The sequence below is a fragment of the Idiomarina sp. PL1-037 genome (genome assembly GCF_034422975.1).
GTDB lineage: Bacteria > Pseudomonadota > Gammaproteobacteria > Enterobacterales > Alteromonadaceae > Idiomarina.
The window spans coordinates 804,282-860,363 of the sequence record NZ_CP139873.1 but is presented as its reverse complement, the minus strand read 5'-3'; the positions used below and the strand labels follow the sequence as shown (position 1 = coordinate 860,363).

59 protein-coding genes and 1 tRNA gene (2 of these 60 running past the window's edge) are annotated in these 56,082 nt (G+C 46.9%); 26 read left to right on the top strand and 34 right to left on the bottom strand.

The features are described from left to right. The 13 genes from fliL to U0358_RS03810 form a co-directional block, all read right to left on the bottom strand. Window positions 1-541, bottom strand: partial view of a flagellar basal body-associated protein FliL gene (gene fliL, locus U0358_RS03870; protein ID WP_322407133.1) — the 5' portion only. The gene continues 2 nt to the left of window position 1, outside the view; 541 of the gene's 543 nt are visible here — the first part of the coding sequence; its start codon is at window positions 539-541; its stop codon straddles the left edge of the window (only 1 of its three bases is visible, at window position 1). Window positions 542-609: 68 nt separating this feature from the next. Then, window positions 610-2,397, bottom strand: coding sequence for a flagellar hook-length control protein FliK (locus U0358_RS03865; RefSeq protein ID WP_322407132.1), 1,788 nt, complete (start codon window positions 2,395-2,397; stop codon window positions 610-612). Between the two features lie 124 nt (window positions 2,398-2,521). Then, window positions 2,522-2,965, bottom strand: a complete 444-nt coding sequence (fliJ, locus tag U0358_RS03860; protein WP_317498231.1) for a flagellar export protein FliJ — start codon at window positions 2,963-2,965, stop codon at window positions 2,522-2,524. Window positions 2,966-2,968: 3 nt separating this feature from the next. Further along, window positions 2,969-4,318, bottom strand: a complete 1,350-nt coding sequence (gene fliI, locus U0358_RS03855; protein ID WP_317498232.1) for a flagellar protein export ATPase FliI — start codon at window positions 4,316-4,318, stop codon at window positions 2,969-2,971. Between the two features lie 5 nt (window positions 4,319-4,323). Continuing rightward, window positions 4,324-5,073, bottom strand: coding sequence for a flagellar assembly protein FliH (gene fliH, locus U0358_RS03850; protein WP_322407131.1), 750 nt, complete (start codon window positions 5,071-5,073; stop codon window positions 4,324-4,326). 14 nt (window positions 5,074-5,087) lie between these two features. Continuing rightward, window positions 5,088-6,134 (bottom strand): flagellar motor switch protein FliG, encoded by a 1,047-nt coding sequence (fliG, locus tag U0358_RS03845; protein ID WP_317498234.1) that lies wholly within the window; start codon window positions 6,132-6,134, stop codon window positions 5,088-5,090. Then, window positions 6,127-7,818 (bottom strand): flagellar basal-body MS-ring/collar protein FliF, encoded by a 1,692-nt coding sequence (gene fliF / locus U0358_RS03840; protein WP_322407460.1) that lies wholly within the window; start codon window positions 7,816-7,818, stop codon window positions 6,127-6,129. The genes fliG and fliF overlap by 8 nt, the downstream gene beginning before the upstream one ends. Window positions 7,819-7,865: 47 nt before the next feature. After that, entirely contained in the window at window positions 7,866-8,198 is a 333-nt protein-coding gene (fliE, locus tag U0358_RS03835) for a flagellar hook-basal body complex protein FliE (protein ID WP_317498235.1), read from the bottom strand. 147 nt (window positions 8,199-8,345) lie between these two features. Further along, a complete protein-coding gene (locus U0358_RS03830; RefSeq protein WP_322407130.1) occupies window positions 8,346-9,707 on the bottom strand; it encodes a sigma-54-dependent transcriptional regulator in 1,362 nt (453 codons plus the stop codon). Further along, window positions 9,700-10,707, bottom strand: a complete 1,008-nt coding sequence (locus tag U0358_RS03825; protein WP_322407129.1) for a sensor histidine kinase — start codon at window positions 10,705-10,707, stop codon at window positions 9,700-9,702. The genes U0358_RS03830 and U0358_RS03825 overlap by 8 nt, the downstream gene beginning before the upstream one ends. Before the next feature lie 118 nt (window positions 10,708-10,825). Beyond that, a complete protein-coding gene (locus U0358_RS03820) occupies window positions 10,826-12,262 on the bottom strand; it encodes a sigma-54 dependent transcriptional regulator (RefSeq protein ID WP_317498238.1) in 1,437 nt (478 codons plus the stop codon). Window positions 12,263-12,283: 21 nt separating this feature from the next. Beyond that, window positions 12,284-12,811, bottom strand: coding sequence for a DUF1285 domain-containing protein (locus tag U0358_RS03815; protein WP_317498239.1), 528 nt, complete (start codon window positions 12,809-12,811; stop codon window positions 12,284-12,286). Between the two features lie 10 nt (window positions 12,812-12,821). Further along, on the bottom strand, window positions 12,822-13,445 hold the full coding sequence (locus tag U0358_RS03810; protein WP_317498240.1) for a LuxR C-terminal-related transcriptional regulator: 624 nt from the start codon (window positions 13,443-13,445) through the stop codon (window positions 12,822-12,824). Between the two features lie 202 nt (window positions 13,446-13,647). Between U0358_RS03810 and U0358_RS03805 the strand changes: the two genes are divergently transcribed. Genes U0358_RS03805 through pdxH form a run of 3 tightly spaced genes read left to right on the top strand, consistent with a single transcriptional unit; the run spans window position 13,648 to window position 17,534 of the window. Further along, window positions 13,648-15,300, top strand: a complete 1,653-nt coding sequence (locus tag U0358_RS03805) for an amidohydrolase (RefSeq protein ID WP_317498241.1) — start codon at window positions 13,648-13,650, stop codon at window positions 15,298-15,300. Between the two features lie 15 nt (window positions 15,301-15,315). Next, the gene (locus U0358_RS03800) at window positions 15,316-16,878 is read left to right on the top strand and encodes a DUF3369 domain-containing protein (RefSeq protein WP_317498242.1); all 1,563 of its coding nucleotides are present in this window, start codon (window positions 15,316-15,318) and stop codon (window positions 16,876-16,878) included. Between the two features lie 17 nt (window positions 16,879-16,895). Next, on the top strand, window positions 16,896-17,534 hold the full coding sequence (gene pdxH, locus U0358_RS03795) for a pyridoxamine 5'-phosphate oxidase (protein ID WP_317498243.1): 639 nt from the start codon (window positions 16,896-16,898) through the stop codon (window positions 17,532-17,534). Here pdxH and U0358_RS03790 read toward each other — a convergent pair. Continuing rightward, window positions 17,515-18,585, bottom strand: coding sequence for an Ldh family oxidoreductase (locus U0358_RS03790; protein WP_317498244.1), 1,071 nt, complete (start codon window positions 18,583-18,585; stop codon window positions 17,515-17,517). The genes pdxH and U0358_RS03790 overlap by 20 nt on opposite strands. Before the next feature lie 71 nt (window positions 18,586-18,656). On the opposite strand from U0358_RS03790, the gene U0358_RS03785 reads away from it, so the two are divergent. The 5 genes from U0358_RS03785 to U0358_RS03765 all read left to right on the top strand — a co-directional run bounded on the left by U0358_RS03785 (window position 18,657) and on the right by U0358_RS03765 (window position 24,122). Next, a complete protein-coding gene (locus U0358_RS03785; protein ID WP_317498245.1) occupies window positions 18,657-19,691 on the top strand; it encodes an ATP-dependent 6-phosphofructokinase in 1,035 nt (344 codons plus the stop codon). Between the two features lie 18 nt (window positions 19,692-19,709). Then, the gene (gene speB, locus U0358_RS03780) at window positions 19,710-20,636 is read left to right on the top strand and encodes an agmatinase (RefSeq protein ID WP_322407128.1); all 927 of its coding nucleotides are present in this window, start codon (window positions 19,710-19,712) and stop codon (window positions 20,634-20,636) included. A 1-nt stretch (window position 20,637) separates the two neighbouring features. Continuing rightward, window positions 20,638-22,548: a biosynthetic arginine decarboxylase gene (speA, locus tag U0358_RS03775; RefSeq protein ID WP_317498247.1), complete on the top strand. Its 1,911-nt coding sequence runs from the start codon at window positions 20,638-20,640 to the stop codon at window positions 22,546-22,548. A 103-nt stretch (window positions 22,549-22,651) separates the two neighbouring features. Further along, window positions 22,652-22,727: transfer RNA gene (locus U0358_RS03770), tRNA-Phe, on the top strand. 165 nt (window positions 22,728-22,892) lie between these two features. Continuing rightward, window positions 22,893-24,122: an integrase domain-containing protein gene (locus U0358_RS03765; protein ID WP_322407127.1), complete on the top strand. Its 1,230-nt coding sequence runs from the start codon at window positions 22,893-22,895 to the stop codon at window positions 24,120-24,122. A 46-nt stretch (window positions 24,123-24,168) separates the two neighbouring features. Here U0358_RS03765 and U0358_RS03760 read toward each other — a convergent pair whose 3' ends face one another. Beyond that, window positions 24,169-25,413 (bottom strand): hypothetical protein, encoded by a 1,245-nt coding sequence (locus tag U0358_RS03760; protein WP_322407126.1) that lies wholly within the window; start codon window positions 25,411-25,413, stop codon window positions 24,169-24,171. A gap of 154 nt (window positions 25,414-25,567) precedes the next feature. Between U0358_RS03760 and U0358_RS03755 the strand changes: the two genes are divergently transcribed. The 3 genes from U0358_RS03755 to U0358_RS03745 all read left to right on the top strand — a co-directional run bounded on the left by U0358_RS03755 (window position 25,568) and on the right by U0358_RS03745 (window position 28,430). Continuing rightward, complete coding sequence (locus tag U0358_RS03755) at window positions 25,568-25,795, top strand: helix-turn-helix transcriptional regulator (protein ID WP_322407125.1); 228 nt, start codon at window positions 25,568-25,570, stop codon at window positions 25,793-25,795. Continuing rightward, a complete protein-coding gene (locus tag U0358_RS03750) occupies window positions 25,785-27,275 on the top strand; it encodes a YfjI family protein (protein WP_322407124.1) in 1,491 nt (496 codons plus the stop codon). Before U0358_RS03755 ends, U0358_RS03750 begins: the two co-directional genes overlap by 11 nt. Before the next feature lie 483 nt (window positions 27,276-27,758). Beyond that, complete coding sequence (locus tag U0358_RS03745; RefSeq protein WP_322407123.1) at window positions 27,759-28,430, top strand: YagK/YfjJ domain-containing protein; 672 nt, start codon at window positions 27,759-27,761, stop codon at window positions 28,428-28,430. Window positions 28,431-28,518: 88 nt separating this feature from the next. On the opposite strand, the gene radC is transcribed toward U0358_RS03745, so the two are convergent. After that, complete coding sequence (gene radC / locus U0358_RS03740; protein WP_286682648.1) at window positions 28,519-28,992, bottom strand: RadC family protein; 474 nt, start codon at window positions 28,990-28,992, stop codon at window positions 28,519-28,521. 128 nt (window positions 28,993-29,120) lie between these two features. Between radC and U0358_RS03735 the strand changes: the two genes are divergently transcribed. The 5 genes from U0358_RS03735 to U0358_RS03715 all read left to right on the top strand — a co-directional run bounded on the left by U0358_RS03735 (window position 29,121) and on the right by U0358_RS03715 (window position 31,750). Further along, window positions 29,121-29,327, top strand: coding sequence for an AlpA family transcriptional regulator (locus U0358_RS03735; protein ID WP_322407122.1), 207 nt, complete (start codon window positions 29,121-29,123; stop codon window positions 29,325-29,327). A gap of 44 nt (window positions 29,328-29,371) precedes the next feature. Then, window positions 29,372-29,881 carry a hypothetical protein gene (locus U0358_RS03730; protein ID WP_322407121.1) on the top strand — a complete coding sequence of 170 codons (510 nt, stop codon included), beginning with the start codon at window positions 29,372-29,374 and terminating at the stop codon, window positions 29,879-29,881. Window positions 29,882-30,000: 119 nt separating this feature from the next. Continuing rightward, a complete protein-coding gene (locus U0358_RS03725; protein ID WP_322407120.1) occupies window positions 30,001-30,162 on the top strand; it encodes a hypothetical protein in 162 nt (53 codons plus the stop codon). An 872-nt stretch (window positions 30,163-31,034) separates the two neighbouring features. After that, a complete protein-coding gene (locus U0358_RS03720; protein WP_322407119.1) occupies window positions 31,035-31,346 on the top strand; it encodes a hypothetical protein in 312 nt (103 codons plus the stop codon). Then, window positions 31,346-31,750 carry a protein-export chaperone SecB gene (locus U0358_RS03715; protein WP_322407118.1) on the top strand — a complete coding sequence of 135 codons (405 nt, stop codon included), beginning with the start codon at window positions 31,346-31,348 and terminating at the stop codon, window positions 31,748-31,750. Before U0358_RS03720 ends, U0358_RS03715 begins: the two co-directional genes overlap by 1 nt. Window positions 31,751-31,820: 70 nt before the next feature. On the opposite strand, the gene U0358_RS03710 is transcribed toward U0358_RS03715, so the two are convergent. From U0358_RS03710 to U0358_RS03665, 10 genes are all read right to left on the bottom strand, one after another. Continuing rightward, window positions 31,821-32,153 carry a LytR/AlgR family response regulator transcription factor gene (locus tag U0358_RS03710; RefSeq protein ID WP_322407117.1) on the bottom strand — a complete coding sequence of 111 codons (333 nt, stop codon included), beginning with the start codon at window positions 32,151-32,153 and terminating at the stop codon, window positions 31,821-31,823. An 11-nt stretch (window positions 32,154-32,164) separates the two neighbouring features. Beyond that, window positions 32,165-32,542 carry a PM1101 family membrane protein gene (locus tag U0358_RS03705; RefSeq protein WP_034821469.1) on the bottom strand — a complete coding sequence of 126 codons (378 nt, stop codon included), beginning with the start codon at window positions 32,540-32,542 and terminating at the stop codon, window positions 32,165-32,167. A gap of 115 nt (window positions 32,543-32,657) precedes the next feature. Continuing rightward, the gene (locus U0358_RS03700; RefSeq protein ID WP_322407116.1) at window positions 32,658-33,875 is read right to left on the bottom strand and encodes a hypothetical protein; all 1,218 of its coding nucleotides are present in this window, start codon (window positions 33,873-33,875) and stop codon (window positions 32,658-32,660) included. A 116-nt stretch (window positions 33,876-33,991) separates the two neighbouring features. Then, window positions 33,992-34,552, bottom strand: a complete 561-nt coding sequence (locus tag U0358_RS03695) for a tyrosine-type recombinase/integrase (RefSeq protein ID WP_011234868.1) — start codon at window positions 34,550-34,552, stop codon at window positions 33,992-33,994. 293 nt (window positions 34,553-34,845) lie between these two features. Further along, window positions 34,846-37,977 carry an efflux RND transporter permease subunit gene (locus U0358_RS03690; RefSeq protein ID WP_322407115.1) on the bottom strand — a complete coding sequence of 1,044 codons (3,132 nt, stop codon included), beginning with the start codon at window positions 37,975-37,977 and terminating at the stop codon, window positions 34,846-34,848. Between the two features lie 12 nt (window positions 37,978-37,989). Beyond that, a complete protein-coding gene (locus tag U0358_RS03685; protein ID WP_322407114.1) occupies window positions 37,990-38,892 on the bottom strand; it encodes an efflux RND transporter periplasmic adaptor subunit in 903 nt (300 codons plus the stop codon). Continuing rightward, a complete protein-coding gene (locus tag U0358_RS03680) occupies window positions 38,889-40,136 on the bottom strand; it encodes a TolC family protein (RefSeq protein WP_322407113.1) in 1,248 nt (415 codons plus the stop codon). The genes U0358_RS03685 and U0358_RS03680 overlap by 4 nt, the downstream gene beginning before the upstream one ends. 47 nt (window positions 40,137-40,183) lie before the next feature. Beyond that, entirely contained in the window at window positions 40,184-40,507 is a 324-nt protein-coding gene (locus U0358_RS03675; protein WP_006955685.1) for a hypothetical protein, read from the bottom strand. 75 nt (window positions 40,508-40,582) lie between these two features. After that, entirely contained in the window at window positions 40,583-41,086 is a 504-nt protein-coding gene (gene lspA, locus U0358_RS03670; RefSeq protein WP_126785278.1) for a signal peptidase II, read from the bottom strand. After that, window positions 41,087-41,965, bottom strand: coding sequence for a cation efflux transmembrane domain-containing protein (locus U0358_RS03665; RefSeq protein WP_034818152.1), 879 nt, complete (start codon window positions 41,963-41,965; stop codon window positions 41,087-41,089). A gap of 94 nt (window positions 41,966-42,059) precedes the next feature. Here U0358_RS03665 and cadR point away from each other — a divergent pair, with 94 nt between their 5' ends. Then, window positions 42,060-42,479 (top strand): Cd(II)/Pb(II)-responsive transcriptional regulator, encoded by a 420-nt coding sequence (cadR, locus tag U0358_RS03660; protein WP_011234874.1) that lies wholly within the window; start codon window positions 42,060-42,062, stop codon window positions 42,477-42,479. A 186-nt stretch (window positions 42,480-42,665) separates the two neighbouring features. Here the strand turns inward: cadR and U0358_RS03655 are convergent, their stop codons facing one another. Continuing rightward, window positions 42,666-42,851, bottom strand: coding sequence for a hypothetical protein (locus tag U0358_RS03655; RefSeq protein ID WP_271331981.1), 186 nt, complete (start codon window positions 42,849-42,851; stop codon window positions 42,666-42,668). A 211-nt stretch (window positions 42,852-43,062) separates the two neighbouring features. Here U0358_RS03655 and U0358_RS03650 point away from each other — a divergent pair, with 211 nt between their 5' ends. From U0358_RS03650 to U0358_RS03630, 5 genes are all read left to right on the top strand, one after another. After that, on the top strand, window positions 43,063-44,313 hold the full coding sequence (locus U0358_RS03650) for a TolC family protein (protein WP_322407112.1): 1,251 nt from the start codon (window positions 43,063-43,065) through the stop codon (window positions 44,311-44,313). Between the two features lie 3 nt (window positions 44,314-44,316). Continuing rightward, window positions 44,317-45,462, top strand: coding sequence for an efflux RND transporter periplasmic adaptor subunit (locus U0358_RS03645; RefSeq protein WP_322407111.1), 1,146 nt, complete (start codon window positions 44,317-44,319; stop codon window positions 45,460-45,462). Between the two features lie 11 nt (window positions 45,463-45,473). Beyond that, window positions 45,474-48,671, top strand: coding sequence for an efflux RND transporter permease subunit (locus tag U0358_RS03640; protein ID WP_126819914.1), 3,198 nt, complete (start codon window positions 45,474-45,476; stop codon window positions 48,669-48,671). A 62-nt stretch (window positions 48,672-48,733) separates the two neighbouring features. Further along, a complete protein-coding gene (locus U0358_RS03635) occupies window positions 48,734-49,621 on the top strand; it encodes a cation diffusion facilitator family transporter (RefSeq protein WP_011234878.1) in 888 nt (295 codons plus the stop codon). A 2-nt stretch (window positions 49,622-49,623) separates the two neighbouring features. After that, window positions 49,624-49,959: a YnfA family protein gene (locus U0358_RS03630; RefSeq protein WP_011234879.1), complete on the top strand. Its 336-nt coding sequence runs from the start codon at window positions 49,624-49,626 to the stop codon at window positions 49,957-49,959. 51 nt (window positions 49,960-50,010) lie between these two features. Here the strand turns inward: U0358_RS03630 and merR are convergent, their stop codons facing one another. Next, on the bottom strand, window positions 50,011-50,454 hold the full coding sequence (gene merR / locus U0358_RS03625; RefSeq protein ID WP_011234880.1) for a mercury resistance transcriptional regulator MerR: 444 nt from the start codon (window positions 50,452-50,454) through the stop codon (window positions 50,011-50,013). Between the two features lie 74 nt (window positions 50,455-50,528). Between merR and merT the strand changes: the two genes are divergently transcribed. Genes merT through merA form a run of 3 tightly spaced genes read left to right on the top strand, consistent with a single transcriptional unit; the run spans window position 50,529 to window position 52,651 of the window. Further along, a complete protein-coding gene (gene merT, locus U0358_RS03620; RefSeq protein WP_011234881.1) occupies window positions 50,529-50,879 on the top strand; it encodes a mercuric ion transporter MerT in 351 nt (116 codons plus the stop codon). A gap of 13 nt (window positions 50,880-50,892) precedes the next feature. After that, window positions 50,893-51,192: a mercury resistance system periplasmic binding protein MerP gene (gene merP / locus U0358_RS03615; protein ID WP_034818174.1), complete on the top strand. Its 300-nt coding sequence runs from the start codon at window positions 50,893-50,895 to the stop codon at window positions 51,190-51,192. 55 nt (window positions 51,193-51,247) lie between these two features. Continuing rightward, entirely contained in the window at window positions 51,248-52,651 is a 1,404-nt protein-coding gene (merA, locus tag U0358_RS03610; RefSeq protein ID WP_034818177.1) for a mercury(II) reductase, read from the top strand. 142 nt (window positions 52,652-52,793) lie between these two features. Here the strand turns inward: merA and U0358_RS13200 are convergent, their stop codons facing one another. Continuing rightward, window positions 52,794-52,988, bottom strand: coding sequence for a cupredoxin domain-containing protein (locus tag U0358_RS13200; protein WP_416182995.1), 195 nt, complete (start codon window positions 52,986-52,988; stop codon window positions 52,794-52,796). Between U0358_RS13200 and U0358_RS03600 the strand changes: the two genes are divergently transcribed. Continuing rightward, window positions 52,962-53,057 (top strand): hypothetical protein, encoded by a 96-nt coding sequence (locus U0358_RS03600; RefSeq protein ID WP_416182994.1) that lies wholly within the window; start codon window positions 52,962-52,964, stop codon window positions 53,055-53,057. The two genes, U0358_RS13200 and U0358_RS03600, sit on opposite strands and share 27 nt — an antisense overlap. Here the strand turns inward: U0358_RS03600 and U0358_RS03595 are convergent. The 5 genes in view from U0358_RS03595 to U0358_RS03575 are tightly spaced (at most 27 nt apart) and all read right to left on the bottom strand, a layout consistent with a single transcriptional unit that may run on beyond the window. Next, complete coding sequence (locus U0358_RS03595) at window positions 53,014-53,268, bottom strand: copper resistance CopC family protein (protein ID WP_322407109.1); 255 nt, start codon at window positions 53,266-53,268, stop codon at window positions 53,014-53,016. The two genes, U0358_RS03600 and U0358_RS03595, sit on opposite strands and share 44 nt — an antisense overlap. A gap of 27 nt (window positions 53,269-53,295) precedes the next feature. Then, window positions 53,296-54,039 (bottom strand): copper resistance protein B, encoded by a 744-nt coding sequence (locus U0358_RS03590; RefSeq protein ID WP_322407108.1) that lies wholly within the window; start codon window positions 54,037-54,039, stop codon window positions 53,296-53,298. 11 nt (window positions 54,040-54,050) lie between these two features. Further along, on the bottom strand, window positions 54,051-55,808 hold the full coding sequence (locus U0358_RS03585) for a copper resistance system multicopper oxidase (RefSeq protein WP_322407107.1): 1,758 nt from the start codon (window positions 55,806-55,808) through the stop codon (window positions 54,051-54,053). After that, window positions 55,792-56,016 (bottom strand): twin-arginine translocase TatA/TatE family subunit, encoded by a 225-nt coding sequence (locus U0358_RS13195; RefSeq protein ID WP_414653609.1) that lies wholly within the window; start codon window positions 56,014-56,016, stop codon window positions 55,792-55,794. Before U0358_RS13195 ends, U0358_RS03585 begins: the two co-directional genes overlap by 17 nt. A gap of 2 nt (window positions 56,017-56,018) precedes the next feature. Then, a protein-coding gene (locus tag U0358_RS03575) for a DUF411 domain-containing protein (RefSeq protein WP_322407105.1) crosses the window boundary here: on the bottom strand, window positions 56,019-56,082 show its final stretch. 425 nt of this gene lie beyond the right edge of the window; only the last 64 of its 489 coding nucleotides appear in the window; its start codon lies beyond the right edge, outside the window; it ends in the stop codon at window positions 56,019-56,021.

The following is a 56,082-nucleotide window of genomic DNA, read 5'->3' as shown; positions in this document are numbered from 1 at the left end:
ATTGCATTACCAAGCTGGTAAATAAAACCTGTTCAACAATGGGTTTCCCCGTTACTTCTTCAAGCGAAGAGCGAACTTCGGTTAAAGCCAGTTCACGCAATTGCCCTTTACCTTCGGCTGTTTTTAACCTGTCCGCCGTGGTTGAGGAAAACACTTCGTGCAACGTGCCTTCAATTAAGGGAATATGCTTTTTCGCCAGTTCTTCACTTTCTTCGCCGCGCACCATTAGCTGCGCTTTAATTTGTACTGTTCGCTCACGTGAGTCGCCCGGAACAATGAAAACGAAAGGCCGGGGCATCCCAACATAAAGTGCATTGCCAATTTCCGGGCGTTGCGATGACGACGGCGCGACCGCACTGCTCTCGCCATCTGCGGCAGCAGCCGACTCGTTCTCAGACGAGCCAGCAAATAGCCACAACACTAAGACTACGGCAATAATTAACACAATACCGATACCACCGAAGAGAATCAGCTTTTTCTTCTTACCGCCGGCTTGCTCTTCAGTTTGTTCCGTATCATTGTTGTCTTTATCTTCTGCCATGCTCAATTTCCTGTATTACCGTCCACCGACGGTTACTATAGCTTGATAGCCGCTTTAGATATACCGTTTCAGACATAGAAATCGACTTGCCCGTCAGCAAGCACACGGCCTTCTTCTAATGCGATTTCGCCTTCAACAGCCCAGTCTTCCGCGTCATGAGCTCCTCCAGCCTGGCCGCCAGCGGTGCGCCCGCCTTCTTTGCTTTGTTCTCCAACCTGGGTATCAGCTAAATTGATGCCTTGCTGTTCCAGCATTTCGCGTAATCGCGGCATGGTCGTCTCTAACGCATCTCGAGCCTGTTGTGTTTGAGCCTGAAACTGCACAGACGCCTGCTCACCGCTCATATTAACGCGAATGTGAACACTACCAAGTTCCGGCGGATCCAGACGAATATCCGCACGCTGGATATTCCTGCTCATCATAATATTGATACGCTCCTGCAGTTTTTGCGACGCTTCAGTTTGCTGCAAATCTAATGGTCGTTGTAGTGCCTGCAACGTATTCGCCTGACTGGATTCATTCGCAGCTACAGTTCCCTGCGCGGTTGACACCATTTGCCCCTGAATTGCCCGAGCCGCACTGGCATCGGCCAACGCATCGGTGTTATTCCGGAATACTTGTCCTTGCTGAACCGCATCGGCTACTTTTGTTTCTGCTTCAACAGCTGCATTCACAGAAACACCTTTAGCCGTTTGCTTACCCTCATCGCTTTTCACACCCATATCGCCAAAACTGGTTTTTTCTTTACCAGCTTTTGAGTCCGTGGCTGTAATAACGGATTCCGATGATTTAACAGGCTCTGCAACCTTACCTTGTTCTACCGATTTTTCGCTCAGCCCCGTACGACCTTTTAATAATTGTCTCACTTCAGCCAGTAACTGCTCAGCTTTAGCCGACTGCTCCTGAGTCAAAGCCTGAGGCTTATCAGCGCCGCCATTTTGGCTGGCTAAAATCTTGCGCAATTCGGCGGTGAACTGCTGCAGTTTCTTCTGCTCAGCTAAACTCAACTCACTGCTTTCGCCTTTCGCTTGTTGCGCAGAAACCTGCTGCTCCAGTTGCTTAAGCAAATTTGTTAATTCTTCAGCACTTTGCGGCTTGCCTGTGCTTTTATCCGGAGATACAGACAATTGAGCCAATACACGCTCTGCGGCCTCATTCAAAGCCTGAGTTAACGCTTTTTCATTACCCACTAACAACTTATCAGCGTCGGCTTTTGGTATAAGGGGTTCAAGCAAATTAACAATGAACTTACCGGCATCCTCAACCGCACTTTCAGCCCCTTCGCCCTGCTCTGCGGCCTGTATAAGTTGTTGAAGCTTTGCCTGTAATGCCTGTTTATCACTATCGGTCATGCCGGCCAGAAGCTCGTCGGCAAATTTCTGCCGTTCGGCATCCGTCATAACGGCATCACCCTCACTTTTACTAGCCGAATCCAGCTTAGCCATTAGGGCTTCCAGCATTTCCGCCAGTTGCTCATCGGTCATTTTTAGCTCGCCATCGCCCGCAGCAACATCCATCTCGTCACTCACGACAATTTCGCCTTCAGAGCTTACCTCAGCACTTTCCTGCTTCATTTGCTGCAACAGCTCCCATAAGTTTCGGGTTACCGGCTCACCGACATTTTTCTGCTCGATGTCTTTACCTTCAAGCTCACCTTCACCGTCGTTACCGGCTTTCTGGTAAGCTTCAATTTTAGCGGCCAGTTGTTGCAGCTCTTTATCGCCGCTATTTTGCTGTAGCATCAGCCGCGAGAACTCACCGCTATCGCCATCGGCGCTCTTCACTGATAGGTCGTTACCTTTACCAACTCGTGCAAACTTGTCGGCAGATTCGGTTAAATTAAGCAGCTGTTGCATAGTTTTATTCCTGAATTAAGTGCTTATTGACGCCTTGCTTAATAATACTTCGCAATGCGCTTGCGCTATTTTCAATAGCTGAGCAAACAATATCTAGTCAGTATCCAAGCAAATTTCGTTCCAACTATTTTCTGGCGCGAATAAAACGCTGACTGCTAAAATCGTCCAGGTTATTTTGTTCTTTTCTGGCTTCGGCTATTTGCTCACGCTTGCGCTTTTCTTTTATTAAAAAGTCTATCGATTCACGCTTGCGACGCTGCGCCAGCCAACGATCTTTACGTTGTTGTAACACCTGCTGCAACTTAATAATGTCGTGATGCAACTGTTCAACACCTTCGTCTAATTTTCCGACAAAGGCGTGATACTGCCCTACCTGCATTGAGGCAATTCCGCTTTGCCCGCGATGCTGCAGCTGGTTTAAATAGTCGAGTCGATATTTTGACATGCCGTCCAGACGCATCTGCTGTTCCTGAACCTGTTGCTGCACCTGAGAGAAGTCCTGAGCGGCTTTATCTTCGCGCCTTTGTTCCAGCTCCCGCAACATTTCCAACTGTGCCAACTCAGCCATAAATTACATGCCCGCTGACTGTTTTTGGTTCGGATTAACTAACTGATTAAGCAATAACAAGCTTTCATCATAATTCACTACGTCACGCATTTTCTGCTGTAAAAACTGACTCACTCGCGGTTGCATTGCAATAGCCTGATCAATTGCCGGATCACTTCCGCGAGTGTATGCGCCAATGGAAATCAGGTCACGATTACGGCGGTAGCTTGAGTACCATTGTCTGACTTTTATCGCCTGTTGCATATGCTCTTCTGAAACAACCTGTGGCATAACCCGGCTGATAGACGCTTCAATATCTATTGCCGGATAATGACCGCTGTCGGCTAGTTCCCGGTTCAGTACAATGTGCCCGTCCAGTATCGCTCTTGCCGAGTCAGCAATTGGATCCTGCAAGTCATCGCCTTCGGTCAGAACCGTATAGAATGCGGTAACAGAACCCTGACCGTCGCCGCCATTACCAGCCCTTTCAACCAATGCCGGCAACTTTGCGAAAACAGAAGGCGGATAACCTTTGGTTGCAGGTGGCTCGCCAACAGCCAGTGCTATCTCTCGCTGCGCCATGGCGTAACGAGTCAATGAATCCATTAACAGCAGCACATTCAGTCCCTGGTCACGAAAGTACTCAGCAACCTGAGAAGCCGTTTCACAACCGCGTAAACGAATAAGAGGGGACTGGTCGGCAGGCGCCGCGATAACAACCGCTTTCTCACGACCTTCCTCACCGAGAATTTCTTCTATAAACTCTTTTACTTCCCGGCCACGTTCGCCTATCAGGCCAACCACAATCACGTCCGCCGTGGTACCGCGAGTCATCATGCCCAACAGCACACTTTTCCCCACGCCACTGCCGGCGAACAGCCCCATTCGCTGACCCTGCCCGACGGTTAAACAGGCATTAATAGCCGTTACGCCAACATCCAGCGGCTGCTTCACCTGACGTCGATTCAATGGGTTCATGGGCTTGCTGCGGTAAGTTTTCCCGTCAGAAAAAATGGGACCTTTATCATCAAGGGGGTCGCCGCGGGCATCAATAACGCGCCCCAGCAGCTCCATACCCAGCGGCAGTTGATTCTTGCGATTAAGTGGTCGTACTCTGGCCCCGGGAATAACGCCATGAGCATCTTCGGTGGGCATTAAGTAACTGATGTTGCCTTCAAACCCCACCACTTCGGCTTCAATGTCCCCACTGTCGGCCTCAACCGCCACACTTGAACCCACCGGTGCACGGCAGCCAACAGCTTCAAACATTAAACCAACGACGCGGGTGAGATACCCCGACACGGCCACTGATGGCTTTTGGATACGCTCACGTTTCTTGCGTAGTTGTTTCACTAACTGCTCAGAAGCGCTCATGGGTTTTAACCTTTTAATTTGGAGAACACATCTTCCATACGGCTGGTCAGGGTGTAATCTATGGTGGAGCTCTCTGTGGTAACCCGACAACCGCCGCGTTCCAGTAAATCGTCTTTATTTAGCAGCCAGCCTTTTTCCTTCAGCTCGTCTTCGCTGAACGTGCTTTGCAAAATCGCTAAGTCTTCTTCATTCAGGTGAATAATGACCCGCTGATCTGTGACCGGTAAAACCGCGATAGCTTCGCGCACGGCTTTGACAATGAGTTCTTCTGAATTAGCTGCAACATCGAGACAAATAACCCGGGCCAGCTCAGTGACCATATCAATCAGCTCGTCCTGAACCGCTTCGGTGATACGTTCATTGGGGTGAGATAAACTCTGCAGCAAAACATCTAGCTGTTGCTGTTGCTCCTGCATAGCCTCTTTTCCGGCTTCTATACCCTGCTGTTCCCCCGCTTCAAAACCGTCTTTTTTTCCTGCCTCGTAGCCTTCATCATAGCCTTTCTTAAGGCCTTCATTACGGCCTTCGTCAAAACCTTCTTTGTGGCCTTCTTCGCGTGCCGCCTGACGAATTTCTTCCAATTGCTCTGCAGTCAGAGGCTTAAGCTCTTCTTCCTGCTCGTTGTCCGCTTCCGGCGGTTCATATTGCCAGCGCCGGGGTTTGTTTAACGCATTTACCTCAGAGCCCTGCTTGAACTCTTCCGACGTCATGTCAGGTAAATCCCAAAGCTGGGTCGCGTCTTTATCATCCGTCATTGTGCGTTAAACCTTTATAAGAATTCATCACCGCCACCGCCGCCAAGCATAATTTCACCTGCGTCAGCTAAACGGCGCGCTGCTGCCAGAATATCTTTCTGAGCGGCTTCTACATCACTAATACGAATCGGTCCCATGGCTTCAAGGTCATCACGCAGCATATCGCCGGCACGTTTCGACATGTTCTTGAATATTTTCTCCTGAACCGCTTCGTCTGCACCTTTCATCGCTTTTTGCAACGTTTCACCTTCAACTTCACGCAGCAAGGCCTGAACACCACGGTCGTCGACTTCCACCAGGTTTTCGAACACAAACATCAAGTCCTGGATACTCTGACTCATCTCTTCGTCCTGCTCGCGAATAGAGTCCATCAACTGACCTTCTATGTTGGTATCCAGATAGTTCATGATATTGGCTGCCGCTTTCAGGCCGCCCATCTTCGCCGCCTGAGCACCAGCCTGACCAGCAAATTGTTTTTCCATAATTTCGTTCAGCTCCTGCAAGGCTGCAGGCTGGACTTCTTCTAAGTTGGCTATTCGCATCATTAGCTCCAGACGGACTTTGTCCGGGAACTGCGCCATAATTTCGGCACTTTGCTCGGGATCAAGGTAAGAAAGAACAATGGTCTGAATCTGCGGGTGTTCGTTGCGAATAATAGTGGCTACCTGTTTAGAGTCCATCCACTTAAGTGAATCAAGACCTTTCGAGCCACCGCCCATAACGATTTGCTCAATCAGGTTACCTGCTTTGTCTTCACCCAAAGCAGAAGTCAGTGCCTTACGCACGAACTCTTCACTCTTGAAGCCAATATTGGTGAACTTCTGAATATCTTCGAGAAACAACTGATGCACAGCGTTTACTTTTTCCTGATTAAAGTCTTCCAGGCTCGACATAGCCATACCAACTTTCTGCACCTGCTTAGGTTCCAGGTGTTTCAGAATCTGAGCCGCATCTTCTTCCGATAAGCTCAACAGCAAAATTGCGGCTTTCTCAACGCCTTCAAGGGTATCGACCTCAAAACCGACATTGCCACCTTCAGTTCTTATATCTTGATCAGCCATCTTCGTTTAACCACGCTTTAACCACTTGTGAGGACAGTTCTGGTTCGTTGGCAACCAACGCGCGAACAGCTTTCAGCAAGTCTTCATCTTTGTGCAAGTCCGGTAATTGCAGGCTACCGTCAGCCCCAAACCCAACTGCACTCTCATCAAACTGAGAGGATAACAGATCAATGGTTTCATCGCCCATCGATTCCTCATCGGAAAACGCATCAGCATCGTCCTCGACACCCGATTCCGGATTCATCAGTTTCTTCAGCATTGGACGAACCACCGCCAGCAGTAATACGATAATAACCAGTGCCCCCATCACCAGGCGGAAAGCTCGCCAGAACCATGGCTCTTCCCACACAGGCGTCTCGCCAGCACCTAAGTCAGGCAACTGCGCGAACGGCACTGATACAACTTCAATGCTGTCACCACGATTAATATCAAAGCCTAACCCACCTTGCAGCAAACGGCGAATATTTGCGATTTCTTCCACGCTACGCGATTGCGTTTCACCTTCGCCCGCTTCGTTGGTTATTGCTTCATGGTTCACCGCAACAGAAACACTCAAGCGCTTAATAGTGCCGGTTTGGCTTCGTGTATAAGTGACTGAATTATCAAGCTCATAATTACGGGTTGCTTCACGATGAGTACTGCCCGTAGCACCGCCGCCGGCATTTCCCGCTCCGGCTTCTTCAGGAATGTCTGAATCCAGTGGAGGTTGATTTGTTAACGCGCCCGGAATACCGCCAATTGCACTACCCATCGAGCGGTTTTCAACCGTCATTTCGCTGCGAATGGCTGGCATATCAGGATTAAACTGTCGTTGGGTTTCTTCACGTTGAGTAAAGTCCATGGTCACATCAACCTGTGCCGTATAATTGTCATAACCCAGCACAGGAATCAAAATACTATCGATTTTTTCGAGATATTCTTGTTCGCGTTTTTGTTCAATTTGATACTCACGCGAGCTTTTCGCCGCCAACGCGCTTTGTGAACCAGAGTTGAGCAAGCGTCCGGCCTGGTCAGTTACGGTTACATTCTCGGTATTCAGACCGGTAACGGACGACGCGACCATATCCACAATTGACGCCACTTCTTCTTCACTGAGCGAGCTTCCGCCACGAACATTCAGCATGACCGAGGCTTTAGGTTGCTTTTCGCGACGAGCAAAGACATTTTCTTTGGGTACCGCAAGTAACACTCTGGCAGCAGAGACTTTTCTGATTTCTTCAATAGCGCGCGCTAATTGAACTTCACGAGAATGAAGCAGGCGCTCACGCTCCAGTCGCTGACTAACGCCAAAGCCTGGTTCACTCATTAATATTTCTGAACCGTTGTTGGTCGAATTACCGTAATCAACACCCGCACGGGTTAGCTGCAGTTTAATTGACTCGTAATCTTCTTCCGGAACCGAAACCGTATTGCCGTCCACCTGGTATTCAATACCGTTTGCATCCATGTAGTCGAGGGTGCTGATCAATTCCTGAGTTTCTAACTTACCCAAAGGCCGGTAGGTTGGCTCCTGAGCCCACAACATTATAAAAACTGCAATGGCCACACAAATAGCCAAAGCCAAGACCACAATCACCTGACGCAGCATGTCAAAGTTGCCTAACATCGTCATGATGCTGGTCTTTTCACTGCCGTCATCGTTACCTGAACTGTTGTTATCAGGTAAGTCAGTATCTTGTACCATTAGATCCGTTGATTCAGCCACGACTTATATCTCCAGTGATGCAGCGGTTAAACCGGCATTGACATTATTTCTTTGTACGCATCAACGACTTTGTTGCGCACCTGAACCGTTGCCTCAAACGCTATGCTCGACTTTTGACTGGCAATCATGGTTTGCTCCAGCGTGACATTTGGGTCACCGAGTTCCATGCGGGTTTTTAAATCACCTGAGGTTTGCTGCAGTTCGTTAACATTATCCATTGCGTTTTTCAGCATATTGGAAAAATCAGCCTGAGAGGTATTGCCTTGCAGGGCGTTCACATTCGTAGGCTGATCACGCTGGGAAGCCTGCGTGGCCATAGACTGTAACTGTTGATAAAGTGCGTTTGCTTCCACTTTCATAATTAACCCCGTCAAAAATTCATCACTGACTTTATTTAAGGTTAGTTATGCAAACAGAGTGCCAACTTTTGATCGCGGCGGTGAGGTACAAAGAAAAGCCCTGAGAAACAGGGCTAATGGTAATGGACAAGGTATTTCAAGACCGTATTATGAGCCGGTCAGAGTCAGCCCCTGTTCCCGAATTTTCGCAAGCTTGTAGCGCAACGTGCGAGGACTAATCCCAAGCTCATCGGCAACAGGTTGGCGTTTCCCCTGATGCCGTTGCAGCGCCTCTTTGATAATTTGGTATTCCTGATGGAAAAGTGACTCATCGAGGTTTTCCGACTTATCTTCAGGCGTCTCCACCTGCTCCGGAAACACACTAACGGTTTCCACCGCGTCATTTAGTTCCAGCATAAGGTCCTGTGGCTGAATTTCCCCATCGCGATGCAACACCAGAGCTCTTTGCACTACATTTTCCAGCTCCCGAACGTTGCCCGGCCAGGAATAGCGCTTTAACTGTTGAACTGCTGCGGCGGAGAAATTGACGGGCGTTTTAATACCGGAACGTTGTTTATGTCGCTGCAATAAATTTTCTGCCAGAGGAACGATATCCGCAGGTCGTTCACGTAGAGACTTCCAATGCAGAGGAAACACGTTCAGCCGATACATTAAATCTTCGCGTAATAGCCCTTCGCGCACCGCCTGTTGTAAATCTCGGTTAGAGGTAGCTATTAACCGGACATCCAACTGTATGGTTTTACGTGACCCCAGACGCTCAACCTGGCGCTCCTGAATGACTCGTAACAGCTTAGCCTGCAAGTGCATAGCCATTTCAGTCACTTCATCGAGCAGCAAAGTACCGCCCTGAGCCAGTTCAAATTTACCGGGCGAAGACTGATTAGCGCCCGTAAAGGCACCTTTCTCATAACCAAATAACATCGATTCCAGCATGTTCTCGGGTATGGCTGCGCAGTTAATAGCAATAAAGGGCCCATCTGAGCGACCCGAGTGCTGGTGAATATAACGCGCCAGCACTTCTTTACCGGTACCACTAGGCCCGGTGACCATAACGCTCGCTTCACTACCCGCAACTTTTCGTGCCATAGCCAGCACGGCCTGGCTGGAATCTTCTTCTGCTACCGGCTCAATATCGTTAATTGCACCATCGGGCAAATAACGCTGCACCAGTGTTTGTAGCTTTTCAATTGAAAACGGCTTAGTCAGATAATCGACAGCGCCTTCACGCATAGCAACGACTGCGTCATCCACCTTTGCAAAGGCCGTCATCATAATAACCGGAATGTCGTATTGCTGATTATTCATGCTGCGCAATAACTGTAAGCCATCAATTCCCGGCATTTGTACATCGCTGATAACCAGCGCCACGGATTCTTTTTTCAGAATAAGCAAGGCTTCTTCGCCATTAGCGGCTTCCAGGCACTGACAATCAGCCAGTTCCAGCGTATCGATAATTGCTTCACGCAGCGATACGTCATCTTCAACAACCAATACTTGTCGCTCAGCCATAACGTACCTCTTTCATTCTATTTTCTGACCACTCATATACCGGCAGTACTAAGGTAAAACGACTGCCTTTATTTGGTTGGCTTTCCCAGTCAATTAAACCGTTGTGTGCTTTTATCACTGTTTGGACAACCGCCAGACCTAAACCGGTGCCGTTTGATTTTTCAGTAAAAAATGGAGTGAATACACTGTCTTTTTTTTCAGCCGGAATGCCGCAACCAGAGTCAATAACAGAAACTTTCCAGTTGCCATCATCAACATCGGTTTTTAATAACACTTCCTGTCCGGGCGGGCTGGCATCAACAGCGTTGTTAACCAGATTCTGTATTGCCCCGACCAGAGCGGTCTGATTGGCTCGCAACATCACACCAAAGTCAGGATCAATACAATTAATTTTCACCTGATGCTGCTCAGCGTAACTTTCTGTGTTGATCAGAACTTGCTGGATCAGGCTATTAGTACTGAGCTCTTCCAGCATGGGTTGATCGCCGCTTTTGGCAAACAGCAACATGTCGTTGACTTGTTGTTCCAACGAATGCAGGCGCGACAATAACTTACCGGAAAAACGCTGTTGTTTGACCGCAGAAATACTCCCCTGCTTTAGGTTCTGCGCATAAAGAATAGCGGCAGACAGTGGTGTTCTTATCTGATGCGCCAGCGAAGCCACCATTTTGCCCATCGAAGACAGCCGCTGTAAGTGACTGATGCGGTTTTGCAGACGCCGCGTCTCAGTCAAATCAGTCAAAACAATAAGCTGCCCTGGTTTTTCGTTAACAACTGAAGTGTCTAAACGAACCCGTCGCCCGTTACGCAAAGACACTTCGTGCCAGTCATCCGCTTTGGGAGCAAATAGTTCACTTACCAGCTCGCGCCATAAAAAGTTTTTCAGCGGGTGCCCTAAAAGGCTCGTGGCGTTGTCATTGCAATAATCCACGACTCCATGACTGTCCAGTAAAATAACAGCGTTAGGCATGGCATCAATAATTTGATGATAGGTGGCCATACTGACATCTCCAGTTAACAACTATGGAGAAGATAATGCAAAATAGATGCCAGTATAATTCTCTTTATTATCAGAAGGTTAAGATTTTTGGCATTGTCAAAAGACTGACGCTTTGAGTTTAATCTTTCTGAATTCCGTACTTTTTCATTTTCTCAACTAAGGTTGTACGGCGCATACTGAGTAAGTCGGCCGCTTTAGCAACCACCCAGTCAGATTTATCCAGTGCCTGCGCTATCATCCCTGTTTCTATTTCGGTTAGCATATCTTTCAGATTAACGCCGTCATCAGGCAGTTCGGAGTCCATGGGGCCCGCTACTTCGTCATCAAGTTCTTCATCTGACTCACTGAAAATGGCACTCAGCGCTTCGCGCTCAAGCATTTCTTCGGGGTAATCCGGGGTTGGCGCATCATGTTCAACATGCTGATACTTGGGCGGTAAATCGGGCACGTCAACCAGGCTGTCTGGGTGCATTATGGTCAAGCGTTCTATCAGGTTAGTCAATTCCCTTACGTTGCCCGGCCAGCGATGATAGGACAGCGATTCCAGCGCTCGTTCAGTAAAACGTACCCCAACGCCACGCTCTTTTTTAAAACGCTGAGTCAGCTCCTGCAACAGTAACGGCACATCTTCCTGACGTTCGCGCAGAGCCGGAACTTCAATAGGAAAAACATTCAGGCGGTAATACAAGTCTTCACGGAATTTGCCGTCAATGATCATCTGTTCCAGCTCGCGGTGAGTCGCCGCCACTACTCGTACATCGGCGGTAATGCTTTTACTGCCCCCCACACGTTCAAAGGTGCGTTCTTGCAAAACTCGCAACAGTTTTACCTGCATGGGCAATGGCATATCGCCAATTTCATCCAGAAACAAGGTGCCCCCCTGAGCCAATTCGAAGCGCCCTTTACGCGCACCGATGGCGCCGGTAAAAGCGCCTTTCTCATGCCCAAACAACTCACTTTCTAATAAGTCTCCGGGAATTGCACCACAATTCACCGGCACGAAAGGTCCGTTACTGCGTCCGGACATATCATGAACACCACGTGCCACGACTTCTTTACCCGTACCAGATTCTCCCAGAATCAAGACATTTGCATCGGTCACGGCTACCTGCTCGATCAGTTGACGCACATGCTTCATTGTACGCCCGTTACCCACCAGAGTTTGCTCTAGCTTACCGCTGCCTGGATGCCGTTTTCTTGCCGCTTTGGTCGGCATTTGCTGGTGGTAAGCCTGACAGTAATGCAGCATGCTGGACAAACTGGCGTAATCGAATGACTTTTCCAAAGGACCAATGACGTTCGCTTTCTGTAATGCGTTATGCTGATCGTCAATAGCACAGATAAAAGGCAGATGTGGCGCATCACTGGCTAATTGATGCAAATTATCGATACCATTACCGGCGATCACACAGAATGCATCTGCAGCACGAAGCTTTAGAGTGTCTGAGGGAGATATGACTTCAACGGTTTCACCAATAAAGGTCAGTACCGTTTCAAAATGCTGACGACGCTCTGGTTGCTGTTCAATCAGATAGACTATTCTTGTTTTTGTCATAGACGAGTTTACCGCAACGTCCTATTCCACATTTCCTAACACAAAGGTTTCACCCGCACTGGACAGATACCACTGTTCTTGACCATCGACAATTCTTGACTCTGCGTGTGAAACCCACTGATAGAATACATTGCGATGTACTCTCGCTGTTAATCCTCGTTGCATCACAATGTAGGGCACGCCGTTTTTCATTGTGAGCGAATGTTCAGAGCTCAATACCAGAGTATCACCGATGTTAGTCGTTAGCAGTAATAATTGCTGACCATTCTCTTCTAGTTGACGCCAGTCAACGACGACAAAGGGCGTGTCTTCAACCGTAATTTTAACTTTTTCGGCAGGTGTTATTAAAAAATACTCGCCGTCTTCAACCACCAAAACAGACGCAAAGAGTTTCACCAATGCAGAGCGTTTTATCTGGCTGCCCTGATAAAACCAGTCACCATTTGAGGCAATATAAATGGGGATCTCACCACAATACGGAGGATCCCACAACTCGGTTGGTGCATGTTGATGTTTTTCTAATTCAGAAATTAATTGGTTAAGTGACATAAATTGAAACTTAGTCGACCAACTTTTTCTGTCTCAGTAAATACCAAAGCGTCGCTTCAGTGCGGTTTGATACTTTTATGGCTTTGAATATTGCCGACAAATGCACACGAATAGTGCCTTCAGTAATACCCAGAATATTTGCAATCTCTTTATTTGAAAGCCCCTGAGCCAACAATTGCATTATTTCCAGCTGACGCGGTGATAAAAAGCTCTCTGCCCCACTGGACTTGTCTCTTGGTTCATTCAAGTGAGGGTCATCAGGAATGTGACGGTCGCCGTTCAGTAAAGCCCGAATGGCCAGTTTAGCCTGCTCCGCTGAACTGTCTTTTGGTAAGTAGCTGCGAACTCCGGCAGCCAGCACCTGGCGAACTTCCGAAATCGAGCGCGGCCGTGTAAACAACACAATGTGCGTACGGGGAGCCACTTTTTTCAGGCGTTGCAGCGCAGGTCGAATTTCGGCGTCAGGTAAGTCCATTTCCAAAAAAATCAAATCATAATCATCGGCCGATAAATAACTCTCAGCAATCTCAAACGAGTCGGCTTCATATATTGAAGGTTGATTCGCATAGTTTGTGAGAATTTGTATAAGACCTGCGCGCATAAAAAACTGCGGGTCAATAATTAGAACTTTCATCTTGAGATCCAAAATAACGCTTATTCAATTAACTTTTAGCATACCGAAAATATAACAGACAGCAAGTTTTTTAAGGACAATACCGATTTTGAAAAAAGCTAATGTTAACTTAGTTAACAAAAAAATTAGCGAACGCCTAGTCGCTTGTACAGTAAAAACGCTATAGTGTTGCCTAAGTTATTCTCTAGGGAGTTTTATCTTTATGCGACGTATTACCTGCCTGATTATCGGCCTAAGCTTATCGGCTTCAGTCATTGCCGACACATTGTATACCAACATGAAAGGCTACACCCTTACCAGCCCCGCTGGCGAACAAGCGGTATTGCAGCAGTTTTCGACCATGCTGGTTGAAAATGGAAAGATTCAGGCCATTGGCGGTAACTCACTTGCTGAACGTTTTACTGAAACAGAAGAAACCGTTGATATGCAGGGAAAAACCGTTCTTCCGGGGTTAACTGATGCCCATGGACATATCCAGAGCCTGGGCACCAGCTTATTACAGGTAGATTTGCGCGACACGGAATCAGTCGCCTCCGCAGTTAAGAAAGTGCACACCTATGCTGGCGAGCAGCCAGAAATGGAATGGATAACCGGCCGAGGCTGGAATCAGGAACAGTGGCAACAAAAGGTCTTCCCCAGTGCAGCTCATCTGGATGAAGTGGTCACTGACCGTCCGGTTTGGTTAATACGCGTCGATGCCCACGCAGGCTGGGCCAACAGCGAAGCATTACGTCGTGCAGGAATAGATAAAGACACTGTAGCCCCGGAAGGCGGTGAAATTGTTCGTGACGAACAAGGCAACCCCACCGGTGTGCTGGTCGACAATGCAATGCAATTGGTAGAGGATATTATTCCCGAACCATCGCTTCAGCAACAACGAGCCGCTTACGAACTCGCTTTTGAGCACCTAATTAAACTGGGCATTACCAGTGTCCATGACGCCGGTATTAATGCTGACGAAATTTCCGTTTACAAAGGGTTGCATCATCAGGGGCGTATGCCTCTCAGAGTCTATGGCATGATAGCCGCTACGGAACCTAAGCTGGCGCAGCTTTTGGCAGAGGGCCCTTACGAAAGTGCTGACCAGAAACTGACCATTCGTAGCGTTAAAATATACGCCGACGGCGCTTTAGGGAGCCGTGGAGCAGCTTTGCTGGAAGACTACAGTGACGACCATGGAAACCATGGTCTGATGGTCACGTCAGAGGAAAAAATTCGCGATCTGTACGAGCTTATCATTCCTCATGGCTTCCAGATAAATACTCACGCCATTGGTGACCGGGCAAATCGTGTTGTGCTGGATAACCTCGCAGAAGTGTATAATGAACTTGGTGGTCGCAATTTACGTAACCGCATAGAGCATGCGCAAATTGTACATCCGGACGATTTAAAGCGTTTTAACACACTTAATTTAGTTGCTTCCATGCAGCCTACGCATGCCACCAGTGACAAGAATATGGCAGAGGACCGTCTTGGCTCGGAGCGGATGGCGGGTGCTTATGCCTGGCAAACACTGCTGGATCAGGGCACGGTTATTGCTGCCGGCTCGGACTTCCCGGTAGAACTAGCCAACCCGTTTTACGGACTGCATGCAGCGGTAACCCGACAAGATCGCGATGATATGCCAGCCGGAGGTTGGTATGCTGAAGAGAAAATGAGCCTGCAGCAAGCGCTACGCTCCTTTACCATAGATGCCGCTTACAGTGCCTGGCAGGAAAAATCTCTGGGCTCGCTGGAACCCGGTAAATGGGCTGACTTTATTGTTGTAGAGCAAGACCCATTTGCCGTCGATAGCAGTGATATCTGGCAAACTCAGGTTGAACAAACTTACGTTGCAGGCGAGCGAGTTTATTAACAGGGACGCATAAGTATGAACGATGACTTTCTCTTTTCTGATGACGAACCTGATACAGCGGAAGAAGACGTATCAGAACCGTATAATATTCTCATTGTTGATGACGACGAAGAGATACACACCATCACCAAAATGGCGTTAGGTGAATTTAAACTCGATGGTCGTCCGCTGAAGTTTCACTCGGTTTATTCCGGTGAAGACGCTATTGCGTTTTTACAGGACAACAACGATATCGCCATGATGTTGCTGGACGTCGTGATGGAAACCGATCACGCCGGACTCGATGTTGCGCAATGGGTACGCGAGACCCGGAAAAACCGGTTGATAAGAATTGTTCTGCGAACTGGCCAGCCGGGGCAGGCTCCCGAAGAAGATGTCATTGCCCGTTATGATATTGATGACTATAAAGAAAAAACCGAATTGACCTACCGCAAGCTGGTTACCCTAATGTATTCTTGCTTGCGGGCTTATCGCGACTTAAACGCCATTGAGCGCAACAAACGCGGGCTGGAAAAAGTCATTAACGCGTCGGCAGAAGTGTTTTCTGCCCGCTCAATGCAAGCCTTATGTCAGGGCATACTGGAGCAACTTGTCGCGCTAATTACCCTGTCTGATGACGCCATGTATTGCCGCATTGATGCGCTGACTGCCAGCTCGGATACTGACGACCCATTTGAGATTATTGGCGGCACTGGCGAATATGAAGAGGCTGTAGGACAACCCGTACACGGTGAAATTGACTGGGGCATTGTCCGGCCCATGCAGCAAAGTCCGCAGAATGTTGATTTTCGTATTGTTGACGGTAATTACTACGGTCTGTACAAAACCAGCAGCTCGCGTCAGTACTTACTTTTTATTCGTGGTGTCAGGGACTTATCTGAGCTGGATCAAAATCTGCTGGGGCTTTTTGTGAATAATAGCTCCATTGCCATAGATAACCTGCAAGCGACAGAGAACGAGCGGGAAGCACAACGAGAACTGCTTTATAGTGTTGGCGAAGCCATTGAAAAACATTCTATTGATGAGATTAGCCACCATGTTAAACGTTCCGCCGAAATGGCCGGTCAGCTGGCGATATTCTCAGGCGCAACTCAAGAACAGGCTGAGGCATTAAAACAAGCCGCTTCCGTTTATGATATCGGTAAAGTCTCTGTGCAAATGGAGTTAGCTCAACGCGCCGATGTATTGAGTATTCACGAATACGAAGAAATTATGCAAAAAGTCATTAAAGGCCATGATTATTTACGCCAGACGGACTCAGCGGTCGCTAAAGTAGCAGCTCTTATTGCGCAGGATATTCATGAACGTTGGAATGGCTCGGGCTTTCCCAGCCAGAAATCGGCAAAGGCAATTGACCTTAACGCCCGAATTCTGACTATTACCAGTCACTTTGATGCACTGCGAACGCAGCGCAATTATCGTGATGCAAAAGAATCTGAAGATGCCGCAGAGTATCTGTTACAGCACAGCGGTAAGTTCTTTGATCCAGAGCTGGTGGGACTTATGCTGGACAATCTGGATGCGATGGAAAAAATACGTCAGCGCTTCCTGGACAAAAAACAGGATACGCACCTTTAGTCCATTAAGGAGAGGTCATGGATTTACAAGCAATGCGTCGGGAATACGGGTTAGGCAGCCTGCACCGCGAGCAACTGGAAGCCGACCCGGTAAAGCAATTTGAAAAGTGGATGCAGCAGGCAATAGGCAGCGACTTATTGAGTGATCCTACCGCCATGACGCTGGCAACGGTGAACGATGAACACATGCCCAGCCAGCGTATCGTGCTGCTTAAAGGTTACGACCATACCGGGTTTCGGTTTTATACCAACAAAAGCAGCCACAAAGGCCAGGACATAAGCGAGAACTCTCAAGTTGCCCTGCACTTCGCCTGGCTGCCCTTAGAGCGGCAAATTAGTATTATCGGCAATGCGGTGCCACTTGATGATGAAGATAACGACCGTTACTTTCACTCTCGCCCGAAAGAGAGTCAGGTTGCGGCGCTTGCGTCACAACAAAGCCGCCCGGTAGAAAGTCGCGACGTACTGGAAAGCCACTATCAGTCACTTCTGAAAGACTATGAGAACACTGAAGTTCCGCGCCCTCAAAGCTGGGGCGGCTATTGTGTTCATCCTAAGCAATTTGAATTTTGGCAAGGCGGCCAGCACCGTTTGCACGACCGCTATCAGTACAGCAAAGACCGCGAAAACTGGCGTATTACCCGTTTACAGCCTTAGGCAAGTCCACACCACAAAATTCGGCGCAGCGCTGCAACACTTTTAAAGTAGCGCTGCTGTAGGAAACTCCCTGCTGCAGTTGCTCGCGTTTACGCTGCTGCGCCGCTTCTCCCGGAATACGCACCGGTTGTTCAGGAACCGCAGGGGCACTTTTACGACTGTCGGCTAATAAGTCATCGACCTGCTGTAAAAATTTCTGCTTTTCACCAAAAGCTTCTGGGTCAATCACTTGTACCCATATTGAGTTCGCATCGCCGTCCTCACTGCCTTGTCTGCGGCCGTACTGACTTAATGCCATGGACCAAACCTCACTGAATAAAGTTAACCCATAACCTTTATAACCCAATTGTTCGCCGCCCAGTGGGGCTATTGAACTGCCCGGTGACTCAAAGAAAGTAAGCGGATCATCTGTCCACTCCCCGTCGGGTTTTATTAAAGCTTTATAAGGCAGACGAGTACCATTAGCTTTAGCCTGTCGCACCTTGCCTGCCGCCGTCATAGAGAAGCTGATATCAAAGAGTAAAGGCTCCTTCGAGCTTGGCACCCCAACTGCAAAAGGATTTGGAGAAAACACCGCTTCTTTACCACCAAAAGGCGCGACCGCACGCTGTCCGGGAGTCGAGCACATTAAACTCACTACCAGCCCCTGGTCTGTAGCAATACTTAAATAGGCCGCGAGCGCCGCAACGTGTTGACTCCGGCGTACAACAACGGTACCGGTACCCGCTTGCTCCGCCATTTTGCAGGCCGCATCAATAGCCTGCGGCACCACGTAAGGTCCGGGCAAAAACTGCGCGTCCCAGTTAGCGACCGCAGCGCGCTCACTCAGCACCACCGGCTGGCCTTTTGCCAGACTCTTACCGTCGCGCAGCCACTGGCAATTGTTTAACAGGCGAATTAACCCATGAGTACTAAACCCGAGCAAATCGCCTTCCAGCAGGTAATATCCAACGTTACGCGCCACCTCACCCGAAGCCCCTGCTTCCGTTAAACAGGCACGCGCCCAGTCCGATAATTCTGAATAATCAAAACGTACAACATCAGTGCTCATGAAATTTCCTCTTGGTCACGGCATGCAGGTCGTTTAAGCTACGCATAAGACATTATCAAGGAGTAGAGATTGTGTCATCTGTTAACACAATAAACCGCATAGCCATTATAACCAGTGGTGGCGATGCCCCCGGTATGAACGCCGCACTCCGTGCCGTGGTTCTCGCTGCTGAACACTATGGTATTGAAGTCATGGGATTTCGCCATGGCTATGAAGGCCTGCTGAATAACGACTTTGTAAAACTTGACCGCGAAGACGTTGAACACATATTGCAGTATTCCGGCACTATCATTAAAAGTGCCCGCAGCGAGCGCTTTAAAAGCGAAGAAGGCGGACGGGAGGCTGCAATGAATTTAGATGCCCACCAAATTGATGCCTTTATCGTTATTGGTGGCGACGGTTCATTCCGCGGCGCTGAGCATCTGACTAACTTCTGGAAAGGTCCCATTGTCGGTATTCCGGGAACCATCGATAATGATCTCTTTGGCACCGATAACACTATTGGCTATGACACAGCAGTAGAAACCGCTATGGATGCGTTGGATAAAATTCGCGATACTGCCGAGGCCATGGACCGAGTCTTTATTGTCGAAGTTATGGGCCGCAACGCTGGCTATATCGGCATTAGCAGCGCTATGGCTTGTGGTGCAGAGCGGATGATTCTGCCCGAGTTACAGAAAGACAAACCATTAACGGTTGACGCGCTGGTTAAGCACATTGAGTCAGTACAGCGAGTTCGCGGTGACTCGAGCTACGTCATGGTGTTATGCGAACACCAGTGGCCCGGTGGCGCAGTCCGACTTGCAGAACAGTTAGAAGATCGTCTTAACTTACCTTGTCGTCCCTGTTTACTTGGGCACGTTCAGCGAGGTGGACGCCCTACGGCTATGGATCGTATTTTAGGTACTCGTCTGGGGGTACACGCCGTTGAGTTAGTCCGGCAACAGAAAACCGGTGTTATGGCTGGTGTTACCGCGAATGAACTCAGTGAAACGCCATTCGCTGACACCTGGACGCAACGTAAAAAATTGAGCGAAGAGTTAATTAATATTCAACAAAGTCTGTTTAATCCGATCAAAAAAGATCGCAGCAAATCGACAAAGTAAGAGAGGTCTGCAACAACAATGCCCCTAACGCCACTAACGGTGCCACTACCCGTACCATTAAATGACCCAAGCCGCCCGTTTTTTGGCGCGGAACACAGCACCGATTTACACCCGGGACATACCCATATTCTGGGGTTTGGTTTTGATGGTACCGCCTGTTTCCGTAAAGGCACCAAAGAAGGCCCGGACGGTTTACGCGCCGTTTCCGAGGACATTGAGTCTTACTCGCCTTACCTTGACGCCGACTTAGAAGATCAAACCTTCTACGACTTAGGCAACCTGCGGCTGGGTTTTGATGACGACGAAGAAAAACAGTGGCATCACGCGGTTCAAGACTTTAATGCCATTTTTGACTCGCTTGATCTAGCACAGGAAAAAATCAAACTGCTGACCTTAGGTGGCGAGCATTCTATTTCGTATGCACCTATCGTTAAGTACTTAAAGCAATATCCCGATATGGTTTTGCTGCACCTGGATGCTCACGCTGATTTACGTGATGGTTTCCTCGGTTACCATTATTCGCACGCGTCCATTATTCGTCGTTCTGTCGACCATTTCGGGCCCGGCCATGAGCTGATTCAGTATGGTATTCGCTCCGGTACACGCGACGAGTACCAATGGATGAAAGAACACAAAACCATTCGCAGCTCGCGCAAAGACTTTCTCGACAGTGTTGAGGCTATTGCCAAAGACCGCCCTGTATACCTGACATTGGATCTCGATTATTTTGATCCTTCTTTTTTACCGGGCACAGGAACTCCTGAACCGGGAGGCGAAGACTTCCATTCCTTTGTCAGCCTGATGAAACTGTTGCGCCAAAAGAACCTGGTCGGTGCCGACGTAGTCGAGTTGTCTCCACAAATAGACCCAACCGGCAATTCCGACGTGTTCGCCGCAAAAATTGTGCGCGAATTATTACTCGTATTACAACAGTCGGGAGCCTGAAATGTCAGACTGGAATATTGATCAAGCAGAAGAGCTGTACGGCGTTAATCGCTGGGGCGCGGGATATTTTTCCATTGGCGAGAGTGGCAACATTCAAATTCGACCGAACCACCGCTTACCCGACGTGACCATCGATATGAAAGAGGTGGTGGATGAAATTATTTCGGAAGGCATCCCATTCCCGGCCGTTATTCGCTTTCACGACATTCTGCGCTCACAGGTTGAGATTATTAACGAAACCTTTGGTAAACAGATAGAAGAAGCCAACTACCAGGGGCAATATTGCGGCGTGTTCCCGATAAAAGTTAACCAAATGCGGGAAGTAGTCGAAGAAATCATGGACGCAGGTGAACCCTACAATTACGGTCTGGAAGCGGGTTCTAAGCCAGAGTTAATGGCGGTAATGGCGTACAACGATAACCCCGACGCGTTGACCATTCTTAATGGCTACAAAGACAAAGACTATCTGACTCTGGCGCTCCTCGGGCGTCAACTAAAACGTAAGATGATCATTGTTATTGAGAAATTCAGTGAACTGGAAATGCTGATTCCGTTGGCTAAGAAAATGGGTGTTGAACCCATGATTGGTTTGCGCTCAAAAATGATGGTAAAAAGTTCCGGAAAATGGGCAGGCTCCAGTGGTGATCGGGCTAAGTTTGGTCTGAGTATTGCCGAAATCCTGAATGTTGTTGAACGCCTGCGTAAAGAAAACATGCTGCATTGCGCTAAGCTGCTGCATTTCCATATTGGTAGCCAACTGTCCGATATTCGTAAAATTAAAGAAGCGGTCAACGAAGGCGCGCGTTTATACGCCAAATTAGTGCAGGAGGGCGTGCCTTTAGAGTATCTAGATATTGGGGGCGGCTTAGGCATTGATTACGACGGTACCAGTACCACCAGCGACTCTTCGCGTAACTACTCCACAGAAGAGTACGTTGCTGACGTTGTCTGGGGTGTAAAACAAATTTGTGACCTGGAAAAGGTACCCCACCCTAACCTGGTCAGCGAGAGCGGCCGCGCTATGACCGCGCACCATAGCTGTGTGGTCACTAACATTGTCGGTGAAATGAAGCCCGGCGGAACGGAGTTCGATATCAGCGCCAGCGGTGACGAACACATTTTAGTTAAAAATATGCGCGAACTGCACAGCTCGGGCGACCAGTTCCACCCGCAGGAGCGTTACAACGACGCTGCCGGTTACAAACAAAATGCTTATGAAGCTTTTAAGTTGGGCATTTTATCGCTGAATGAAATGGCCAAACTGGATACCATGTACTGGCAAATATTGGCAGATATCCACTATTCATTGGATAAAGATACCTATGTAATGCAGGAACTGGAAGAGCTGGACGACATGCTTGCCAGCCAGTACCTGTGTAATTTTTCGGTGTTCCAGTCGGCGGCAGATACCTGGGCCATTGGGCAAGTGCTTCCAGTCGTGCCTATTTCGCGGCTAAACGAACAGCCAGAAGTGCGCTGCTCAATTGTCGATATCACTTGCGATAGTGACGGTAAACTCAGTAAGTACATTGAAGGCACCGAAATTAGCGATCATATTCCCATGCATAACCTGCGCAAAGGCGAAGACTACCATGTGGGCTTATTCCTGACTGGCGCATATCAGGACGTTATGGGCGACATGCATAACCTGTTTGGCCGCTTAACCGAAGTGCATGTGTACTGCCACGACGACGAACCCGGCGATTTCTATATTGAAGAAGTTGTCCCAGGGACATCGGCTGAAAAAGTACTACAAACCATGCAGTACAATACCGAGTACATGGCCAAAACGGTGAAAAAACAAATAGACCGTCAAGTACGTAAAGGTTCAATGGCGCCGCGCGAAGGTGTCCGCTGGACAAATTTTTACGAGCATTGTTTAGCCGGCAGCACCTATCTTCGTGTTGAATAATTCACCAAAACAACCGCTTAGTGTGCAATTACTGAGCAAACAGTAGAAAAGGTACAAAAAGCGGTTGACTCGAAACTGAAAAAAACGTTTAATACGCCTCGTTGCCCGGATAGCTCAGTCGGTAGAGCAGAGGATTGAAAATCCTCGTGTCGGTGGTTCGATTCCGCCTCCGGGCACCACCATCCCTTCCAATGCCGTCCATACTTGTACTTTAAGCCTTTATTAATCAAGTACTTGGACGGGGTTGGAGTCTTTTTTAGTCCTTTCTGGTTCAGTAACATCCACACTTTTTAGTACACTGTTTAGTAACACAGAACAAAATGTACTAAAGGCGTGTTACTAAAATGGCTCGTATAACTAAACCGTTAAGTGCTCGAGAAGTCAGTGAAGCTAAGCCTAAAGACAAAGAATACAATCTTTATGATGGGCAAGGACTTCAACTAAGAGTTAAACCTTCTGGTAAGAAGGTTTGGGTCTTTAATTATTTTGAGCCTTTCACTAAACGCCGCAGAAATTTAACGCTTGGTACTTTCCCTGATTTGTCTCTAGCGCTAGCACGTGAAAAGCGCCAGCAAAATAGGGAGCTACTCGCCCAGGATATCGATCCCATATCTCATCGTGACGAGCAATTCGAGGCAAAGCGGGCTGCCGCTGGCAATACATTCAAAGCAGTAGCTGAGCGTTGGTTCGAGATACACAGCAAGGACTTAAAGCCTGGCACAGCTCAAAAGCTCTGGCGCTCGCTAGAGAATGACGTGTTCCCACGAATCGGATCAATCCCCATTAAGCAGTTAACGGCACCGAAAGCCATAGAAGCCATTGAGGCACTTACCAAACGCAATAGCTTTGAAATGGCACGTAAGGTCGCTCGCCGGATGAATAACGTAATGTCTTTCGCCTGTAACGTCGGTTACATCAAACATAACCCTCTTACAGGGATTAAAAAGGTGATCCCATCATCAGATGTTAAGAACATGCCAACACTGGCTCCTGATGAGTTACCGGAGCTCATGCGAGCTTTAAACTTTGCCAATATTAAATACGTGACACGTTGCTTGATTGAATGGCAACTGCATACCATGGTCCGTCCAGGTGAGGCCGTGCAAGCCCGCTGGGAAGAAATCGATTTCGATAAAGCCATATGGGCGATCCCCGCTGAACGAATGAAAATGGCACGCCCTCACGAAGTACCATTAACTAAGCAGTCACTAGCATTGCTGGAGTTCATGCAGCCATTGAGTGGCCATAGAGAGTTCATATTCCCTTCCGATAGGGCTCCCCTAAGGCATGCTAATAAAGAAACCGCTAACAGGGCACTCAAGCGCATGGGCTTCGAGGGACGCCTGGTTGCTCACGGACTAAGAGCACTAGCCAGCACAACTCTTAACGAGCAGGGCTTTGACAGAGACGTGATTGAAGTTGCGCTGGCGCATAAGGACAAAGACAAAATTCGAGCGGCATATAACCGCGCCACTTACATGAAGCAGCGCCGGGAAATGATGGAATGGTGGTCTGGGCATATTGAGAAGGCTTCTACGGGCTCTTTAAGTCTGGCAACGTTAATAACTCGCTAGCTTATTTTTTGTAGCTCAAACAGTTAAGCACTTTCGTGTACTTCCTTTACGGTTTTGTTTTTCCTGCTTGTTTAGCGTTATAAGCTCTGTAGTAGTCTACCTTTTGAATACAGTATTCTGTTAGGTCGTAATCGGCCTCCATCTCTCTAATAACCGTTTCTTGAACCTCAAGCGTATCACCATATTTGAGAGCTTTATATTCTACGTTACGGGAGTTCTCCTCAATTTGCTTCCGTTTTTCCAAGCTATTCGCGTCTAATGCGCTCAAATCTTCAACTACCAGCTCATCAAACTTACTGAAATAATGTGTCAACTTCTTTGGCGCTTCTTTTCTCATGACCTGGATTATCGAACGAATTAAAGACCGCCTAGAATCCCATTCTAGGTCTGCAATATTCATCTTGTCCCATAGCCTAAGGCCCACAGCTCTTCTACAATTATCCTTCTCTACAGTCCAACCCTGCCTACTCATTCTGGTTGAGCGTGATTCCAAGTTATCAACTTTAGTGCCTTTGGCTCCATGATTACTATCATCATAAATTGACTTGAATTTTTTTAGAGCCACCGAAGCTCTCTTGCTTATTCTTCTATCAACATAGACCCTGACCGAATCAATAGTCCTTTCACCAACGTATTGTTTACCCGGTTCATCCCAAAGCTCCTTAACTTCTCTCTCAATCTGATAGAAAGAATCTCCGACGTTGTAATTAATAACCATGTCCCACTCAATATCAACACTGCCCGGAATATCAGAAGCCAAAACCTTAATACCCGAATCGTCTTTCCCCATACGCGGGTGTGCCAGGAAACTTAAAAACTCGATATCAACTTCATCCTCGCTACCATCGTTGACGTACACGTCCCAACTGATGGATGAGTCTGGCACTGAATAGAATAGAGTTGGTAAGAAGCCGAGTATGTGAGTCCAATCATTTAATCTTTCTATTAGCGACAATTCATCCTCGTCAAGCTCACTTATCGAGTAGCCATGCCTACCTATCAAAAGGTCATACGTATCGTGCGAGAAAATATCTTGATGATTTGCCTTCCGATAAAGATATACCAGGCAGTTACAAAATTGATGAAACGATTTTTGGCCTAAAATGTTTTTACTCACTGAGCCTTTCAGTTTCAACTGAACATCTTTGAAAAGGTCGATCAGCCGGGTTAGATTCAGCTCAAACTCGCTTGCTATTTCTTGGTTTGACTTAAGTAGGCTGTAGAAATGTCGGTGAGCATACTGAAACCTCCACCACTCTTCTTGCTCAACCGCTGACTTTGAATTATCCAAAATACCCCCCTAAAAGCATAAACCTTTGATTATTAAATGTTTTTATTTTTACTTTTTTTCACATTTTCCCTCCCATACTGAACAGCTTTCTTTCTTTCTTAGCTTGCGTTCTACTCATTTACGCATTGAGCCATTTTTTGAAAAGGGAGGCAGTATGCAACAACAAACTAAATTACCAAGTCGCATTTTACGACTACAGGAGGTCCTTGATTTATTGTCGATTTCAAAATCGTATCACTTTGCGAAGTTAGATAAAAACTCAAAAAGCTACGACCCTACCTACCCAAAACCAATTAATGTTGGTGAACGGTCGGTTCGTTACATCGAGCAAGAAGTCATTGACTGGATCAACGCACGTAAGGAGAAAAGAAATGTTAACTAAAGGTGTACCAAACTTATCAAAACCAAACAGAGATCTTAGTAATGGGTTATTCCATAGTCCAATTACACAAGGTGTAGTGAACTCGCTGACCTCTACTGTACAAGCTCCAAGCGAGCTAATTTTACAGGCGGTATTAGGCGCTATTTCCACAGCAGCACAAGGGCAGGTTGATGTTGAGAGAATATATGGAGGCTCAGGACCAACGTCGCTATTTTTATGCGTCATCGCTGAATCTGGAGAGAGAAAAACAGGTGTAGCGACTAAAGTGTTCAAACCCATTATTGACTTTGAAAGAAAAGAGGCAAAGAAATACGCAGAAAAGCAGGAAGTTTATGAACTTGAACTAGAGATTTTTAATGACAAAAAGAAGCTGATAAAGAAAAAACTTAGTCAGGCTATGAAGACAGGCAAAAAGGAGGCAATAGAAAGCGCAGAAGCAGAACTCTTGGCTTTACAACGTAAAAAGCCTAAAGAACCAATCAAATCACAGTTTATTTTCGAAGACGGTACGCCAGAATCAGTTCAGTCTGACATGAGTAAAGGCAATGGTAACGCGGCGATGGTCTCTAACGAAGGAGGTACAGTCTTTGGCGGCCCGATAGCCAGAGATCTCGCTTTTTTAAACAGCCAATGGTCAGGAGAGTCGTTTACAGTTAACCGTAAAACATCGGAGAGCTTTATTCTCGACAATACGAGACTGACACTCTCCATTTTAATTCAGCCAAGCGCGATTGAGACGTTTCTTCACAAGAAGGGAGTCGAAGCAATAGGTATTGGTTTCTTGGGGCGATTCCTTTTTTGCAACCCACTAACGACTCAAGGAACGCGATTTTTAGACCCATTTAGGGTCGAATCTAAGGAGGGTTACGAACGTTACGTTGAGAGAATGGAAGAAATACTGGCTGAGAATTTCACGACCAACCAAACTCGGCATGTTATCGAGTTTTCTGACGAAGCAAAAGCCTATGCTCAAGACCTTTACAACGAAATTGAGCTTGGCTTGCAAGTCAACGGACGTTTTCAATATGCAAAAGATCACGGTAATAAGCTGCTTGAAAACATCAGCCGCATTGCCGCATTGCTATCCTATTTTGAGCATGGGAAAGACGAAAAAATAAGCTTAGGGATTCTCCAAGATGCGGAAAGGATTGCGTTTCACTTTTCCGACACTTATCTGAGGTGTTTCCAGACTTATCCTAATTACTTGAAAGATGCATTTGCTCTTCAAGAATATTGCCAAACCAAGCGAGAAAATGGTGAACGGTACATATCAAAAGCGGCAATTAGACGCAGTGGCCCAAGCCGTCTCAGAAATCTAAGAGCGCTCACGCAGGCTGTGGAGTTACTACAAGTATGGGGAGAGCTGAGAGTATGTAATGACCCAACTACTGGATTAGTATATCTCGATTTACAGCCTACCTTTGCTCACGACCCGCATATGTGGAACCGATTCTACAACAAGTATAAAGGCAGTCTTTGACCGTCGAAAGCTTGAATAGCTATGGAGGAAAAATAAACGACATCATAAAACTGAGTACTTTTCAGCGCTGAAACTCTTAAAAAACCGATATTTCTGATATCCGTATCAGAAATATCAGGATTTTCGACCATTTCGATTTGAAATCGGCTCGATAACGGCACTCACTGCGAGGAATTGATCAGCCTCGTAGCATTGCCCAACCGGCAATTTTTTTGCCATTCAAATGCTAACTTCCGAACAACGAGAGTTAGTCAAAATCGTCGAGAAGGCTGTAACTTAAGATCCAAAAGTGCAGCGAATGCCGACAGGTGTTTTCTCGGTAATAGTAATACTTATAACTAACACTGTTTACATCATTCATTGGTACGTCTAGTAACCAATGCTTAGCCAGTGATAGGTAAGCCCCAAGCTTACCGTCTGACTCATGGTTAAAGATTACAGGATCAGATCAGTTATGAGTATTCAATGATCATGGAGCTAATTATGAATTTGCCAACACGTAATCCAATGAATCACAACCAAACACTCTACTACGACAGTTCGTACAGAGGCCTGCCTCTCTGGCCTCAGCATGTGCCTTATATTCAGGAGCCCTTAGATGGTCTGCATGACACAATGACAAGAGCGCTTGATGAACATCCACGTACGCTAGCTGTTCGCTTTGATTTGAAAGTGCCTGTAGCCGGTATTCCTTTACACCTTGAACCGCCAATGGAGCATTTCATCAGAGCTGTGAACCGGAAAGTTAAGGCGAAATATGACAGAGAAAGGTTACTTAAAGGCTCTGCGCATCATTGCACTGTCCGATATGCCCGTAAAGCTGAGCAAAACATACAATCACCATACGAGCATTACCATGTTGTTCTTTTCGTCAACAACGATGTCTTCAGGCAGGTAGGCAACTTGGGACCTGGTGATAACTCAGAGCTGGGGAAAATCATTAGAGATGCCTGGTATAGCACGGGAGGCGTTAACGCTGGCCCTACTGAGTATTTAATTCATGGGTCAACGCCGTCATACCGTCGCTTAAAAGGCCCGTTTAATTCATTCAGTCAGGAAACTCGAGAGGCTTTTAGGCATTACAGCTACTTATGCAAGGAGAGTACAACGCTTTATCAACGTGGACGCCCTGCGTTCACCACTAGCCGCAAATAGGACAAAAAATAAAGCGCCAGCATAAAGCACCAAGCAGCGTAGCAGAGGCCCAGGGATAACCTCTGCTACGTACCTAGCGACAGTACAACTACAACAATCCCCTTTCAGCAAACGAAACCGTATCTTGGCCTACTACGATGTGGTCAAGCACGGGGACGTCTATGTGGTTGAGCGCGTCCTTGATACGCGTGGTCACACGCTTGTCAGCTTCCGATGGCTCAGTCACACCCGATGGATGGTTGTGCGCCAGGATGATGGCAGCGGCGTTTTGCTGAAGCACTTCCTTCATCACTTCACGGGGGTACACCGGGGCAGCGTTAATGGTCCCGAAGAACAGCTCTTTATACTCAATCAGGCGATGCTGTGAGTCCATCAGCATTACAGCGAACACTTCACGTTTTTGATGCGCCAGCTTGTACCTAAGGAAGTCTTTTGCTGCAGATGGGCTGGTGAAGCCCTCGCCCTTTAAAAACTTCGTCTCCAAGATTTCAGACGCTTTATTCAGCACATCAACCTCAGTCATCGGCCCATTCGTTACATACTCAGCGTTTTGCTCGTGCATTTTGTGTCTCCATCTTTTCGATTCTTGAATGCACGTGCGTGATATAGGCCTGAAATTCGGTAGGTTCTCTATTCGCCTTAATTCATCTCAATTCTTACTAATCCTATGACACAAAAAAGGAGAAGCTCATGCGGTTTCTAAGATTAAGCGAGGTTCAAGAACGCGTCGGGCTGGGGCGCACCTCAATTTATAAAATGATGGGGGAAGGCAACTTCCCCAAACCTGTTAACACACTGGGAAGAAATGTTGCCTGGTTAGACTCAGAAATTGATGAGTGGATGATGGACCGTATTGACGAAAAGCGCGGTTTGTCAGTCCCAAGAATTAAGTATTGAGTCTGCCAGGGCTATTTAAACGTCTTAACAACGAGGAAGTCACTATGGAGCTCTCGTTCCTCAACGCAAGTGATATCGTCAAAGCGCACTTAGCGCTACACGGCAAGGTAGAGCCTACGGTGAATACTTCAGCCTTGATAAAAATTACTATCGTTATCGGCAGAAAGTACGATGGTTTCGACGTCAGTCTTGAAACCATCTTTCAGATTGCAGCTGAATACGGCATTCAGCTGGCGCATAACAACTGGCACCCGAATCCAGACAAAGCCGCCGAAACAGCATACTTAACCTGTGTGCTGCATTTGAATCGCTACGGCATCGATATGGACTGCTCTCACCGCGATTTACTTCTTATGATTCGAGACAGCTGGACCCAACCAAATAAACTTGCGGTTCACATGCTCAAAAAATACCTAAACAGCATCGCTGCCAAGTACAATCAGCATTGCCGTACAAACCTGAATTTTCAAGTTGCCGACAGTTCGGTTAGAGAGCCAATGCACTGTCATGAGTTAGCGAATGTTGCATCCCGGCTCGCTGAGAGTTTCAAGTGAGGAGATAGTAACGAACAGAACGTAAGTTTTTAATGAGGACCTATCAATGGGGTTTTAGGATTCGGTATTTGATATTGGCAAGCAAGTCTTTGTCGGAAGGGTCGAAGCAAATTAAGGATGTGAGCAACCGATTAAGTAAGCTCAAGCGAAAAAGCGACAAAGACTTGCTTCGTATGGTAACCGACAAGTCTTGGTCATCGACGGTTTACTCAAAAGACAGAACCATCGCACGCCAAATTCTCAAGTCTCGCGGTTATAACGACGAGCAACTTCGAAAATAATATGCACAAAACTGTATGCTCTAAAAGCATCAAATACCAAAGTAAACTAATTTGGGGCGCGAATGTTAACCTTCGAGGTTACGCTACAAGGGTTGTGTAAACAATTTTACAGTTTGCTACAGAAAGCTTTTGATTGGGTATTGTGATTGATAAAAATATATCCCAATATGAGAACATAAATTACTTGGCATCAATCGTTCTAGCCAGTGGTGGCTGCTCAGTGGCAACAATAAAGCAAATGGTGTAAACTTCGCTACCATTTTGACAAGGCACCAGCAATATCGAAACTGTGGGGGATTCTTTGGACAAGGACTTGTATCATACATGTGAAGCGAATGGAGGCCCTGACATTGTAGCAAAACAAGCTCCTTTTCTTAGTGTAAACAATGAGAGGCAATGGCTCACACAGGGGTACTACTTTTGGATAGAAGACATTCGCTTTGCCCACTTTTGGGGGAAGAATTCAGTAAAGGGTGATTACGCGATCATTCGTTCAAAAGTAAAGCTAGATGACGGGGAGTATTTAGATCTAATTGGTAGCCCGTTGCATATAAGTTACTTTAAGGCTTTAATTAGTAAGTACTTAGAAAAAGTTAGAAAAGAGCTCGATAGTAGGTATGACCCTACAGTCCATGAAGTTATAGCTCATTATAGAAAGTGGGCTGAGAAGCAACCTAGCTTGTTTCCATTCAAAGCTATAAGTTGCTGCGACGACTCTGAAAACTTAAAGCGAAAGTTTATTAAACCTGGTGGTCGAGAGAGGTTAGCTCTCAACGAGAGACAACAACTATGCCTTTTCAAAGGAAATGAAGATTCAATCCACGAGAAGGAGCTAGTACACCCAGAAGACTGGTGTGCGTAAGGAGAGAACAATGGATTTTTTACAGCGAAGTCTGGCATTAGCCGACGAAATTTTAAATGAAAAATCAGCACAAGAATTTGAACAAGAATATCTGAGTTTGAAATGCGGGATAGGTCCCACAGTGTCTAGTTTATTGGTAGAAAACTGTGAGCACAGCGTTTCAAGCTCTTTCGATATATCTACATTGGCATTCGTTAGCGAGCAATTCAAAGTTGCTGGAAACTCTAACCCCAAAACAGTGAAGAGTTTTCGTGTTGTAGGTAAGCACCGCCAGTTTACTGTAGATCTCAACGATGGAACCAACCTTCCTGAGGCTGCTTAATGAAAATTCAGTTTAATGATGGAAAGGTTAGTAGTCTGCATATATCAAGAACAGGATCATCTGATAAAGCAGAAAGTGATATCGAAAACTTTGAAATACAGTCTGGTTTTCCAAGTGAATATCCGAAGGTATACTTAATACTCTTCAAGCTATCTTTAAGAACTCCTTGTGGAGCACTAGTAGACCTAGAATATGAAGCCACCTTCGAAACTGACGAAGAAATAAATGATGATTTTAAGAACTCTCAGTTCATCTTAGTTAATTCGCCTGCCATTGCGTATCCATACCTGCGGGCTTATGTCAGTGCCTTGCTTACTTTGTCTGGTTACGACAATGTCATATTGCCGACAATGAATTTTCAAGCTATGTATAATCAATCTCAAGCTGATAAAGATAGTGAATAGTTACTCCAGCTTTGAAAAAATTTTCATGAGAAAAAATAAGCCCAGGGTGACTTTACCCTGAGCCTATCCCTTAAAATCCAAGCTCAAGCATTAGCTGGCGCTTATAGTTGCCGCCAAGTGGAAGCACTGTTTCGTCAGCCAGTTCGACTTCCTGGTACCGACCCAGCTCTGACAGCAGCTTTCGCAAATGATCACGTTTTACAATATGGCTTCTGTGGATGCGAATGAATCTATCATCCAGTATTTCTTCCATATCCGATAGCGTTGCTCGATGCAGAACTCGCTCGTTGCCAAAGTAAATCTTCACATAATTACCAAACGCCTCCACACGCTCTATTGATGCAACAGCAACAAAACGAACCTCACCAGGACGCGTTTTAACAGCGATAATGTTTCGCTTCATGCTACCCATACCTAGTCCCTTTCCATAACCAGGTCAGCATCGATGCTATTACCACCAGCCAGTCGAATCGACGTTCGCCCCTTTATCGAGTAGTCGTTGTAAATAGCAAACAGCAACGTTGTGCTGAGCCCTATCGCCACAATGGCCGTGATCAGTGAGCCAGTAGATAAGGTTCCGATAATACCTGAGCCCCACCCCAGCGGATTCCAGAAGTTGGTAGCAAAAACCCCAGCTGAACCAACAGCCAACGCAAAGGCACCGGACGATGCTGATTTCAATGTTTTCACGTCATCAGCCAGTGACGCGCTTTTTACAGCTATGGTTTTGTCTTGCCTTTCAATAGCACGCTCTAGCTCTGACTTGGTGTATACGACCGTTACGTTCGACATACATGTTCTCCTAATTGACAGTTAATTAACTGCAGCCGTAACTGCCATTAGGTGATATAGGTTTGATTTATTTTGCTCTCACTTATTAACCAGATAGACATAAAAATCTTAAGTACTAACTCAATGTAACCTGACTCAATTTCGTCTGTTCTCGATCGTTAAAGTGCTTTTTTGCTAAGGCCGAAAAGTTTACGCTGGCTAGGTTTTGTCGAGTTACCTGCGCTGCATCGACACTTATTGCACTCTTGGCTAAGTCACTCGAAAAAGCATCGAAGCTCACGTCTTTTAAAAGCCCAAGGGCATCTTGTTGAAAAATGCGTCCAAGCAAATTAAACCTGAAGGGCATCTCAAATCGGCCTCTTTTTTTCCAAGAGTCAAACAGCTTACTTGCCTCTGATTGAATATCGTCCAAAACTCTATAGCTAACAGCCTCACTGTCCAGACGGAACTCTGCATCATCAAAAAGCTCCCACAGTTGGTTGCTGGAATAGCTTAACTCTGCTCTTAACTCTTTTATTTTGGCTGGAATTTCACTTCTAGCGCCACTTCTATCAAGTACAATCGCCAATAAGGGAGGAACTGGTATATCGATAACTCGCTCCATTTTCGTAGCCCAGTCCACCCACGAATCGTCTATGGTTTTGAAAAACTGATCACCATTATAATTCTTCAGCCGATCAAATGACGAAGCAAGAGCCCTATTCCCTAAGTAAGCGGTTCTCCCACTTGCAGATAAAGGAACTAAATAGCTATTTATTTGTTTATCTGTTGTAAGTGCAACATCTTCGAAATACTCGTCCGAATGCTCGGCTACCTTGATAAGAGGAAGTCTTTGAAAATCGAGTTCAAAAACGGGTTCATTATGCCCCAACTCTCGCAATTTCCTGGCAAACTCACTTTCCTCTTGGCTTTTTTCATTCTGTCGTCGTACAAAGCGCTCCTCCAGGCTTTCGTTTTCGAAAGCAATTAATTGATCAATTGGCGCTATATGCACATGAAATCCGCATTCATCAAGAATGCTTTGAAGGCAATGACGGTTGAGTGTACTGGGATAGATACTTTGCTCAAATGAATTGCCATTTTCGAAAATAGTTTTAAGAGACGCGCAAGGAGCAATCTCATGAGTCGTTTGGTGAAAACAAAAAGCCCTGATTGCTCGCTCAGCTGCTAGCAAATCATCAAATGATTGAATATCACCCTCGACGACTCGCGCTAAGCTATTTAAAGCGGTTCGGTCAACAAAGGATTGCTCTAAGCGGTTAGCCATATTTTCAACCATTGAATGCGAGAGCGTTAAATTATCAAATGCTCCTCCCCACCTATAAATTGCCATTCTCAATTCCTTAGTCGTAGTTACCAACCTAAACACTTAAGCGTACTTATCGTTTTAGTTGAGGTTACAGTACAGTTAGTTTTAGATCACACAAAAATAATAAGGGCCGTTAGGCCCTATAGTTCAAGCTCAGCAAAGTCACGGTCAACATCTTCCTGAGTAATGCCAATATAACGCAGCGTCACAGCTTCAGAGCTATGACGAAGCATCTTCATTACCCTGGCGATGTCATTAGTGTTTTTGTAAAGATGATAACCACGTGTCTTCCGCATTGAGTGAGTACCCAGTTTAATGCCAACCTCCTCCCCTATCGCCGCGAACGCCCGCGAAACGTAACGGCGGCTAATCGGGGCCTCGTCCAAACCTTTGGACCATTGGTTCCGGTAAGACTGAAACAGGTAGATATGCTCGGGATGCTCTTCTTTAATGCGACCAATAATAGACCGTGCTTTGTCGTTCAATTTAATAGTCGCTTGTTTTGACGTCTTTCCCTCAACCAAGGTCAGACGCTCATCGTGTATATTTTCAAACTTGATGGATAGCAGATCCGAGATCCGTAACGCCAGGTTTAAGCCAACATCCCAAACATCAGCAATTTGCTGACCATAAGTTCGTTTGAGAAGGTAGCTAATCAGCTTCACGGTATCCAGATCTTTAACCGCTTGTACTTCGGCCATGATCGAGTTCCTTTTTTGCTGTAAAACGTGATTTTGAGTACTTAAGAGGGTATAAAGGGGGAAATAGCCCGTTTTTAGTGGGTTTGCTTGTTCCCGTTATTGCAATTTGGGAACATTAGCAATTGAGGCTCACTCGGCATAATATATATTTAAGAATATTACACATCAGTATTACCTGAACGACACAACTCTAAGCACTGAGTCGCCAAAAACTTCTTACCTTCCTCATCGATATAGCAATAAAAAAGCACGCCCAAGTCGGGGCGTGCTTTGCAATTAGCTAAGGCCTCCACTTAGGCTTTTGCAGTTCCATTGAAGCGCTGCACTAAGTAGTAAAGCGCTGGCAGCACCACCAAAGTCAATAATGTCGACGAGACAATGCCGCCGATTACCACAGTAGCCAGTGGTCGCTGTACCTCAGCGCCGACACCGGTATTAAGTGCCATAGGGACAAAGCCCAGGCTAGCTACGAGAGCAGTCATCAGTACAGGTCTTAACCGCTGTTGCGCGCCTTCAAACACCGCATCTTTCAATGGCAGTCCGTCGCGCAGCAGTTGCCGTATGAATGTCAGCATGACCACGCCGTTCAAAACCGCCACGCCCGACAGTGCAATGAAGCCGACTGCAGCGGAAATTGATAGCGGCATATCACGCAGCGCTAATGCGAATATCCCGCCGGTCAGCCCTAAGGGAACGCCTGTGAATATGACGAGTGCACTGCTCAGCGAATTAAACGCACTGTATAGCAGGCCAATAATTAATAGCAGCGCTAATGGCACAACCAAACTCAACCGTTGGGAAGCTGATTGCAGCTGTTCAAAGGTACCGTCGTAGTTAACCCAATAACCTGCTGGCAAATCAACCTCAGTCGTTAGCGCATCCTGAACATCTGCCACAAAAGAGCCCAAATCACGATCTTCAACATTCGCACTCACAATAACATTGCGTTTGCTGCTTTCTCGGTTAATTTGGTTCGGTCCACTTTCCAAACTCAATTCGGCGACCTCTCCCAACGGCACATAGCGCAGCTCAGGGTTGCCGGCAGGCAGATCAATAGGCAGTGATTTAAGCTGTTCAATGCTCTTACGCCATTCTTTGTCGAGACGTACCATTAGCTTGAAGCGTTTATCCCCCTCGTAAATAATCCCTGACTGAACTCCACCAACCGCAGCTTGAACTGCTCGCTGTACATCAGCGACTGTTAGGCCTAATAACGCTAAATGATCACGCTTAGGTATCACTGAGAGTGTCGATAAACCCGTCATTTGTTCAACCCGAACATCAGCAGCGCCATTAACGGTGCGAATGACTGCGGCGGCTGAGTCGCCTAACCGTTTAAGCGTTTGCAAGTCATCGCCATAAATACGAACCCCCAAGTCAGCTCGAACGCCTGCAATAAGTTCGTTAAACCGCATTTCAATCGGTTGAGTGAACTCGTACTTATTACCGGGAAGCTCTTGCACAGCAGTTCGTATTTCAGCAACCAGTTGCTCTTTGGTTTTTTCTGGGTTTAGCCAGTCCTCACGCTCCTTTAAAATAATAATGGTATCAGCGACGCTCGGTGGCATAGGGTCGGTCGCAACATCCGGGGTACCAATTTTTGAGAATACCAGTTTAACTTCGTCAAAGCGTGACACCACAGACTCGACATCTTTTTGCATTGCTATAGATTGCTGCAAGCCAGTCCCCGGAATGCGCAAGGCTTGCATGGCAATATCGCCTTCATCAAGCTGTGGCAAAAACTCAGTTCCCATGCGACTCGCCTGAAACATTGATACCGCAAACAGCCCAAAGCCAAGCAAAATAATGACAACTGGAAGCTTCAGTGTTTGCCGTAAAACCGGCTGATACACTTTGCGGGCGGCTCGCATTATTCGGTTTTCACCGTGCTTAATATTGCCACGGACAAATATTGCAATAGCAGCGGGTACAAAGGTAACGCTGAAAATCAGAGCCCCTAAAAGCGCGGCTACGACAGTAAACGCCATGGGATGAAACATTTTGCCTTCAACACCACTTAACGCAAATATGGGCAAGTACACCAGCATAATGATAAGCACACCAAATACCGCAGGGTTAAATACCTCACGAGTACTATGGGTTACTTCAATTAAGCGCTCTTTAGTGGTAAGTACCCGGCCTAAGCGTTGCTGTGCAATTCCAAGCCGTCGCAAAGCGTTTTCAACCACAATGACCGCACCATCGACGATAATACCAAAATCAATTGCGCCCAGGCTCATTAAATTACCAGACACCTTGTTGGCGACCATGCCGCTTACCGCAAACAGCATACTCAAGGGAATAACGCACGCCGTAATCAGTGCTGCACGGACATTTCCAAGCAGAATGAAAAGCACCACAATAACCAGCACCGCACCTTCAAACAGGTTTTTCTCGACCGTTGCAATAGTTTTATCAACGAGAGAAGTACGGTTATACACCGTTTCAATCACCACCCCGTCTGGCAAGCTTCGTTGCACCTCCTCAATTTTATTGGCGACATTCTGTGCAACGATGCGACTGTTTTCGCCAATAAGCATCATGGCCGTGCCCAATACCACCTCGCTCTCGCCCGAGGTTGAAGCGCCAGTGCGTAATTGTTCTCCCAGTTTGACCTCAGCCACGTCACTCACGCGCACCGGTGCATCATCACGTTTTGTCACGACCACACCACGAATATCATCAAGTGTCTTAAGCTGTCCAGGCGAACGCACCAACCATTGCTCACCATTTTTCTCGATATAACCGGCACCAGCGTTTCTATTGTTAAGATCCAATGCTGCCAAAAGGTCCTGCATGGTCACTTTATAGGCCAGCATACGACCGGGGATGGGAGCCACCTGGTATTGCTTTTCATAACCCCCCACACTATTAATCTCGGTAACACCGGGCACCTTGACCAGTTGCGGCTTAATGATCCAATCCTGGATGGTACGCAACTGCTCGGGCGTATACGCCTCGCCATCGGCATTGGTAGCCCCCTCTTTCGCGCGTACTACATAATTAACAATTTCACCAAGGCCGGAGGCTATTGGCCCCATCGTCGGCTCGATACCGTCGGGTACTTCTCCCCTTACCTTTTGCAATCGCTCACTGATTTGCTGTCTAGCCCAGTAAATATCGGTGCCCTCTTCAAACACCACGGTAACTTGCGACAACCCATAGCGTGAGATCGAGCGGGTGTAGTCCAGCTTTGGTAAACCTGCCATCGCGGTTTCCACCGGATAAGAAATACGTTGTTCGGTTTCTAATGGCGAATAGCCTGGCGCTTCTGAATTTATCTGTACCTGAACATTGGTAATATCCGGCACAGCATCGATGGGTAGCTTTAATGTGCTATAAACGCCCGCAGCTGCTACTAACAAAGTTGCGGCAAGCACCAGCCATCGACGCTCAACCGCAAAGCGAATGAGTGCATCTATCATTGTTTACTCTCCCTAATCGCTGTGGCCTGCGCCTTGTTTTAGAATGTCAGCCTTTATCAAGTAGCTGTTTTCAACGACATAACTTTCGCCATTCTCAATACCCGATAACACCTCGGTGTATTCACCGTCAGTTCGGCCTAACTCAACTTCCCTGGCTTCGAAACGATTACCCTCTTTAATAAAAACAACGGGGTTATCGTCTAAACGTTGAACAGCATCATTGTTTATCGCCAAGCTCGCGTTAAAGCTGTCTGTAACGACATCCGCTTTTACGTGCATTCCCGGTCGCCAATGCCCCGACTGATTGGGCAACTCGATACGTGCGCGTGCAATATGTCCGCCAGTCATTTGTGGCGAGATATAAGACACAGTTCCTTCGACGGTTTTATGATGATGCAAGTCGTACACATAGGTCGTTTGCTCTTCTGCTAACGACTCAATGTTCTCCGGGAACGCTGAAAGCTCTACCCAGACCGATGATGGATCCAGGACTTCAAATAATGGCTTTTGCTCAACCACTTCACCAACATTGGTAAAACGTGCAGTTACCTCTCCGCTAATTGGGCTGATGACTTCAAATGCCGTGCCTGTCGTAACATTCTCAACAACAGCCAGAGTTTGCCCGGCTTTTATGGCATCGCCGATATTGGCCTTTAGTGACGTAACAATACCTTTGTACTTCGCTCCGATATGCACAATATTGTTATTATTGGGGGCTATTACACCGAAAATTGTTTGCTTTACTCGAATGCTTTGAGCGCTCGCTGTTGCCAACGTTAATTTCGCGTTTTCTATTGCTGCATCACTTAAATTGGTATGGGGTACTTCATGCTCTGCGTGTTTTTCCTCATAAGCCAATACGGGCAGTGAAAAACTGGCAATGCAGATAATTGTAATCAATGTGTTGAGTTTCATTGTTGTACTCCTAAAAACGGCTGTCCGGTCATGCGCTCTAATTCGATGATGTCGCTGTAAATCGCATGTTTCCGAGAAACTTTTTCGTACTCGAGTTTGGCTAACTCCGTTTGCGCGTCTAACACTTGCAACAAAGAATGCGTTCCGCGTGCGTAACCCTGTTGAGTCTGTTCAAGTAATTGCTCAGATAATGGCATCAGTCGCTGATTTATCTTTTGCAGATAACTTTGGTGAGTTTGCAAACTGTGCACTAGCGATAAAGCCAGTGATTTTAGTTGCTGCCGAACCTGTTTTTGCTGCGCCAGGTTAGACTGATGCAGTAATCGGCTTTGTTTTATGCGACCGACGTTAGGGTCAGTGAACTGCAATGGCATCGATGCCTGGACGATTAAACCTACATCATCGAACTCATTATTGTAGCGAGCCCCGACACCAACGGTAATATCCGACTTTGAGTCCGCTGCTAACGCTCTGGCTTGCGCTTGTAGAAGTTGCTCAGAGTCCAGTAAACGCAAATACTCCGGCGCCCGATTAACAGCCGATAACACGTTGGCTTTTTCCGGGAGGCTTAGCGGAAAAGTAAAGTCTCCAGAGACCCGCTTAAAGTTGAGCTCGCCTGCCCACATTGAAGCCAGTTCAGCTTGTTGCTTTTTCAGTTTACCGTTCAACTCGTCAGAGAAAGCGTATTGGCGCTCTAACTGTAATTTAATGCGAATAACCTCGGATTTAGGCACCGCGCCAGCTTCTACACGCTCCTGTGCCACTTTTATCAGTCGCTCAGTTCGCTGAATTTGACGCTCGCTGGTATGCGCGACTTGCTGAAGTTTTAAAATGTCATAGAAACGCTGTGTGGTTTCTGCCAAAACCTCAATTTGACGATACTCAAACTCTGCTCGCTGAGCTTTCTCTTTTTCGGTTGCAGCTTTAACTCGTAACTGCCGTTTGTCCCCTAACTCTATGAGCTGAGAAAAGGATACGGTCAATTGTGAGTTACTGATACCTTCTAGCCGTCCTGAGCCGGCAAAGTTTTCTATTTCCGCAGATACCCTTGGGTTCGCTGAAAACTCAGCCTGCTCTATCAGTGCTCCTGCAGCTCGTATTTTATAATCATATTCCAGTAACTCAGGGTTATTCTTGAGCGTTTTTTGTAACGCCTCTTTCAGCGTTAAATCTGTCGTAGCAGCCGTCGCCGCAGGCACTAGCGCGCCTAAGCAAAAGGCTGCCACGAAGTATAAATACTTCATGTTGCTTCTCCATTAACTTATAGGTTTTAAAAAGTCTAAGTTAACGGTTACGCGTTTGGTGGAGGTACAGGGGGTTGGTGAGTCAGGCTTTGGTCAAAACCTACCGAGTTTGAGTTGGGTGCCAAAATAACAGGCACGGCTGAAATTAAGAGGTTATAACCAGTAATGCAACTAATATGAGGTTGTGTTTGTTGTTTACTATCATATATTGATTTATTTAAGTCTTGATTTTCACGCTCAATTTCTAAGACTAAGTCATACGCAACTCCTGCACTCTTTATTGAAGACTGACTGAAAGTACCAGCCACAGGAGCACAGGCAAAAGAGCTATGAATGAGCACAGTCAGTATTAAAAACCAAGATATTTTCATTCAATTACCCTACTCAATATAAATTCCTAATCCATCCAAAATAAGCTCGGCCATATTAATTATTATACTTACTATTTACTTAGAACCCGGTAGATTCGGTATCATTGAGACCTGCAAGTTGCTTAACAGTAATAGGATAACTCCTAGGGTAATTGCAATATCGGCAATATTAAAAACTGGCAATTGCCACGTTTGCCAACCTAGATGAAAGGAGTCGACAACATAGCCACGAAACAGTCGGTCAATGAGGTTCCCAACCGCCCCCCCAAGAATCAGCCCGTAGCTAATGCCATCCCGTTTACTTACTTTATTAAAGATCAACCTCGTTAAAGCCACAGACATTAGCAGAGCAACCCCAATAAAAAAATAGCGCTGCCAACCTCCACCATTTGAAAGCAGGCCAAATGCCGCACCAGTGTTCCAAGTGTGTACCCAATTGAAAAAAGGGGTCAATGAAATCGAATCACCGTAAGCTATTGATTGCTGCGTCTGCCACTTGATCACTTGGTCAAAGACTACAGTTAAACCAGAAATTAACAGAGAAATATAGGGCGAAAATCCTTTATCAACGCAGGACATTCAGTTCCCCTTCAGTGCAAAAATGCGTCTTGACCCGTTAAGCACGATTAAACCTGCTATGCTACCTATAATAAGATCTGGGTAATTCGACCCGGTCAACGCAACGAGGATGCCAGCGATGATTACGCCAAGGTTAATCACTACATCATTAGCTGAAAAAATCCAACTTGCTTTCATATGCGCACCACCTCCTCTATGTTTGGAGATAAGTAGAAGACAGATGGTATTGCCAATCAACGCGACAAATGCAATCCCCATCATCGCAAGTGACTCAGGTTCACTCCCGAATACGAAGCGTCTCACAACTTCTGCAAGTACACCCAGAGCCAAAACCAGTTGTAGTACGCCAGCTAGGTGCGCAGCACGTATTTGCATATTAACACTACGCGCTACGGCATAAAGCGAAAGCCCGTAAACTGCCGCATCGGCAAAATTATCTAAAGATTCCCCAATCAAACCAGCAGACTGCCAAAGCAGTCCGGCAGTCATTTCCACCAAGAACAGAAGAGTATTGATGGTGAGCAACCAACACAAGGTGCGGGACTCCTGCTTATCCGAACTTGCCGAAAACTCCTCAGCTTTGATTGCCTCGGAGTCCGCAGCAGTGTCTCTTTCAAGCGAGGCACCCAAACCTAGAGTCTCTAATTTAGAAGTAATAAAGGCTGTCTCACCATCATGTAATACCTTCAGCCGACGGTTTGACAAGTCGAAGGATAATGAATGAATTTCCTCAAACCCATTCAGTGCCAAGCGAATCATTCGTTCTTCTGATGGGCAATCCATTTTTGCTACAGAGTAAACGATGAGCCGTTTACCTGACTCTTCGTAGGCATTTTTTGAGTCGCCATTTGTTCGAACCGTATCAAAGGAACTAGCCATCGTATTACTTACCTTAAATATATAGTTTCACAATTAAAAACTATAAAGTTACTATAAGGTCAAGAAATTACTTAACTAGATAGGAAATTTTCTTATGCGTATTGGTCAACTAGCAGACTTATTAGGAATTCAAACCCAGACAATAAGGTTCTATGAAAAAAAGGGTTTGTTACCTTTACCAGCTCGTAGTTATAACGGATATCGAGTATACACTGAAAAACATTACAAAAGACTTAAGTTTGTATGTAGCTGCAGAGCTATAGGCCTTTCATTATCTGAAACCCGCAGATTACAAGATTATCAAGACAATCCACATCAACCTTGCTCAGCCGTTAATACCCTGATTGATGAACACATAATGCACATACGCTCTCAAATTACTTCTTTGCAAGATCTTGAGAAGCAACTCACTTCAATTAGAACAAGTTGTACTGGCCAAAGCAAAGTTATTGCGTGTACAGTTCTTAATAAAATTGATGAAATAGAATCTGTTAGTTGTAACCGAGACGTCTAAATTTCCGGAGGTTACACAACGTACTTACACAATTTTTTAAGGTTGTCCAGCGGAGCTTCGTTAGGCTACTGAGTGTCTAGTGAACTAGTGGCGATTCAGAATGCACTAGTTGAGAACTATTTTTAATTAATGTATCGTTAAGCTGCTTATTTAGAACTGTAGGTAATGATGCTTAGACTCGGATTTTTAATACTGGTGCTTGTTGCTGTTCTGACTCAAATCAGTCAGGCGGTTGCTGATGTGCATCAATCTCACCAGTCCTCTTCTGAGCAACACCTCAATTTTGAGCATGACGAATCGCACATCGATAAGCGAAACCTCCCTAAAAGTGGCGAAGTCAGCTTTGACTGCCATCATTGCTGTCACTGCCATGGTTCATTTCATTTATATGCTATGAAGGCTGAAAAAACTCTCGCTTTACCACGAATGGGCACAATACGTCCTGGGTATACTGAGTTTTACACTAACCCTCTATCATCGCCGCTGTTCCGGCCTCCTATCTCCTCATAACTGCCTAATAAGCTGCTTTAGCAGCGCAAAAAAATCATTATTTTACGCAGTAATATGACTGAGGAGTCTATCTATGGGTCCGTTTTCGACACATAGCAAACGCTTGTTTATTGCCGTTAGTCTGGCAATAAGTTCAAGCTACGCCAATGCACAACAGTTGCCCGAGCGATGGCAACAAACTGTTCAGCAACACCCCAGTGTTGAAGCAGCTCAACAGCAGGCTGAAGCTCTCATTCAACAGGGCAAGCAATTAAATCAGCCTTTGTACAACCCTAGCTTATCGTCACGCTTAGAGCGCGAGGGTGACATCAATAATTACACTGTTGGCCTAAGCCAAACGCTGGACTGGAGCACTCGCAATGAAGCACGAGCCAGTCAGAGTGACGCCATGACGGCTATGGCAGTGAGTATTTATCGCCAGTCGGCGACATCGCATGCTAAAACTCTGTTGAATGCCTATGTGCAATGGCTGGATGCAAAACAGCGTTACGCACTGGCCAAGCAGCAAGAGAAAATCGTTAAACAGGCGATAAGCCTGGTTGCCGAACGACGTAAAGCCGGTGACTTAGGTGCCGTCGACGAACAACTGACGGTACTCGCACTAAGTCGGCAACTGCAACAAACGGCAGCGGCTTATCAACAACTGCAATCCGCTGAAGCAGAGTTAAACGCTCTGCTAACAACGTCTGATGTCGGTCAACTCTCCATTAATGAGGAGCTATTTAACGTTGAACCTGCGTTAACGACTCGTTGGCAACAACATCCAGCGTTAAAAGCCGCTTACCTGCAATGGCAATTAAAGCGCGCCGATGTCGACTGGAAACGCTCGTTAACCACCGCCAACCCAACCATAGGCGTCGAAGCGGGCGAGAGCGATAACGAAACAGTAGTTGGCTTATCATTCAGCATTCCACTACAGATTCGCAATAACTACAGCGATGCGGTACGCGCAGCCAATAGCGAAGCTGTTGCTGAAGAAAAACGTTTGATTGCACTAAGGCAACAATGGCAAGCAGCACTGAAATCATCTCTTAACAATTATCGTTTTGTGAAAAAACAGTGGCAAAGCTGGCAAAGAGACTTTCAATCTCGGCAGGATGAGTCGATGCAGGTGATTGAACAGTCCTGGCTCGCCGGTGACCTATCCACCACCGACTACCTCACCGCTGTGCAACAGCAGCTCGATAGCCAATTTGCAGGGATAGCGCTGCAAACACAATATCGGTTGGCCGCCATTGAATGGTTGTACCGTTCGGGCGAACTCAGTAAAGCGCTGACGTTATCGCCGTTAAGCCAGCAAACAAACGCAGAGATTGGAGAGTAAACGATGTCAGTAAAACCTTTATACGCAGCAATAGCACTTGCGCTGAGCTTTTCGGTTATGGCGCAGGATGAACACGGACACGACGAAAAAGAAGATACCCACAAGGAAGAAGGCAAACACGAGCAAGGTGAACATAAGGAAAGCTCAGGCGTGGAGCTATCCAGCAAGCAGCTATCCATGGCAGATATCACCACGCGAACCTTGCAAACTCAAGTCATTGAATATCCGGTTTATGCCCCGGGCGAGGTGGTTGCTAACGACTTTAATAGCTATATCGTGAGTCCGCGCATCGATTCGACCGTTCTCAAACGTTTTGTCAGTATTGGCGATCACGTCGAAAAAGGTGAGCCACTGGCAACCCTCTTCAGCGCCACCATGGCGGAGGCGCAAAGTCAGTATTTGGTCACACTTAACGAATGGCAACGCGTGCAGTCACTCGGTGAGTCAACGGTTGGTGAAAAACGCTTTGTTGAAGCGAAAAACGCCTTTACCTCAGCGCAAGCGCAACTCAAAGCATTTGGTATGTCAGCCAGTGATATTAAGCGTTTAAGTAAACCTGACTACCCTATCGGCGAATACCAACTGACCTCAGAAATTGGCGGGATTGTGGTTAGCGATAACTTCAAGCAGGGTCAGCCAGTCAATGCCGGTAACCACTTGGTTGAAGTTCTGCAAGAAGAAACCTTGTGGGTGAATGCTCGGCTACCGGGCTCAGCTGACCTTAATGTGCAGTTTGGTGATCCTGTTACAGTGAGTGTCGACAATCAGCGCTTTGCGGCAAAAGTCATTCAGGAAGGCCACACAATAGACCATAAAACCCGCACCCGAACGGTACGACTTGCGGTAAATAACGAAAAGGACCAATTACACCCTGGTTTATTTGCGGATGTTTATTTCTCAGTCAAGTCGGATGGACCGGTGCTTGCAGTTAAGGACTCAGCCTTAATGCGGGCATCTGATGGTGACTGGCAGATATTCATTGAGCACGAACCCGGAAAGTTTGAACCGAAGAAAGTCGAATTGGTTGATGAAAAAGGTCCGTGGAAAGTCATTCGAGGCGTTAAGGAAGGCACAGAGTACGTCGATAACGGCGCGTTTTTCGTTCGCTCTCAAATCGCTAAAGGCGGTTTTGACCCACATAACCACTAACAGGAGGTTGTATGTTTCAGCGCATTATTCAGTTTGCTGTCGCTAATCGCCTGTTATTGGTATTGGCTTTATTCAGCATCAGCATTGCGTCATTTTTTGTTATTCCCAAACTTAATCTGGATGCCTTCCCCGATGTTACCAACGTTCAGGTAACGGTAAATACGGAGGCCCCCGGGTTAGCAGCGACCGAAGTCGAGCAGCTGATTACCTATCCGATAGAGTCGGTGATGTATGCTCTGCCCGACGTCAAAGAGGTTCGGTCAATCTCAAAAACAGGTTTATCGGGCATTACAGTGGTGTTTGACGAGAGTGTCGATATCTACTTTGCCCGGCAACTGGTGTTTGAACGACTGCAGGCGGCAAAGGAGTTGATACCCGAAGGCGTAGGTACACCCGAAATGGGTCCTAACTCCTCCGGCCTAGGCCAGGTTTATCAGTATCTGCTACTTGCCGAACCGGGCTCCGGTGTCAGCAGTATGGAGTTACGCAGTCTAAACGACTATGTGGTTAAACTGCTACTAATGCCCGTTGAGGGAATTACCGAAGTCTTGTCCTTTGGCGGCGAAGTTAAGCAATATCAGGTTAACCTCAATCCCGCTAAGCTGTTGTCTTACGACCTTACCCAGCAAGACGTAATGGGCGCGGTCAACAATAATAACGGTAACGTTGGTGGTTGGTATATGCCCCGCGGTCAGGAGCAGTTGGTTATTCGCGGCACCGGTTGGTTGGATAGCGGTAAAAAAGGCCTGCAACAAATACGACAAATACCGCTCAAAACCGTTGACGGCGTTTCCGTAACACTGGGCCAGGTTGCCGACGTCGAAATCGGTAGTGAAATTCGCCAGGGGGCGGTCTCAATGTCGCGTAAAGTCGACGGCGAGGTCAACCAGCTGGGCGAAGTGGTATCGGGTATTGTGCTCAAACGCATGGGCTCGAATACCAAAGCCACTATCGACGGTATTAAAAAGCGCATTCCGCTTATTCAGCAAGCATTACCCGAGGGTGTCACCTTTGAGCCGTATTATGATCAGGCCGATTTAATACAAAAAGCCGTATCTACGGTCGCGTATTCACTGCTCATTGCCTTTGTCTTTATTATCGCAGTATTAGCACTGTTTTTGCTCAACATACGCGCTACTTTTTTAGTGTTACTGTCCATTCCCGTTTCTATCGCCATTGCCCTGATGGTAATGTCCGCGATGGGCATGTCAGCTAACCTGATGTCGCTGGGCGGGATTGCTGTTGCCATTGGTATGCTGGTCGACGGCTCCGTGGTGATGGTTGAAAACATCTTTAAGCACTTAAGTCGTCCGGATAGTGAACACCAAGACGACGCCGAGCAACGCACAGAGCACCGCGACCCAGATCCTCAGGCAGCCAAACTCGATAGCCATGGTATCAAGCTGCGAGTTAAGGAAGCGGCGAACGAAGTGGCACGACCGGTATTCTTTGCCGCCATGATTATCTTGGTGGTCTTTATGCCACTGTTTAGTTTTCAGGGTGTTGAAGCTAAATTATTTGAGCCCATGGCTATCAGTATTATGTTGGCCATTATCTCCGCGGTTTTTGTGGCCATCATGGTTGTACCGGCATTAGCCAGTTACTTTTTCAGTCGGGGTATTAAGCCTCGTGAAAATAAACTGCTTAAACCACTAGATAATGGTTATAAAAGACTATTATCGGTGGCGTTACGCAGTAAAAAGGCTGTTATTACCCTGGCCGGTGTGCTGTTTGTCGGCGCTTTGGTGTTAGTGCCTCGTCTCGGCACAGAATTTGCGCCCGAATTGGAAGAAGGCACGATTAATATTCGCGTGACATTAGCCCCCTCCTCTAACCTTGAAACGGCCTTAGAGGTGGCTCCGAAGCTTGAAAAAATCCTGATGTCGTTCCCGGAAACCACCTACGCACTCAGCCGCATTGGACGAGCTGAAGTGGGCGGTGATCCAGAGCCTATCAGCAACATCGAGATATATGTGGGCCTTAAGCCGCAATCCGAATGGACAACGGCATCCGATCGCTACGCCTTACAAGAAAAAATGGAGGCAAAACTAGATGCTCACCCAGGCTTGTTGTTTAATTTTTCACAACCTATTGCAACACGGGTTGATGAACTGCTCTCAGGTGTAAAATCGCAGCTAGCCATCAAACTATTTGGACCCGAGCTTGACGTGTTGGCCCGTAAAGGCCAGGAAATAGAAGGTGCCGTCAAGCAAGTTGACGGGGCGGTTGCTGTAGCGATGGAGCAAATAAAAGGTGAAGCACAACTCGTGGTTTCGCCGAAACGCCAGCAACTCTCACGCTACGGCTTAAATGTCACCGATGTACTGAGCGTTGTCGACAATGGCTTGGGTGGCGCTTCGGCAGGCCAGATCATTCGCGGTAATGAGCGCTATGATATTTACGTGCGGCTGGCCAAGCAATTCCGCGATACGCCGGAGTCTATTCGTTCGTTACGCCTGTTAACTCCCTCAGGGGCCTGGGTAACCTTAGGCGAAGTCGCCCACGTCGCAATTGAATCAGGACCACCGCAAATCCGTCGTGATGACGTACAGCGTCGCGTTGTGATTCAATCGAACGTTCAGGGTCGTGACATGGGTAGCGTGGTTGCCGATATTAGGAAGGCGATTGACGAGAAGGTGGATTTACCAACCGGTTACTCAGTCGACATTGGTGGCCAGTTCGAAAGTCAACAACGAGCACAGGAGCGCTTGTCCATTGTCGTTCCCATATCGCTGGCACTCATCGCCCTGCTGCTTTATTTTGCTTTCGGCACCATGGGTCAAGCCATGTTGATTTTGGTGAATGTACCATTGGCAGTCATCGGCGGTATTGTGGCACTCTATGTGTCAGGACAGTACTTATCGGTGCCCAGCGCCGTGGGTTTCATCACACTGTTTGGTGTGGCGGTACTAAACGGTGTGGTTCTGGTCGAGAGTATTAACCAGAGAATAACCGATGGGCATGCGGTTAATGATGCCGTGTTTGATGGCGCGTGGTCGCGACTACGCCCGGTATTAATGACAGCAATAACCTCAGCGTTAGGACTCATTCCCATGCTGTTTGCAACCGGTGCAGGGGCTGAAATTCAACGCCCACTGGCTACCGTCATTGTTGGTGGTTTGGTATCAGCTACTCTGCTGACATTGGTTATCTTACCCGTGCTCTATCCTTGGTTTTCGAAACAAAAAATTAAGGATCTGAGCCGTTAGGGTTCAATAGCATTTAAGGGGGCGGTTATTGTCGCCCCCTTTTATTAAAAGAGGAACGTATTATGGGACATCACCATAACCATGATCACTCAAAGGACATGCCGTCCAACCGATTAGGTTGGGCATTCCTGCTTAACTTTGTTTTTACCATTATTGAGTTCATTGGTGGTTTTCTTACCAACAGTACCGCCATTTTAGCTGATGCCGTTCATGATCTTGGCGATAGCCTGTCGTTAGGTCTCGCGTGGATACTAAATAAACTTGGCAAAAAACAGGCTAACCAACACTTTACCTACGGTTATAAAAGACTGAATCTTGCCGGTGCATTTATTAATGCCGTTGTGTTAATCGCAGGCTCTGCCTGGGTACTTGTGGAAGCAATTCCCAGACTCTGGAACCCTCAGATGCCCGTCGCTGATGGCATGATTGCTTTAGCCGTCGTTGGCATTACAGTTAATGGATTTGCTGCTTACAAATTGTCAGAGGGCAAAACGTTAAACGAACGCGTTATTAACTGGCACTTGCTGGAGGATGTTCTCGGCTGGGTCGCTGTACTTATCGTTGGTATTGTTTTGCTGTTTGTGGATTGGCCAATTCTCGATCCGCTACTGTCGATTGGTTTTACTCTATTTATTTTAGTGAATGTGCTGCGCAACCTGTGGGCAACGCTGAAACTCTTCATACAAGCAACTCCGGACAAAGAAACCTACAGACAAGTCGCTGACACTTTGCTGGAGCTACCTCATGTTGCTGACCTACACCATCTGCATTTTTGGTCACTAGATGGCGAGGAGCATGTATTAACCGTTCATTTGGTGTTATCTAAAAACCTTGATATCGAGGCCCGTAGCGATTTAAAACAGCGCATCGATGACGTCCTTGCGCCCTATGCTTTAAGCCATACAACGGTAGAACTAGAAGATCCTGATGAAGCCTGTAGGGACAACTGATAATGAGTGCATTATTTTTAATGAAAACACTGGGCTTATTTATCGCAACCGCAATTGCAGAAATTGTTGGTTGCTATTTACCCTACCTATGGCTCAAAGAGGGCCATTCGGTTTGGTTGCTCATTCCGGCGGCAGTGAGCTTAGCCTTATTTGCTTACTTGTTAACACTTCATCCGGCGGAAAGCGGGCGGGTCTACGCAGCTTATGGTGGTATTTACGTGTTAACTGCCATAGTCTGGCTGCGAATTGTCGATAAATCGCCACTATCCAATTTCGACCTGATTGGCACGGCGTTTGTGCTAACCGGTATGGGGATTCTTGTGTATGGCTGGCGTTAGCTATAAAGCAATTCAGTTAAAGAACTCCGCTCAAAAGTTTTACTACACAGACTAACGCACCTTATGTTTGTCCGTGGTAGCGTCCTCAACCCCGTCATTAAGCGAGGCCATCAGTGGACAATAGACATCTCCGTGTCCGGCGCTGCATTTTTGCACCAGCTCATTCAACGCTCGTTCAATTTGCTGTAAGTGCGATATCTTTCGACGAACACTGGTGAGCTTTTGCTCCCCAAGCTCCCGTGCCTCATCGCAATGAGCGCCATCTTGCAGAGTTAATAGCTCACCAATTTCATCCAGACTAAATCCAAGCCATTGAGACGCGCGAATAAAATGAAGCCGAGCAAGCGCTTGTTCGTCGTAATGTCGGATCCCCCCATACGGCTTTTCCGGCTCGCTCATTAGCCCTCGGCGCTGATAATAGCGCACCGTTTCCACGCCCACGCCGGCTGTTTTGGCCAGCGTGCCAATTGTCATTACGTTGCGTTTTTTTAACATAGCTATTGCTTCCGTAGTGAGGTACGGGTTTAAGATTAACACATTAAAGCAAAATGCCCGAAGGAGTTACTCTTATGTCAAATTCAAAATCTGGTCGGGGCTCTCTTCTCGCGGGAGGGATCGCAGCGACTCTGGCATCTGCGTGTTGTCTGGGTCCCCTCATATTACTTGCACTCGGTGTATCCGGGGCCTGGATTGGGAGCCTCACAGCACTTGAGCCTTATCGACCCATTTTTATTACCATTGCATTGATTGCCATATTCTTTGCCTGGCGTCGAATATACCGGCGTGCTGATGACTGCAACCCTGATAACACCTGCGCAACGCCAAATGCTCGTAAGAGCTACAAAGTGATGTTTTGGCTCGTTGCGGTGCTTACTTTAACAGCATTGGCTTACCCCTATGTTGTTCCTTTGTTTTACTAGGAGGCAATACACGATGAAAAAAACAATGATAACAACCATTTTATTTTTACTGTTTAGCATGCCCGCATTGGCGGTTGAGAAAACGGTTACGCTATCAGTACCCGGTATGACATGCGTCACCTGCCCAATTACTGTCAAAGCTGCACTTGGCCAAGTTGCAGGTGTGAGCGCCGTCGATGTCCGTTTTGAAGAGCGGGATGCAACCGTGACATTCGACGACGAAAAAACGTCAGTTAAGCAGCTCACTGAAGCAACGACAAATGCAGGATACCCATCAACACTGAAAGCAACGGCACCAAAAAATCAGTCATGAAACATCACAATGCCTTATAGCTGCTGTAAAACTGAAAGACCAAGGAGTAACCGTTATGAGTAATAACAATTTACACATTGCTGTCATTGGTAGCGGCGGCAGTGCGATGGCTGCGGCACTCAAAGCGACCGAGGGAGGTGCCCGAGTGACGCTCATTGAGAGAGGTACTATTGGCGGAACTTGTGTCAATATTGGCTGTGTCCCGTCTAAAATCATGATCCGAGCGGCTCATATCGCCCAACTGCGGCGAGAAAGCCCTTTTGATAAAGGCTTAAGTACCCATACTCTTAAGGTAAATCGATCAGCTCTCCTCGAGCAACAACAGGCTCGGGTAGAAGAACTCCGTGAATCCAAATACCAGAGTATTCTTAGAGAGAATTCCGCCATTACCGTTATTAACGGCGAAGCCCGCTTTATAAACGATGAAACTCTTTCCGTATCACTTTGCGATGGCGGTGAGCAAACGGTTCACTTTGACCGTGCTTTTATCGGCACCGGGGCCCGACCCGCACAACCACCCATCCCCGGCTTAGCTGAAACCCCTTACCTTACTTCGACAAGCGCATTAGGGCTAAGTAACATTCCTAAGCGCCTCGCTATTATTGGAGCCTCGGTCGTTGCTCTTGAATTAGCACAGGCCTTCGCGCGTCTCGGTAGTGAAGTTACTGTTTTGGCTCGCAGTCGGGTGTTATCCCAAGACGAGCCTGCCATTGGTGAGGCAATAGCCACTGTTTTTTATCACGAAGGCATCAATGTGCTTGAGCATACAGAAGCCAGCGAAGTGCGTTACGACGGACAACACTTCATTCTCAAAACCAATGCCGGAACATTAAAAGCAGAACAACTGCTCGTGGCCACAGGCCGCACGCCCAATACGGAAAACCTCGATTTAGAAACCATCGCCGTACAAACCGAGCGCGGTGCCATAACGATTAACGATCGCATGCAAACCTCTAACTCAAGAGTATATGCGGCAGGCGACTGTACGAATCAGCCGAAGTTTGTCTATGTCGCCGCCGCAGGCGGCAGCCGAGCCGCTATTAACATGACGGGCGGTGATGCGCATCTTGATCTCAGTGCCATGCCCGAGGTTATCTTTACTGATCCACAAGTCGCCACGGTGGGTTTATCAGAAGCTGATGCTAAAACTGGTGGTTACGTCACCGAAAGCCGCACGTTGGGCCTTGAAAATGTCCCACGGGCATTGGTTAACTTCGATACCCAAGGGTTTATAAAAATTGTCGCAGAAAGTGGCAGCGGCCGGCTGCTCGGTGTTCAAGTCGTCGCAGGAGAAGCTGGTGAGTTGATTCAAGCTGCTGTAATGGCGATAAGAGCAGGAATGACAGTCAATGAGTTGGCTGATGAGCTCTTCCCATACCTTACGATGGTAGAAGGCTTAAAATTATGCGCTCAAACGTTTACTAAAGATGTTAGCCAATTATCTTGCTGCGCTGGGTGAGATAACCTAGCTTAACTTCACTGGACAGTTACCAATATTTCGGGTTTAGCTGCTGGTTGGTGATAGGTTAAGCTAGTTCAGGAGTGATAATAGTTGTTATAAGCACTTTTTTTTCATTCATATTAGCTCTTATTTGTCTCACTTATTTGACAATAAGTTTTCCTAGATACCTTTGCATCTGACAATGAAAATCGTATTCTCCGGTCTTTAATACTGGCAATTCGATCAACTTTAACTTATTGGTCGGTAAAGTATCGCTGATCCCCAGATCAGGAACGAAGCGAAGACTGAGATATTTAATTTTATCGAGATGTTTTACAATCCCAAAAAGCGTCATTCTCATACAGGCGGGGTATCGCCTGCTAACTTTGAAAAGGCGTACTTTCAGAATCTACAGACTGTCTAGTAAAAGCTGGGAAGTCCATCTTACCGTCGTCTGAGTGCAGCATAATTTTAGCCAGGCGAACATCACCGGAAAAATTCATCGTAATTTCCGCCGGTGACTCCGACAAAGTCGCACCGTCTTCCGGGCTACTGGATGTCATGCCGACATGGGCGTTGGCCCATGCACTAAAAAATAAAGCGGTGGCGAATGCTAATTTAAATAAGTTTCTCATGTTGTTTCCTCTTTGTTTTATCATCCATTAAAACCAAACTCTGGCCCCTAAGACCACGCCTGTTTCAGTCGTATCTTCACCCATACGTTTCAGCTGGTCCGCCGTGTTTCCTAACGCACCGTTCCAGTAAATACCGATATAAGGAGCAAATTCACGACTCACCTCGTGTCGATAACGCAAACCCACGCGCAAATTACTCAACCCGCTCTCCCGCTCATATTTGTCTGAATCTGTTAGGTTAGCTGTTAACTCAATACGAGGCTGCAAGTACGATGTTTGCGTTAACTGCCACTCATATTCAGTTTCGCTGACAAACTGGACATCACCTTCTTCGTTCACCATCAACGAGTTGTCCATTTCAAACCAATACGGAGCCAGCCCCATGAAGCTAACAACGGCATAATTTTCCATAGAGGCATCGGACGATAAGGAGCCTCGCGTACCGACACCGGCCTGAAACGACCAAAACGGAGACATCAGGTAGCCGTATAACAACTCAGCACTTTCCAAGTCAGTGGGCTCTCCGTCATCTTGAATATTTTCCCCCTCACTTTTGAAGACAAACCGATGATAATCACCACCGTACCAAGCCATCATGTCCCAAACGGCAACGTTCTCTTCCTCGTCTGTTCGCGTTAATTCCAGCCGGTCAAATAATACCTGCCCGGTGTAATATTCTTTAACGGGCTCTGGCCAGCCTTCCTCTGCATGTCCCGCCATTGCCACTGCGGGTAAAAGTGCTGTAGTGAACAACAATGATTTAGCGTACATAGCCTTCCTCCTTATGCCACATTTACCACACGAAACATGCCCGCTTTCATGTGATAAAGCAGATGACAATGAAATGCCCAGCTTCCCGGTGCATCAGCGGATATCAGTAGTGATACTTTCTCGCTTGGTTTTAAACTAATGGTGTGCTTACGAGGACGAGGATACTGTCCATTTTCAAGTTCCATCCACATACCGTGTAAGTGGATTGGATGATCCATCATGGTGTCATTAACCATCACCAACCTTAAGCGCTCGCCGTGACGGAACTGCACAGGGCCGTCAACTTCGGTGTATTTCTTCCCGTCAAACGACCACATATACCGTTCCATATTACCGGTCAAATGCAGTTCAATCTGGCGCTCTGGTTCCCGCTTATCTGGCCATTCTTGGGCGCCAATAAGATCGCTATACACTAAGACTCTATGGTCAACATTATCCAAACCTATGCCCGGTTCATGGAGACGACTGGTCGGATTCATAGCTATCATGGCGGCAGCAGCTCCGTGACCACCTTCACTGTGCTCAATTTTAATGTTTTCCACAGGAAGCTCTTTTTTATGCATCATTTCATGATTCATATGACCGTCTGTGCCGCTCATATTCATCATACCTTTCTCTTCCTTATTTCCTGACATCGCCATGGCCCCCATTCCCATCGCGGCCATACCACGTTCAGGCACCGCGCGTAACTCAGGAACTTCTGCTTCAAGGCCAATTTCTGGTGTTAATGTGCCTCTGACATAGCCACTACGGTCAAAGCTCTCCGCAAAAATCGTATAAGCCTTGTTATGCTTTGGCTGAACAATGACATCATAGGTTTCAGCCACTCCGATACGAAACTCATCAATAGACACAGGCTTCACCGGTTGACCATCTGCCGCCACTACAGTCATCTCTAGACCAGGAATACGTACATCGAAAAAGCTCATCGCAGAGCCGTTGATAATACGAAGTCGCACTTTCTCACCTGGTTTAAATAATGCTGACCAGTTCATTGCTGAATCGCGACCATTCATCAGGTAGGTGTATGTACTCCCTGTCACATCAGCGATATCGCGAGGACTCATCCGCATTTGTCCCCACATTTCTCTTTGCTTCCAGGTTTTCTCTAACCCATGCTGGCGCACGTCCTCGAACGTCTCAAATATCGTACGCTTTTGGTAGTTATAGTAGCCTTCCGCTACTTTCAAATTACGAAAAACCTCATTTGGATCTTCGAATGTCCAGTCACTTAGAATAATTGTGTGTTCACGATCAGCGCCTATATCTCCGTCTTTTGGGTCGATAACCAGCGGACCTAAGTGCCCCAGTTGCTCCTGTAAACCTGAGTGGCTGTGATACCAATAAGTGCCATTTTGCTCAACGTCGTAGCGATACTTATAAGTTCGCCCCGGCTTTATACCTTCAAATGAAACCCCGGGTACGCCATCCATATTTTCAGGCAAAATAATCCCATGCCAGTGGATTGACGTGTCTTCAGATAGTCTATTCGTCACATTTAGCTTGGCTCGTTGACCTTCTTTCAAACGAATTAGAGGACCAGGCATTTGACCATTAATCGTTATAGGTGTACCAACCTTATTCCCTACTAACAAAGGAGACTTCGCGATGGTTAAATCAATTTCATCTTTCGTCAAAACTTGATCTTTAAATTTACGCCCTTGAGGTGTTGCCCATGTTGGGGCTACTTTGGCAATTGCTAACGCGGACGCCACAGTAAAAGCAGATTTAATGAATTTTCGACGCCCTTTATTAAACTCGGTGCTCATTTTCATTCTCCTCTTTTGAGGTTGATTTTTGTCCGTCACAACTATCGTAATTATTTTCAGCACCACCATCTGATATTGACGATTTAAACCCTTTAATCGCACTTCCAAGATCAGAGCCGAAAGTCCTTAACTTTCGGCTGCCAAAAAGAAGGATGACGATAGCTAACAGAATTCCCAGTTGAACCAGGCTCATACCACCGAAGCCCATAATTAATCGCCTCCACCTGATAGTTTCTTTTGCTGCTTAATACTTGCTACCTGCTGATAAGGTGCT

What these genes read in the sequence shown, in the direction of transcription:
- fliG (WP_317498234.1), bottom strand. Translation starts at nt 6,134, where the DNA reads ATGGCTGATCAAGATATAAGAACTGAAGGTGGCAATGTCGGTTTTGAG.
- speA (WP_317498247.1), top strand. Translation starts at nt 20,638, where the DNA reads ATGTCAGACTGGAATATTGATCAAGCAGAAGAGCTGTACGGCGTTAAT.
- speB (WP_322407128.1), top strand. Translation starts at nt 19,710, where the DNA reads ATGCCCCTAACGCCACTAACGGTGCCACTACCCGTACCATTAAATGAC.
- U0358_RS03595 (WP_322407109.1), bottom strand. Translation starts at nt 53,268, where the DNA reads ATGAGAAACTTATTTAAATTAGCATTCGCCACCGCTTTATTTTTTAGT.
- U0358_RS03765 (WP_322407127.1), top strand. Translation starts at nt 22,893, where the DNA reads ATGGCTCGTATAACTAAACCGTTAAGTGCTCGAGAAGTCAGTGAAGCT.
- U0358_RS03585 (WP_322407107.1), bottom strand. Translation starts at nt 55,808, where the DNA reads ATGAGCACCGAGTTTAATAAAGGGCGTCGAAAATTCATTAAATCTGCT.
- cadR (WP_011234874.1), top strand. Translation starts at nt 42,060, where the DNA reads ATGCGTATTGGTCAACTAGCAGACTTATTAGGAATTCAAACCCAGACA.
- U0358_RS03830 (WP_322407130.1), bottom strand. Translation starts at nt 9,707, where the DNA reads ATGGCTGAGCGACAAGTATTGGTTGTTGAAGATGACGTATCGCTGCGT.
- fliE (WP_317498235.1), bottom strand. Translation starts at nt 8,198, where the DNA reads ATGAAAGTGGAAGCAAACGCACTTTATCAACAGTTACAGTCTATGGCC.
- U0358_RS03650 (WP_322407112.1), top strand. Translation starts at nt 43,063, where the DNA reads ATGGGTCCGTTTTCGACACATAGCAAACGCTTGTTTATTGCCGTTAGT.
- U0358_RS03590 (WP_322407108.1), bottom strand. Translation starts at nt 54,039, where the DNA reads ATGTACGCTAAATCATTGTTGTTCACTACAGCACTTTTACCCGCAGTG.
- U0358_RS03730 (WP_322407121.1), top strand. Translation starts at nt 29,372, where the DNA reads ATGGAGCTCTCGTTCCTCAACGCAAGTGATATCGTCAAAGCGCACTTA.
- U0358_RS03600 (WP_416182994.1), top strand. Translation starts at nt 52,962, where the DNA reads ATGTTTTACAATCCCAAAAAGCGTCATTCTCATACAGGCGGGGTATCG.
- U0358_RS03745 (WP_322407123.1), top strand. Translation starts at nt 27,759, where the DNA reads ATGAATTTGCCAACACGTAATCCAATGAATCACAACCAAACACTCTAC.
- radC (WP_286682648.1), bottom strand. Translation starts at nt 28,992, where the DNA reads ATGCACGAGCAAAACGCTGAGTATGTAACGAATGGGCCGATGACTGAG.
- U0358_RS03750 (WP_322407124.1), top strand. Translation starts at nt 25,785, where the DNA reads ATGTTAACTAAAGGTGTACCAAACTTATCAAAACCAAACAGAGATCTT.
- U0358_RS03800 (WP_317498242.1), top strand. Translation starts at nt 15,316, where the DNA reads ATGAACGATGACTTTCTCTTTTCTGATGACGAACCTGATACAGCGGAA.
- merT (WP_011234881.1), top strand. Translation starts at nt 50,529, where the DNA reads ATGTCAAATTCAAAATCTGGTCGGGGCTCTCTTCTCGCGGGAGGGATC.
- U0358_RS03865 (WP_322407132.1), bottom strand. Translation starts at nt 2,397, where the DNA reads ATGCAACAGCTGCTTAATTTAACCGAATCTGCCGACAAGTTTGCACGA.
- U0358_RS03685 (WP_322407114.1), bottom strand. Translation starts at nt 38,892, where the DNA reads ATGAAACTCAACACATTGATTACAATTATCTGCATTGCCAGTTTTTCA.
- U0358_RS03640 (WP_126819914.1), top strand. Translation starts at nt 45,474, where the DNA reads ATGTTTCAGCGCATTATTCAGTTTGCTGTCGCTAATCGCCTGTTATTG.
- U0358_RS03825 (WP_322407129.1), bottom strand. Translation starts at nt 10,707, where the DNA reads ATGGCCACCTATCATCAAATTATTGATGCCATGCCTAACGCTGTTATT.
- U0358_RS13200 (WP_416182995.1), bottom strand. Translation starts at nt 52,988, where the DNA reads ATGACGCTTTTTGGGATTGTAAAACATCTCGATAAAATTAAATATCTC.
- U0358_RS03630 (WP_011234879.1), top strand. Translation starts at nt 49,624, where the DNA reads ATGAGTGCATTATTTTTAATGAAAACACTGGGCTTATTTATCGCAACC.
- U0358_RS03690 (WP_322407115.1), bottom strand. Translation starts at nt 37,977, where the DNA reads ATGATAGATGCACTCATTCGCTTTGCGGTTGAGCGTCGATGGCTGGTG.
- U0358_RS03755 (WP_322407125.1), top strand. Translation starts at nt 25,568, where the DNA reads ATGCAACAACAAACTAAATTACCAAGTCGCATTTTACGACTACAGGAG.
- merP (WP_034818174.1), top strand. Translation starts at nt 50,893, where the DNA reads ATGAAAAAAACAATGATAACAACCATTTTATTTTTACTGTTTAGCATG.
- fliF (WP_322407460.1), bottom strand. Translation starts at nt 7,818, where the DNA reads ATGGTACAAGATACTGACTTACCTGATAACAACAGTTCAGGTAACGAT.
- U0358_RS03675 (WP_006955685.1), bottom strand. Translation starts at nt 40,507, where the DNA reads ATGAAAATATCTTGGTTTTTAATACTGACTGTGCTCATTCATAGCTCT.
- U0358_RS03810 (WP_317498240.1), bottom strand. Translation starts at nt 13,445, where the DNA reads ATGAAAGTTCTAATTATTGACCCGCAGTTTTTTATGCGCGCAGGTCTT.
- U0358_RS13195 (WP_414653609.1), bottom strand. Translation starts at nt 56,016, where the DNA reads ATGGGCTTCGGTGGTATGAGCCTGGTTCAACTGGGAATTCTGTTAGCT.
- U0358_RS03715 (WP_322407118.1), top strand. Translation starts at nt 31,346, where the DNA reads ATGAAAATTCAGTTTAATGATGGAAAGGTTAGTAGTCTGCATATATCA.
- merR (WP_011234880.1), bottom strand. Translation starts at nt 50,454, where the DNA reads ATGTTAAAAAAACGCAACGTAATGACAATTGGCACGCTGGCCAAAACA.
- pdxH (WP_317498243.1), top strand. Translation starts at nt 16,896, where the DNA reads ATGGATTTACAAGCAATGCGTCGGGAATACGGGTTAGGCAGCCTGCAC.
- U0358_RS03680 (WP_322407113.1), bottom strand. Translation starts at nt 40,136, where the DNA reads ATGAAGTATTTATACTTCGTGGCAGCCTTTTGCTTAGGCGCGCTAGTG.
- U0358_RS03805 (WP_317498241.1), top strand. Translation starts at nt 13,648, where the DNA reads ATGCGACGTATTACCTGCCTGATTATCGGCCTAAGCTTATCGGCTTCA.
- U0358_RS03645 (WP_322407111.1), top strand. Translation starts at nt 44,317, where the DNA reads ATGTCAGTAAAACCTTTATACGCAGCAATAGCACTTGCGCTGAGCTTT.
- U0358_RS03735 (WP_322407122.1), top strand. Translation starts at nt 29,121, where the DNA reads ATGCGGTTTCTAAGATTAAGCGAGGTTCAAGAACGCGTCGGGCTGGGG.
- fliJ (WP_317498231.1), bottom strand. Translation starts at nt 2,965, where the DNA reads ATGGCTGAGTTGGCACAGTTGGAAATGTTGCGGGAGCTGGAACAAAGG.
- merA (WP_034818177.1), top strand. Translation starts at nt 51,248, where the DNA reads ATGAGTAATAACAATTTACACATTGCTGTCATTGGTAGCGGCGGCAGT.
- U0358_RS03790 (WP_317498244.1), bottom strand. Translation starts at nt 18,585, where the DNA reads ATGAGCACTGATGTTGTACGTTTTGATTATTCAGAATTATCGGACTGG.
- U0358_RS03700 (WP_322407116.1), bottom strand. Translation starts at nt 33,875, where the DNA reads ATGGCAATTTATAGGTGGGGAGGAGCATTTGATAATTTAACGCTCTCG.
- U0358_RS03695 (WP_011234868.1), bottom strand. Translation starts at nt 34,552, where the DNA reads ATGGCCGAAGTACAAGCGGTTAAAGATCTGGATACCGTGAAGCTGATT.
- U0358_RS03815 (WP_317498239.1), bottom strand. Translation starts at nt 12,811, where the DNA reads ATGTCACTTAACCAATTAATTTCTGAATTAGAAAAACATCAACATGCA.
- U0358_RS03705 (WP_034821469.1), bottom strand. Translation starts at nt 32,542, where the DNA reads ATGTCGAACGTAACGGTCGTATACACCAAGTCAGAGCTAGAGCGTGCT.
- U0358_RS03720 (WP_322407119.1), top strand. Translation starts at nt 31,035, where the DNA reads ATGGATTTTTTACAGCGAAGTCTGGCATTAGCCGACGAAATTTTAAAT.
- fliI (WP_317498232.1), bottom strand. Translation starts at nt 4,318, where the DNA reads ATGAGCGCTTCTGAGCAGTTAGTGAAACAACTACGCAAGAAACGTGAG.
- U0358_RS03665 (WP_034818152.1), bottom strand. Translation starts at nt 41,965, where the DNA reads ATGGCTAGTTCCTTTGATACGGTTCGAACAAATGGCGACTCAAAAAAT.
- U0358_RS03710 (WP_322407117.1), bottom strand. Translation starts at nt 32,153, where the DNA reads ATGAAGCGAAACATTATCGCTGTTAAAACGCGTCCTGGTGAGGTTCGT.
- lspA (WP_126785278.1), bottom strand. Translation starts at nt 41,086, where the DNA reads ATGTCCTGCGTTGATAAAGGATTTTCGCCCTATATTTCTCTGTTAATT.
- U0358_RS03820 (WP_317498238.1), bottom strand. Translation starts at nt 12,262, where the DNA reads ATGACAAAAACAAGAATAGTCTATCTGATTGAACAGCAACCAGAGCGT.
- fliH (WP_322407131.1), bottom strand. Translation starts at nt 5,073, where the DNA reads ATGACGGATGATAAAGACGCGACCCAGCTTTGGGATTTACCTGACATG.
- U0358_RS03635 (WP_011234878.1), top strand. Translation starts at nt 48,734, where the DNA reads ATGGGACATCACCATAACCATGATCACTCAAAGGACATGCCGTCCAAC.
- U0358_RS03655 (WP_271331981.1), bottom strand. Translation starts at nt 42,851, where the DNA reads ATGGCAGTGACAGCAATGATGGCAGTCAAAGCTGACTTCGCCACTTTT.